The following is a 56,423-nucleotide window of genomic DNA, read 5'->3' as shown; positions in this document are numbered from 1 at the left end:
TCGACGTCCTTCTCACGCGGTACCGCGCAGCGCACGATGTCCGCGCCGGCCTCCGCGACACGGCGGATCTGATCCATCGTGGCCGTCACGTTGGCGGTCTCGGTCTTGGTCATGGTCTGCACCACGACCGGGGCGCCGCCGCCGATCTGGACGCCGCCGACGTTCACTGAGCGCTCGGAAGCCATGTGCCCCTGAGTCTAGAGGCGCCGCTGTCGCTCAAGCGGGACCCACTTGATGCCGAAACACTTGTGAGCTAACCTTTCGGCACCAAATGTTTCAGGCGCTAACGGAAATCTCATGACCTCTCCCTCCCCCCGCATCGAGCCGCACGTCTGGCGGATCGCGATCGTCGTGATCCTCGGCGCGATCATGTCGGTGCTCGACACGACGATCGTCAACGTCGCGCTCGAGACGCTCTCCAAGGACCTGCACACGTCGCTGGACGGCATCCAGTGGGTCGTGACGGGCTACCTGCTCGCGCTCGCCGCCGTGATCCCGGTCTCCGGCTGGGCCGCCGCCCGCTTCGGCGCGCGCCGCATGTACCTGATCTCGATCGTCCTCTTCACGCTGGGCTCCCTGCTGTCCGGCCTCGCCTGGTCGGCCCCGACGCTGATCGGCGCGCGCGTCCTGCAGGGCCTCGGCGGCGGCATGATCATGCCGATCGGCCAGATGATCCTGGTCCGCGCCGCCGGTCCGCGCAACATGGCGCGGATCATGAGCGCGATCGGCGTCCCGATCATCCTCGCGCCGGTCTTCGGGCCGACGCTCGGCGGCCTGCTGGTCGAGCACGCCGGCTGGCAGTGGATCTTCTTCGTCAACCTCCCCATCGGCGTCGCCGCGGTGTTCGCCGCGCTGCGCCTCCTCCCCAAGGAGGCGGGGTCGCCCGCGGTGGCCGGTCGCCTCGACGCGCAGGGCCTGGCGCTCGTCGCGACCGGTCTCGTGGCCGTCACCTACGGCCTGGCCGAGACCGGCACGGCGGGCAGCCTCGTCGCCGCCCAGGTGGTGATCCCGACGCTGGCCGGCATCGCGCTCGTCGCCGCGTTCGTGGTCCGCGCGCTGCGGATCCCGAACCCGCTGCTCGACGTGCGCCTGTACGCCAACAAGGCGTTCGCGTCCGCGTCGGTCACGATGTTCGCCCTCGGCGCCGCGCTGTTCGGCGCGATGGTCCTGATGCCGCTCTACTTCCAGACGGTGCGCGGCGAGGACGCCGTCGCGACCGGCCTGCTGATCGCCCCGCAGGGCATCGGCGCCGCGTTCGCCATGGGCCTCTCCTCGCGCTTCGTCGAGCGCCACGGCGGCGGCCTGGTGTCGCTGTTCGGCGCCGGGATCACGATCCTTGCGACGATCCCGTTCGTGCTGATCGACGCCACGACCTCGTACTGGCTGATCGGCGCTGCGATGATCGTGCGAGGCTTCGGCATCGGCATGTCGATGATGCCGTCGATGACCGCCGCGTACGCCGTGCTCCGCCCCGACCAGATCAACACCGCGACGCCGCAGCTGAACGTGCTCCAGCGCGTCGGCGGCTCGATCGGCACGGCCATCCTCGCGGTCGTGCTCCAGAACGGGATCAGCGACCTCGGCGCCAACCCGACGCCGGCCGGCATCGCGAGCTCCTTCGCCACCACCTACTGGTGGGTCCTCGGCATCACCTTCGTCGCGCTGCTGCCGACGATCGTCCTGACCGTCGTCGAGCGCCGCGCGCGCACCCAGCACCAGACGCACGCCGTGCCCGCCGACGCGGTGGTCGAGGCCGCGGCATGACCGTCACCACCGACCGCGAAGCGATCCTGGAGGAGCTGCGCAGCTCCTTCGGAGAGCTGCTCGGCGCCGAGCGCCGGCTCCGCGGCCGGGACCAGCACCGCAAGGCCCGCGAGGGCGGCGAGCTCTCGCACCACCAGATCCGGGCGCTCTTCCACCTGGCCAAGGAGCCCGAGGTCACCGCGGGGTGCCTGGCCAAGAACGCCGAGCTCTCCCCCGCGAGCATGACCGCGATGCTCGACCAGCTCGAGGACTGGGGCTTCGTCGAGCGCCGCCGCAGCGCCGAGGACCGCCGTCAGGTGCTCGTGACGCTGACCGACGAGGGCCGCGAGAAGATGCAGGCCAAGCGCGCGAAGTGGAACGAGACGTTCCTCGCGGCGCTCGGCGAGCACTCCGACGACGAGCTGGCCGCCGCCGTGCGCGTGATGCGCACGATCGGCGGCTTCCTCGACACGCTCGGGCGCGACTAGCGCGCGCGCGTGGCGGCGCGCGACGATCCGCGCGCGAGCGGGCCGAGGATGTCGATCAGCGCCGTGACGACCTCGGGATCGAACTGCGTCCCCGCGCTCCGGCGCAGCTCGTCCGCCGCCTCGGCGGGCGAGCGTGCCGGGGAGTACGGGCGGGTGGCCGTCATCGCCGAGTAGGCGTCGGCCGCCGCGACGATCCGCGCCTCGATCGGGATCGCCGCGCCCGCCAGGCCGTCTGGGTAGCCGGCGCCGTCGTGGTGCTCGTGGTGGTGGCGGACCGCTGCGGCGGCCTCGCGCAGCTGGGCGAAGCGCGAGACGATGTCGGCGCCGGCGGCGGGATGGGTGCGCATCAGCTCCCACTCGGCCGGATCGAGCGCGCCGGGCTTGGCGAGGATCGAGTCCGGGATCGCGGCCTTGCCGACGTCGTGCAGCCAGCCGCCGAGGCGGCAGCGCCAGACGCAGGCGTCGGGCAGCCCGAGCCGCTCGGCGACGAGCGTCGCGAGCAGCGACACCTCGGCGGCGTGCGCCTCGGTCTCCTCCTCACGCAGCGCCGCCGCGTAGGCCAGGGCGCGCGCCATCCCGATCCCCTCCGGCTCGGCGCCGCCCGCCGTGCCGACGCCGGCGTCGGCCACGAGCGAGACACGGTTGCGGCCGCCGCGCTTGGCGGCGTAGAGGCAACGATCGGCGGCCTCGACGAGCGCGTCGAGCGAGTCCCGGCCGCCGCTCGCGCGCACCGCGCCGAGCGAGATCGTCTGCGCGATCAGCACGCCGTCGGCGTCGATCGGGCGCTCGGCGACCGCGACGCGCAGCCGCTCCGCGCGCCGCTCGAGCTCGGCGCCGGACGTGATGTCCTCGAGCAGCACGGCGAACTCCTCGCCGCCCCAGCGCCCGAGGCAGTCGTTGGGCTTCAGCGCAGCGCGGACGCGCCGGGCCAGCTCGACGAGCACGGCGTCGCCGACCGCGTGCCCGTAGCCGTCGTTGACCTGCTTGAAGAGGTCCGCGTCGAGCAGGACGAGCCCGTGCGTGCCCGAGCCGCCGGCCAGCCGCAGGTCGGCGACCTCGGCGAAGTGCCCGCGCGTGGCGGCGCCGGTGAGCGCGTCGACGCGGGCGCTGCGGCGCAGCTCGTCCTCCAGCCGGCGCGTCTCGGTGACGTCGCGGCTGACGCCGTCGTAGAGCAGCGTCCCGTCGGGCTCGCGGCGCGGGCGCAGCCGCTCGTGCACGATCCGCTCGACGCCGTCGACGCCGCGCAGGCGGTACTCGAGCTCGATCGGGCGGCCCAGCGGCAGGTGCTCGGCCAGCGCGCGCCAGCGCGGGAGGTCGTCCGGATGCAGGAAGTCGGTCCAGGAGCGATCGTCGCCGGGCAGGCGTCCGCCGAGCAGCGCCTCGCGGTTCGGTCCGCGGTACACGACCTCGTAGCCGTCGTCGTCGACGCGCAGCGTGAAGAGGTGGTCGTCCATCGCCTCGACCACGCGCGAGATCGCCGCGTGGGCCTCGGCGAGCTCGGCGCGCATGCGCCGCCGCTCGGTGACGTCGGAGACGATGCCCGAGATCTCGATCACGCCGTCGTCGCGGCGCCGCGGGGCGGCGCGGTCGTGGACCCAGCGCGTCACGCCGTCGGCGCCGCGCAGGCGGTACTCGACCTCCGCGCGCTCGCCTTGGCTCAGGCGGCGGTTGAAGGCCTCGTAGGCGAGCCGGTCGTCCGGGTGCAGCGCCGCCTCCCAGTTGGCCATCTCGGCGTCGGCCTCGGCGCCGCCGAGCAGCCGCTCGGCGCCCGGGCCCTGGAAGGTCTCATGGATGCCGCCGCCGGGCAGCACGATCGCCAGGTAGACGTGCTCGCCGAGGATGTCGAGCAGGCTCGAGAAGCGGTCGCGCACCTCGGCCAGGCGCGCCTCCGCGGCGGCGCGCGCGCCTCGGGCTGGCGATAGGCGTCTCACTCTTCCTCCTCCGGGTCATCGACCGGAGCGGCCTTTGATTGAGGCGCCTTCAGTAGTCGGCGTACATCGCCTCGATCGCTTCGGCGTACTTCTCGGCGATCGGGCGGCGCCTGAGCTTCATCGTCGGCGTCAGCTCCTCCCCGCCCGGCAGCCAGTCGCCTTCGATCAGCGTGAAGCGCTTGACCTGCTCGGGGCGCGACAGGGTCGCGTTGGCGGCGTCGACGCCGGCCTGCACCCCCGCCCTCACACGATCGTCGCGGGCCAGGGCAGAGAGGTCGCCGTCGATGCCGGCGCGCGCGGCCCACACCGGCGCGTAGTCGGCGTCGAGCACGATCAGGGCCGTGACGAACGGCCGCCGGTCGCCGATCACGCACGCCTGGCCGATCAACGGCGAGGCGCCCTTGACCGCGGCCTCGATGTTCGCCGGCGACATGTTCTTGCCGCCGGCATCGATGATCAGCTCCTTCTTGCGATCGACGATCGTCACGTAGCCGTCCTCGTCGATCGTCGCGATGTCGCCGGTGTGCAGCCAGCCGGCGGCGTCGAGCGCCTCGGCCGTGCGCTCGGGCAGGTTGCGGTAGCCGGCCATCACGACCGGCGAGCGCACGAGCAGCTCGCCGTCCGGCGCCAGCTCGACCTCGACACCGGGCGCAGACACGCCGACGGTGCCGATCTTGACCGCGCCGGCCGGGTTCGAGCAGCCGGCGCCGCACGTCTCGGACATGCCCCAGATCTCGGCCAGCGGGATGCCGATGGCGTGGAAGAACACGAGCACGTCGCGCGGCGTCGGCGCCGCGCCGACGTTCACCAGCGACGCCTGGTCGAGCCCGATCGCGGCGCGCAGCGGCGCGAACAGCGCCTCGTCGGCCGCCGCGCAGGCCGCGGCCAGATCGGGCGGGACCTCCTCCCCTGCCTGCTCGAGCTCGACGCGCCGCTCGGCGGTCTCGATCAGCGCCGCCTCGCGCTCGCCGAGGCGCGCCTCGACGCCCGCCTTGAGCTTCTCCCACACGCGCGGGACGGCGAAGAACCACGTCGGGCGCACCGCCGGCAGCCACTCGCCGATGCGGCGCGGGTCCGGGCACGTCGTGATCGTCATGCCGTAGGCGACCGGGAGGTAGTGGTGGGCGGTGCGCTCGGCGACGTGCGCGCTGGGCAGCCAAGAGATCACGCGGGCGCCGGGCCCGAAGCCGGCGCGCTCCTGGACGGCGTCCACCGCGGCCATCTGGTTGCGGTGCAGCAGCTGGACGCCCTTGGGCGGCCCGGTCGTGCCGGACGTGTAGATCAGCGTCAGCACGTCGTCGGGGACGACGGCGCGCCAGTGCGGCTCGGCGTCGAAGCCCGGCTCGGCGAGCTCGTGCAGCCGGCCGGCGTCGATCACGTGCTCGACGTGGCCGCAGACGAGCTCCGTGAAGCGCTGCTCGACGATCGCCACCCGCGGCGCGGCGTCGCGGAGCACGTAGGCGACCTGCTCGGGCGAGGAGGTGAGGTAGATCGAGAACGGCACGGCGCCGAGCGTCACCGCCGCCATGTCGGCGAGGTGGAACTCGGGACGGTTGGCGAGCATCAGCGCGACGGTGTCGCCGCGCCCGACGCCCAGTCGCGCCAGCCCGCCGGCCAGCGCGTCGACGCGCCGCAGCAGCTCCGCCCACGTCCACGCGACCTCGTCGTCGCGCGTGCGCACCGCGAGCACGTCACCGTGCTCGGCCGCGGTCCGCCGGAGCGCCTCGGCCATCGTCGCCGCCTGCATGGCGGCAGGCTACCGGGCGCGCCCGCTTACCTGAGGCCGAAGCCTTCCCCGGTCAGGCGCCCGATGTCGTTCGTGAAGCCGATCATGAACAGCCCGATCACGAGCGCGAAGCCGACGAAGCCGGCCCGCTCCATCACGCTGAACGGGATCGCGCGGCCGCGCACCTTCTCCGCCAGCGCCCAGAAGATGTGCCCGCCGTCGAGCGGCAGGAACGGGAACAGGTTGATGACGCCGAGCGAGAGCGAGATGAACGCCAGCACCATCAGGGCGGCGCTCGTGCTCAGCTTGAACGCCTGGCGCGTCGTCTCATAGCCGCCGACCACCGATCCGAGCTGCTTGCGATCCTCGGGCTTGAAGACCTGCGCGATCCGGCTGACCGTGCTGCTGGTGACGTACCACATGTTGTCGGCCGCGGTGCCGGCGGCGTCGACCGGCCCGACGCCGACGCTGGAGGCCTGCTGGCCGAAGCCGATCCGCCACTTCTTCAACGCCTTGTCGTAGAACGGCGTCGCCGACACGGTCTGCGTGCGCCCGTCGCGCCTGATCGTCAGCGAGACCGGCGTGCCCTTGTGCGCGGCGATCGCGTTGCCGATCGACGTCATCTGGCCCTCGACGTCCTTGCCCGCGGGCGCGCGGCCGTCGACGGCGAGGATCTGGTCCTCGGGCCTGAGCACCTTCGCGGCGGGCCTTCCGGGCTCGACGGTCGCGACGCTGGCCGGCGGGCCCGCCTTGCCCTGGTCGAGGTAGACGCCCCACATGATCGCGAACGCGAGCACGATGTTGACCGCGGGACCGGCGGCGATCACTACCACGCGCTTCCACACCGGCTGGTTGAAGTACGCGCGCGCGGCGACGTCCGGCGGCAGCTCCTCCGCCGGGTTCATGCCGGAGATCTTCACGTAGCCGCCGAGCGGGATCGCCCCGATCCCGTACTCGGTCTCGCCGCGCCGCACCTTCGCGATCAGCGGCGGGAAGAACAGCGCGAAGCGCTCCACGCGCATGCCGACGAGCTTGGCGGCGGTGAAGTGGCCGAGCTCGTGCAGCACGATCAGCGCCGCGAAGCCGAGGAACGTCAGCAGCCAGGTCATGCGTGCACCGCGATCAGCTCGCCGGCCAGCCGACGCGCCTCGGAGTCGACGATGTAGAGCGTCTCGAAGCTGTGGACCCGCTGGGACCCGAGCTGCTCGAGCACGCCCTCGATCACGGCCGGGATGCCGGTGAACGACAGGCGGCCGTTGAGGAAGGCGTGGACGGCGACCTCGTTGGCGGCGTTCAGCGCGCACGGCGCGGTGCCGCCGGCGACGGCCGCCTCGCGCGCGAGCCGCAGGCACGGGAACGCGCCGGTGTCGGGCGCCTCGAACTCCAGCCTGCCCAGCTCCACCAGGTCGAGCGGCCGGATCGGCAGGTCGGCGCGGTCCGGGTGATGCAGCGCGTAGCCGATCGCCACGCGCATGTCCGGGTAGCCCATGTGCGCCTTCGTCGAGCCGTCGCAGAGCTGCACGAGCGCGTGGACGATCGACTGAGGGTGCACCACGACGTCGATGCGGTCGTACGGCGTGCCGAACAGATGGTGGGCCTCCATCACCTCCAGGCCCTTGTTCATCAGCGTCGCGGAGTCGATCGTGATCTTGCCGCCCATGCGCCAGGTGGGATGGGCGAGGGCCTGCTCGACCGTGACGTGCTCGAGGTCCTTGCGCCCGCGGAACGGGCCGCCGCTGGCGGTGATGATCAGCTTCTCGACGACGCCGGGCGGCTCGCCGGTCAGCAGGTGGTGCAGCGCCGTGTGCTCGGAATCGATCGGGATCAGCTGCGCGCCGGTCGCCTCCGCGAGCGCCGTCACCAGCTCGCCGCCGACGACGAGCGACTCCTTGTTGGCAAGCGCGACGTCGACGCCCTCCGTCAGCGCCACGATCGTGGGGCCCAGCCCGGCCGAGCCGACGATCGCGTTGAGCACGAGATCGGCGCCGGACTCCGCGACGAGCTGGATCAGCCCCTCCGAGCCGGCCAGGACCTCACCGGCGGTCCAGGCCTCCTCGGCGAGCGCGGCGGCGTCGCGGCTCGCCAGGGCGATCCGGCCAACGCCGTGCTCGCGCGCCTGCGCGACGAGCGCCTCGTGACCCGTGCCCGCAGACAGCCCGACGAGCTCGAAGGCGTCCCCGGCACGGCTCACCACGTCGAGCGCCTGGATGCCGATGGACCCGGTCGATCCCAAGATGAGAAGCCGCTTCACGGAGGCCCATTGTGGCAGCGGGCCTCTCAGCGTCAGGTAAGGGGCAGCGAGCGGTCGCGATGGTTGCCCGGCCGGCGTCAGCGCGCGAGGCGCACGGACACGCGCGGGGTTTATGGTGCCGCCCGTGGAGATTGCGCTGCGCGATACCGGCGGCGACGGGCCGGTGGTCGTGTTCCTGCACGGGCTGCTGGTCGACGGGTCGCTGTGGGACGCCGTCGTGGACCGCCTGCCCGGTCACCGCTGCCTCGTGCCCGAGCTGCCGCTCGGCTCGCACACCGTGCCGTTCCCGGACCGGTCGCGGCTGACCATGGAGGGCATGGCCGATCTCGCCGCCGATCTGCTCGACGAGCTCGGCGTGAGCGACGTGACGGTCGTCGGCAACGACACCGGCGGCGCGATCGCGCAGCTGCTCGTCACGCGGCGGCCCGAGCGCGTCGGCCGCCTGGTGCTGACGCCGTGCGACGCGTTCGAGGTCTTCCCGCCGCCGCTGTTCAAGCCCCTGTTCCTGCTCGGGCGCACGTCGTTGGGCCTGAACCTCGGCATCCAGCCGCTGCGCACGCCGCTCGGCCGGCGGCTCCCGATCGCCTACGGGAAGCTGACCAAGCGCGCGACCGACGCGCAGCTGCGCCGCTGGATCGCCCCGGCGCTCTCGGACCGCCGCGTGCGGGCCGACGCGGCGCACTTCCTGCGCCGCGCGCGCCCCGCGATCACGCTCGACGCCGCCGCGCGGCTGACCGCGTTCGCGAAGCCGGCGACGATCGTGTGGGCGCGGGACGATCCCGCGTTCCCGTTCGCGCTCGCCCGCCGGCTGGCCCAGGTCCTGCCGCATGCCGAGCTGGTGGAGCTGGCGGACTCGCGCGCGTTCGTGCCCGTCGACGCGCCGGACGAGCTGGCACGGATCGTCGCTCAGTCTCCCCAGCCGGGCAGCTGATCCCAGCGCGGCACCTGCTCGGGGTGCCGCAGCCGCAGCAGCTCGCCCGGGAACGTGAGCGGCGGCGCCTTGGACGGGCGCGCGTGGGCCTGCGCGATCACGGCCTCCGTGAGCTCGCGCTTGCAGCCGAGCCGCGGGTAGGCCTCGAAGACGGCGTCGGCCAGGCCGGGAGGCAGGCGGTCCGCGCCGCGCGCCGACACGTCGATCCCGATCCCGGCGTTCGCGAGCGCGACCTCGGGCCGCATGCGATTCGCGATCCCGATCGAGGTGTGCAGGGCGATCGCGTCCCAGACGATCGCGGCGCGCTCGTCGCTCAGCCCGTGGCCGTGCAGGAAGCGCACGGCGGCGTCGGCGCCCTCGACCTCGAAGCGCTGCGGCCCGTCGCCCTCCGGCGTGAGCCCCACGTCGTGCAGCACGCTCGCGAGGAACAGCAGCTCGTCGTCGTGCTCGAGCCCGCCGCCGAGCGCGCGCGCGAACAGGTAGCTGCGCACGCTGTGGTTGAGCAGGTATTCGGGCTCGATCTCGCGCGCCCAGCGCAGCGCGGCGTGAGCAACCTCGGTCTCCGGGAGGCTCAGCGCGTCCATTCGATCTCCCTCGCCCCGGCGGCGGCCGCCTCCGGTCCAAGCTCACGCCCGACGAGCCACAACGCGAGGTCGATGCCCGACGAGACGCCCGCCGCCGTGACGACATCGCCGTCGTCGACGAAGCGCTCGCCGTGCTGGACGTCGGCTCCGTAGCCGGCGAGGTCCTCCAGCGCGCTGTGGTGGGTGATCGCGCGCCGGCCCTCGAGCAGTCCCTCGGCGGCGAGGATCATCGCGCCGGTGCAGACCGCACCGAGCGGGCGGCCGGCTTCATGGCGCCGCCGCAGCGCCGCACCCAGGATGCCGCGCTGCGCCTCCGCCCACGCGCCGCGCGGCCCGCGCGAGCTCCAGTTGCCGCCGGGCACGAGCACGAGGTCGGGATCGCCCAGCACGCCGTGCGGGACGATGCGCGCCCCGCCGGCCGACACCACCTCCTCGCGCGGCTCGGCGGTCACGAGCCGGGTGGGGATGCCCGCGCCGGTCAGCACCTCGAACGGACCGAAGACGTCGAGGTCGTCGAACCCGTCGTAGAAGAGGATCTCGATCTCCATGGCGAGGATTCTCCGCTCGGCCGCGTGGGCAGGCGAGTGGCGGGAATGCCAATGTCCGATACGATCCCGCCAATGCGCCATCACGTCGCGATCCTGGCGCTCGACGAGGTCGTCCCGCTCGACCTGGCGATCCCCGCGCAGGTCTTCGCGGGCTACGAGATGGCGCCGTATCGCGCCACGCTGTGCGCGGAGGTGGCCGGGCCGGTGCGCACCAACGCCGGCTTCTCGGTGGTCGCCGAGCGCGGGCTGGACGCGCTCGCCGAAGCCGACACGATCGTCGTGCCCGGCTTCGAGCGCACGGAGCGCGAGCTCGCTCCGGACGTCCTCGCCGCGCTGCGCGACTCGCCGGCGCGCAAGGTCTCGATCTGCACCGGCGCGTTCGCGCTCGCGGCCGCCGGCGTCCTCGACGGCCGCCGCGCCACGACGCACTGGCGCCACGCGAGCGAGCTCGCGGCGCGCTTCCCCGCGGTGCGCGTGGCGCCTGACGTGCTCTACGTCGACGAGGGCGACGTGCTGACGTCCGCGGGCGTCGCGGCGGGGCTCGACCTCTGCCTGCACATCGTCCGCCGCGACCACGGCGCGGCGGTCGCGCGCGCGTACGCCAAGCGGATCGTGGTCGCGCCGCATCGCGACGGCGGCCAGGCGCAGTACGTCGACGCGCCCGCTCCCGCCCGCGCCGGCTCGTTCGGGGCGACGCGCCAGTGGGCGCTGGAGCGGCTGCACGAGCCGCTGACCGTGCAGATGCTCGCCGCCCACGCCCACGTCTCCGAGCGCACGTTCGCCCGCCGCTTCGCGGCCGAGACCGGCCGCCCGCCGCTGCAGTGGCTGCACCTCCAGCGCGTGGACGCGGCCCGCGCGGCGCTGGAGACGACCGCCGCCGGAATCGAGGACATCGCGTACTCGTGCGGCTTCGGCACCGCCGCGAACCTGCGCAAGCACTTCCGCCGCGTCGTCAAGACGACGCCCACGGCCTACCGCCGCGCGTTCGCCGGCGGGTAGTCCGGGCCGACGCGCGCGCGGGCCGGACCCCGCGCGGCGAAGGCGAGCACGGCATTTGGCACCTGCCGAGGATCGCCCCGGTCCGGAACTGCGCATCGAGAGGCGAGCCCGCGGCTGACGCCCCGAGTTCACGGGCGCTTGTCCGCGTGTGAGCGCCTCGGTGCCAAAACGGCCTCGGTGCCAAAACGATCACCCCCTCGCGTAACGAGCGTCGGTGCGCGAACCTGATCGAATCCAGCGGCTCGGTGATCGATCCCGGTCAGTCGTCCCGGCACGCGAGACAGACCCGCATCCCTTACCAGCGCAGTTCGCTGATCCCGGCGCCCCGCGACATGCGGTGACCGCGCGCGCACCGGCCCGCCACGGCCCCTCGTGCGCGCCGGCCGCGACCCCACCGACGTCGTGCCCGCGTGCGCGCGGAAGACGCGGTTGAAGTGCGGCTGGTCGTCGCTGCTCTTGCGACGCCCGCCGACTTCCTCGCCCCGCCCTCCCGGGCGGCGGCACCGCCGGCCGAGACCTTCTAGGGCCCGCTGGACTTCCTGCCGCGCGCGAGCGGCCGCGCGAACCAGACCGTCAGCAGGACGATTCCGACGAGCAGCGGCGCGATCCACACGATCACGCCGTCGTAGAGGAAATCGGCGATCAGGATCACCGCCAGCACGATCGCGCTGCCGAGGAACACGAGCCCGGCGATCAGGAAGCGGTTCGCCGACTCGATCAGGTACGCGCGGTCGCGCTTGTGGAACCGCACGCGGTGGTTCGCGCTCGGGGCGATCAGGCACGCGGTCGCGGCGCACGTCGCCATCAGCGTCGCGAAGTAGAGGTTCCTCTGCGTGTCGGTGACGCGCTGGAAGCCCTGCTGGAACGGCACCGCGAGCAGGAAGGCGAAGAGGATCTGCACGCCCGGCAAGGCGACGCGGAGCTCGTTCAGCAGCTCCATCATCTGCCGGTCGCGCTTGTCCTCCTCGTCGTTCATGCCACGGCGTGCCAGACGTAGTAGCCGGCGACGAGCGCGAACAGCGCGGCATCCACGCGGTCCAGCACGCCGCCGTGGGGTCCGAACAGGCTTCCCGTGTCCTTCGTACCCATGTCGCGCTTGATCAACGACTCGAAGAGGTCGCCGACCGGCGCCGCGATCGCCACGGCGAGCCCGAGCAGGAGCGCGTCGACGCCGGAGATCCAGTCGCCGCCGTAGGTCCGGCTCCAGTACCAGACGACCAGCGTGCAGAAGCCGGCGCCGATCGCCAGCCCCTCGACGGTCTTGTTCGGCGAGATCCGCGGGGCGAGCTTGCGGCGCCCGAGCGCCCGCCCGCCGATGTACGCGGCGGTGTCGCCGAGGAACGTGCCGAGCAGCACGGTGAGCACGAGCGCGCCGCCGTGATCGAGGCCGCGCAGCAGCGCGGCATGCGAGACGCCGAGGCCGAGCCAGACGATCGCCAGGATCGTGACCGAGATGCTCGCCGTGATGCGCTCGCGCTGCGGCATCGTGACCGCCAGCGCGAACGTCACGGGCACGCTCGCCGCCAGCGCCATCAGCACCGCGTGCTCGTCCCCCGCCGTGCCGGCGACGACCATCCCCAGCACGCCGAGCATCGCCGCCAGCCGGACCGGCCGTGCGCGCTCGAGCATCTGCGACAGCTCGTGCACGGCGATCACGCCGAGCAGGCCGATGCCCGCGGCGAAGATCCAGCCGCCCGCGTAGATGATCGCCGCGGCGAACGCGATCGCCGGAATCGCGAAGAGGATCCGGCGGGCGAGGTCGCCGCCCACCTCAGCGGCTCCCGAAGCGGCGGACACGCGACTCGTAGGCGGCCAGCGCCTCCTCGAAGTCCGCGCGCGAGAAGTCGGGCCACAGGACCTCAGGGAAGTGCAGCTCGCTGTAAGCGGACTGCCAGAGCAGGAAGTTCGAGATGCGCTGCTCGCCGCTCGTGCGGATCACGAGGTCCGGGTCGTGCATCTCGGGCGCGTAGAGCAACGTGCGGAAGGCCTCCTCGCCGCCGCCGCTGTAGCGCTCGGCCGCGTCGAGGATCTCCGCGCGGCCGCCGTAGTTGAAGGCCACGAACAGCGTGATGCGGTCATTGGCGGCGGTCGTCTCCTCCGCCCAGCGCATCTGCTCGACCAGTTCGGGGTTGACCCCCTCGCGCCGGCCGACGAAGCGCATCCGCACGCCCTCGGCGTCGAGCTCGGGCGTCTCGGCGAGGATGCGCGCCGAGAACATCGCCATCAGCGCGCCGACCTCCTCCTGCGGGCGCGACCAGTTCTCGGTCGAGAACGAGTAGACCGTCAGCTCGCGCACGCCGAGGTCGACGGCGTCGCGCAGCCGTGCCTTCACGGTGTCGGCGCCGGCCTCATGCCCTTGCTCGACGGGCAGCCCACGCTGTTGGGCCCAGCGCCCGTTGCCATCCGTGATGATGGCGACGTAGGTGGCGCTCATTGGGCTCCCTCGCCCGGGAGAATCGCCCTCCGGGCGATTGCTCCCAGCGAAACGAGCCCGCAGGGCGAGGCTTCGCCGCTCACACCTCGAGGATCTCGGCTTCCTTGCCCTTGAGCAGGGTGTCGAGCTCCTTGACCTTGTCGTCGGTCAGCTTCTGCAGCGCCTCTTCCGCACGATGCTCGTCGTCCGCGCCCGCCTCGCCGGCGTCGCGCAGCTCCTTGAGATCGTGCATGACGTCGCGGCGGATGTTGCGCAGCGCGACCTTGCCCTCCTCGGTCAGCCCGCGCACCACCTTGACCAGCTGCTTGCGCCGCTCCTCGGTCAGCTCGGGCAGGACGAGCCGGATCAGCGTGCCGTCGTTGTTCGGCGTCAGACCGAGGTCGGACTCCATGATCGCCCGCTCGATCGCCTTGATCGAGCTCTTGTCGTACGGCTGGACGGTGATCATCCGGGCCTCGGGCGCCGAGATCGTCGAGAGCTGCTTGAGCGGCGTGACGGAGCCGTAATAGTCGACGGAGATGCGGTCCAGCAGCGCCGGGCTCGCGCGGCCCGTGCGGACGGATTGGAACTTGATGCGGGTCGACTCCACGGACTTGTCCATGTGCTCCCGCGCGTCCTGAAGCAGATCGTCGATCACGTCGTCACCAGCGTTCCCACTCGGTCGCCGGAGACTATCCGGTTGATGTTGCCGTCGTCGGCCATGTTGAAGACGTGGATGTTGAGGTGATTGTCCATGCAGAGCGACAGCGCCGTCGAGTCCATCACCTTCAGGCCGCGCTGCAGCGCGTCGCGGGCCGTGATCTCGGAGATGAACTCCGCGTCCGGGTCGGTGCGCGGGTCGGCCGTGTAGATGCCCTCGACGCCGTTCTTGGCCATCAGCAGGACCTCGGCGTGCATCTCCAGCGCCCGCAGCGCCGCCGCGGTGTCGGAGGTGAAGAACGGATTGCCCGTGCCGGCGGCGAAGATCACGATCCGCCCCTTCTCGAGGTGGCGCATGGCGCGCCGGCGGATGTAGGGCTCGGCGACCTCGGAGACCGTGATGGCCGACTGCACGCGCGTGTGCACGCCGAGCTTCTCCAGCGCGTCCTGCAGCGTCAGCGCGTTCAGGACGATCGCGAGCATGCCCATGTAGTCCGCGGTGGCGCGGTCCATGCCCTCGGCGGCCTCGGAGAGGCCGCGGTAGATGTTGCCGGCGCCGAGCACGACCGCGATCTCGACGCCGCGGTCGTGTACGTCCTTGAGCTGCTTGGCGATCGCCGACACCGTCTCAGGATCGGTGCCGTAGTCGAGCGGGCCCATCAGGGCCTCGCCCGACAGCTTGATCAGGACCCGCTTGAAGACGGGGTCTTCGCTCAATTAGCTTCCCACCGCGAAGCGGGCGAAGCGGCGGATGACGACGTTCTCACCCATCGTCCCCGACAGCTCCGCGCGCATCTGCTCGATCGTCTTCTTGTCCTCCAGGTGCTTGACGTGCACCTGGTTGAGCAGCACGACCTCGTCCATCCAGGCCTTCAGCTTGCCCTCGGCGATCTTCGGCCGGATGTGCTCCGGCTTGTCGGCGGCCTGCTGCTCGAAGACGCGCACCTCGGCGTCCTTGTCGGCCTGCGGGATCTCGTCCTCGGTGACGTACTTCGTCGACGGCGAGGCGGCGATGTGCAGCGCGATGTCGCGCGCGAACGCCATGAAGTCGTCGTTGCGGGCGACGAAGTCGGTGTTGCAGTCGACCTCGACGAGCACGCCGATCTTGCCGTTGCCGTGGATGTAGGAGGCGACGGTGCCCTCGGTGGCCTCGCGGTCACCGACCTTGAGCGCCTTGTCGCCGAGCTTGACGCGCAGCAGCTCGACGGCGGCGTCGTGGTCGCCGCCGGTCTCGGCCAGGGCGTTCTTGCAGTCCATCATGCCGGCGCCCGTCGCCTTGCGGAGCTCGGCCACCTGCTTCGCGGTGATGGTGGGAGCGGTCACTTCGAATCCTCGGTCTTGGTGGTCTCTTCCGCGGCCTGAGCGACCTCGCTGGGACCGGGCTCAGGGGCGGGGGTCTCCTCGCTCTTGGCCTCGGCGGCCTTCGCGCGCGGCGTCTCGGGGGCGGCCTCGGGCGCCGGGGAGGCGGCGTCCTTCTCGCGCTCGTCCGCGTCCGGGTTCTCGATCGTCTCCTGACGGCTCGGGCCCGGGCTGCCGGCGGCCGGCGCGGCGGGCTCCTCGGCCGCCTGGGCGGCGGCCCCCGCCTCGGCGGACCGGCGCCCCTCGACGGGCCGGCCCGCGGCCTCGACGGCGGCGGCGACGGCGGCTTCGGCCGCGTCGCGCGGCTCGCCCTCGCCGGCCTGCGTCAGCGCCTCCTCGGCGGCGGCGCGCTCGGCGGCCTCGGCCGCGGCACGCTCCTCGGCCTCGCGGCGCGCGCGCTCCTCCGCGTCGCGGCGCGCCTGCTCCTCGGCCTCGCGGCGCGCGGCCTCCTCCTCGGCGCGGAAGCGCTGGCGGCCCTGCTGGACCACGTCGCCGATCGCGGCCGTGATCAGGTTGCAGGCGCGGATCGCGTCGTCGTTGCCCGGGATCACGTAGTCGATCCCGTCCGGGTCGCAGTTGGTGTCGACCAGGCCGATGATCGGGATCCGCAGGCGCTGGGCCTCGCGCACGGCGATCGCCTCGGTCTTGAGGTCGATCACGAACATCGCGTCCGGGACGCGCTGCATGTTCTTGACGCCGCCCAGATTGGCCTGCAGCTTCTCCAGGTCGGCCTCCGCGGACAGGCGCTCGCGCGTCGGCAGCAGCGACAGCTGGCCTTCGGACGCATAGCGCTCGAGGTCGTGCAGGCGCCGGATCCGCGCCGACATGGTCTGGTAGTTGGTCAGCAGGCCGCCGAGCCAGCGATGGTTCACGTACGGCATCCCGGCCGCCTCGGCGACCTCCTTGATGCCGTCGCGCGCCTGCTTCTTGGTCCCGACGAACAGCACGGTGCCGCCGCGGTGCGAGATCTCGGCCGCGAAGCGCTGCGCCTGCTGCAGCAGCGCGTGCGTCTTCTCGAGATCGATCAGATAGATGCCGGTGCGCTCGCCGAAGATGAAGCGGCGCATCTTCGGGTTCCAGCGACGCGTCTGGTGGCCGAAGTGGACTCCAGCCTCCAGCAGCTCCTTCAGGCCGACTTCAGCCATCGTGGAGGACTCCCTTGTGTTCGGTTGGATACGGCAGCCCGGGCATCGAGGTGGCGCGGACCCGGCGAATCGGTACGCCGGGCAGGGTCGCGGCCTCGGGGTCGGCACCATGCCGGCCCGGGGTTCGTGGACAGTTGCGGGAGAATGTTAGCCCCTCGCAGCAAGTTCCTCCGGACGCCGTCGTTAGGGCCTCTTGGCGGGCCGATTCGCCTCTTCCCCTACACCGGCGGGTCGGCTCGTTCCCCTGACGCCAGCCGGAGGGCCTTGACAAGGTCCTCCGGCAGCGGCGCCAGTACGTCGATGGATTCCCCGCTGACGGGGTGATCGAACGCGAGCCGCGCGGCGTGCAGGAACTGGCGGTCAAGCCCGAAGCGCCCCGGACGGCCGTACTCGGGGTCGCCCGCGACGGGATTGCCGATCGCCAGCAGGTGCGCGCGGATCTGGTGCGTGCGGCCGGTCTCGAGCCTGACGCGCAGCAGCGTCGCGTCCTCGAACGCCTGCTCGGTCGCGAAATGCGTGACCGCGTGGCGCGGGTTGTCGGTGTCCGACGACATCCGCGTCCGGACGCGGCGGTCGCGCCCGAGCGGCGCGTCGATCGTGCCGGCGCGCGCCGGCGGCCGGCCGTCGACGAGGGCCAGGTACTCGCGTGTGATCCGCCGCTCGCGCAGCGCCGCCTGCAGCGCGGCGTGCACGTCGTCGCTGCGCGCGAGCACGAGCAGGCCGCTGGTGTCGCGGTCCAGCCTGTGCACCACGCCGGGGCGGCCCGGATCGGGACCGCCCGCCACCCGGCCGGCGAGCGCCTGCACGAGCGTGCCGTGGTCGTGGCCTGGAGCGGGATGCACGACGACGCCGGCCGGCTTGTCGATCACGAGCAGGTGCTCGTCCTCGTAGGCGATCGCGAAGCGCGCCTCCGGCACCTCCGGCGGCGTCTGCTCCGCCCGCTGCTCGACGGTGATCTCCTCGCCGCCGGACAGCACGTGCCGCTTCGGCTGCGGGCGCCCGTCGACGCGCACCAGCCCGTCGTCGATCAGCCGCTGCGCGGCCGTGCGAGAGCCGGCGTGCGCGGCGAGGAACACGTCCAGCCGCTCGCCCGCCGCGCCGGCCGGGACCTTCAAGACGGCTTCCTCTCCAGCACGAGCACGAGCACGATCACGCCGACCGTGACGGCGATGTCGGCGACGTTGAAGGCCGGCCAGTGCGGGAGCTTGATGAAGTCGGTCACGCCGCCCTCGCGCACGCGGTCGATCAGGTTGCCCGCCGCGCCGCCGAGCAGCAGCCCGGTCGGCAGCCACACGAGCGGCCGCCGCAGGTGCGTGACGAAGAACGCCAGCAGCGCGGCGAGCGCGAGGATCGCCACGATCACCACCAGCGGGCCGCCGCCGCGCAGGACGCTGAACGCGACGCCGGTGTTCTCGGTGTGGATCAGCTTGACCCCGGGGAGCACCTTGATCTGCTCGAACGGATCGATCTGCGCGCGCACGATCGCCTTGGTCACCTGGTCGGCGGCGATCACCGCGATCGCCACCAGAGCGGCGCGCAGCGCCGTACGGCCCGGGCTCATCCGGGCGAGATCAGGTTCACGAGCAGCTGGCCGCCGAAGATCAGCACCAGGATCCCGACCATCGGGCTCAGGTCCACCGGGCCGAACTGCAGGCCGAGCTTGCGGAAGATGCGCAGGTACGGGTTCGTGACGTCGCGCAGGAAGTCGAGCACGGCGTTGACCGGGCGCGAGTACGGGATCCGCACGCCGAAGGAGAGCACCCAAGACACGATGATCCACGCGAAGATGATCAGCGTGTAGACCGTGATCAGTGCGGACAGGAAGTCCGCGATCTGCTGCCGGGCATCGTTCACGTGGTCAGGCTCCTAGAACGTCGTCCATCGCCGCCGCCAGCGCCGCTCGCACGCCGCCGCGCTCGAGCGCGTTGAGGCCCTTGGCCGTCGTCCCGCCCGGCGACGCGACGGCACGCCGCAGCGCCAGCGTGTCGCCACCGCGCTCGCGCAAGAGGGCTGCCGCTCCGGCCATGGTCTCTGTGACGAGCGTAGTGGCGATGGACGGCTGGAGGCCGTGGCGGATGCCGGCGTCGATCCATGCCTCGGCGAGCAGCGCCCAGTACGCCGGTCCGACGCCCGAGCACGCGCCGGCGGCGCTCATCAGCCGCTCCGGCAGCTCGACCACCGTGCCGAGCCGGCCGAAGTGCGCCTGCAGGTCGGCGTAGAGCTGCTCGTCGACGCCCTCGTCGTCGGGCTCGGCGAACGCGAGCACGCCCTGGCGCAGCTCGACGGGCGTGTTCGGCTCCACCCGGAACACCTGCGCGCCGGGGATCGCGGCGCGCACCTCGGCCTGCGTGGTGCGGGCCAGGATCGTCACGACCACGCGCGCCGCGCCGGCGATCTCGCTCGCCACGAGGTCCAGCTGGTACGGCTTGTGGGCGAGGATCACCACGTCCGCGCGCTCGGCGAGCTCGCGATTGGACGCGACCGCCTCGCCGCCCAGCTCCTGCGCGAGCTTCGCCGCGCGCCCGGAGCCGGTGTCAGTCGCGAGCACGGGGTCGCCCCAACCGCGCGCCAGCGCGCTCGCCATGTTGCCCGATCCGATGTAGCCGACCCTCATGCGGCCGGTGAGTCTACGACTGGTTGAAGAAGCCCTTCTCGATCAACGCCGCACGCTCCTCCGCGGAGACCTCCACGTTGCGCGGCGTGAGGAGGAAGACCTTGTCCGCGATGCGCTGCATGCCGCCGTCGAGGGCGTACGTCAGACCGGACGCGAAGTCGATCAGCCGCTTGGCGAGATCGGACTCGGATCCCTGCAGGTTGATGATCACCGGGATCGCGTCCTTGAACTTGTCGGCGATGTCCTGCGCGTCGTTGAACGACTTGGGCACGACGAGATGCACGCGGACCTCCCCGCGTCCGTTGGCGGCCCGGCTGCTCGTGCCGCCGACAGGCCGCAGCACCGTCGTGCGGCGCTCGGCGGCCGGAGGGTCGTCGCCGAAGATGTCGTCGATCTCGTCGCGCCGGCGGCGGGACGAGAGGCGGCGCACGTTGGGACGCTCGCGATAGCGGCTCTCGAGCTCCTGCTCGGGCTCGCGGACGTCCTCAACTTCTTCTTCGTAATAGTCGCGATCCTCGGCGAGGCCGAAGTAGACGCCGACTTTGCGCAGCGTGTCGCTCAGGGCCATGGTCGGGAAGTCGTTCGCGAAGCGGGGGAGTTTCCCTGCATCCGTAAAGCTTACGCGTAGAGGATGGTGCCGATGCGCACGATCGTGGCGCCTTCGGAGGCGGCGACGGCGTAGTCCTGCGAAGTTCCCATCGAGAGCTCCGGCAGCCCGTGCTCGGCCGCCAGCTCGGCCAGCGCCGCGAAGTAGGGGCGGCTGTCCTCCGGATCCTCGGCGTACGGCGGCATCGTCATCAGGCCGCGGACCGGTACGGGCGAGCGCTCGAGGTAGGCGGGCAGCTCCTCCGGCGCGATCCCGGCCTTGCCCTCCTCGCCGGCGACGTTGACCTCGAGCAGAATCGGCGTCGTGGCGCCCTGGAGCCGGCGCAGCGCGGACTCCGAGGCGACCGAGTGGATCAGCTCGACGTGCGGCAGGATCTGCTTGACCTTGCGCGACTGCAGCTGGCCGATGAAGTGCCAGCGGAACTCGGGGTGGGCGCTCGCCTTGACCTCGAGGTCCTGAGCGCGGTTCTCGCCGAGCAGCATCACCCCGGCCTCGCCGAGCACGCCGAGCTCGTCCAGCGCGACGTACTTGACGGCCGCGAGGATCTGGACGTCCGGGCCGACCTGCTCGCGCACGCGCTCGAGGTTGTCGCGGACGCGGTTGGCGTCGAGGCCGGTGATCAGGCGCGGCATACGACCCCCGCCTGGCGGCCGGTGACGCCGCGGTCGCGGCGGTGGGAGAAGAACTCCGGCGAGCAGATCGTGCAGACGCCGGTGTCGTGGACGATGCCGACCCCGGCCGCGCGCAGCTGGGCGGCCGCCACGGCGGCGAGATCGAGGTTGCGCTCGCCGCGGCGGGCGCCGTAGGCGGCGAACCGCGCGTGGACCTCGTCGCCCACCTCGTAGCAGCAGCCGCGCGCGCCGGGGCCGATCGCGGCCTCGATCTCGCCCTCGCCGCCGACGTCGCGCAGCGCCCGCACGCCCTCGGCCACGATCCCGCCGGCGAGCGGGTGCCAGCCGCAGTGCAGCGCCGCGACGCCGCCGGGCGCGGCCAGCAGCACCGGCAGGCAGTCGGCGACGAACACGAGCGCGGCGGCGTCGGTCAGCGCCGTCGCCTGCCCGTCCTCCTCGGCATAGGGCCGCCGCTCGGAGGGCGGCTCGGCTGCGCGGCGCACGGTCGCGCCGTGCACCTGGCGCCCGTAGCAGACGCGCGGCCACGGATGGCCGATCTGCTGCCCCATCCGGCGCCGGTTCTCTCGGACGTTCTCCGGCTCGTCGCCGGTCAGCAGCCCGAGGTTGAGCGAGTCGTACGGCCCCGTCGACACGCCGCCGCGCCGGCTGGTGAACAGCAGCCGGGCGCCGGGCAGCTCGGCGGCGATCTGATCGTTCTCCCAGCGGAACGGCGCGGGCAGGTCCACGCCGGAGAGGCTAGTGGGCTACCACCACGGAGAGCCGATGTGGTCGTAGGCGAGGCCTGCCGGCTCGATCAGCGGGCGCGTGGCGGCGTTGATGCCGTGAACCACGATCTCGCGGCCGCGCTCGAGCACGTAGCCGGCGCCGAGCCGCTCTCCGGCCTCGAGCGTCGAGCCGCTACCCGAGCGCGGCGGCCAGCTGGGACTCGCGGTCCGGGGCGGCGCCGTCGAGCATCGCGACCGTCGCGCGCTCGAGCCCTTCGCCGACCGCGGCGCCCGTGAGGCCCGCGGCGACGAGGTCGTCGCCGGAGATCGCGAGGCGGCGATGGCGGACGTCCTCGAGCCAGCGGCGGGCCGCCTCGGCGGCCGGGCCGGCGCCGGCGGCGACGACCTCGGCGGCCTCGTGCGGGAGCCGGCGGAACGCGCGCCACACCGCGGCGTCGCCTCCGGGCGCCGCCTCGGCCTCGTTCAGCCGCGCGGCCCCTCTGGCGGCGGCCACCACGACCTTGCGCTCGCGCGCCGGGAACCCGAGCGCGTCCAGGCGGGCCGCGAGGTCGGGGATGCGCGTGCAGCAGGCGGCGAGCTTCGCGAGCGGCGAGGCGTCGATGTCCACGGCCTGGAAGCCCTCGCCGAGCAGCGCGCGGCCGATGCCGTGGCGGGCGAGCTGGAGCGCGGGATGCGGCTCCTCGAGCAGCAGGCGCAGCTCCCGCCCCAGGCGGTCGCCGGTCACGGTCGCGAACAGCGCGGGGTCGACCAGCGCGTCGGTCTCCGGATCGGGCTCGAACCCGAGCCGCGCGGCGTAGCGGGCGAGGCGCAGGATCCGCGTCGGGTCGTCGCTGAACGAGCGCGGGTGCAGGACACGCAGCACGCCGGCCTCGAGGTCCTCCCGGGCGCCCTCCCAGGCCGTGACGGCGCCGTCGTCGAGCCGCACGGCCATCGCGTTGACCGTGAAGTCGCGCCGCGCGAGGTCCTCCCGCAGCGTCGCGCCCAGCTCGACGTCGGGCAGCGCGCCGGGCCGCGTGTAGCGCTCGCGCCGCGCGCCGGCGAGGTCGAACGCGAAGCCGTCGCTCGCGACCGTCGCGGTCCCGAAGCGCTCGTGCACGGTCAGCCGTCCTCCCAGGCGGCGTGCCGCCCGCCGCGCGACCGCGACCGCGTCGCCCTCGACGACCACGTCGAGCTCGTGCGGGAGGCGGCCGAGCAGCACGTCGCGGACCGCGCCTCCGACCACGTGCACGCCCGGCTCGTCGCCCACGGCGGCGAGCACGATTTCGGCCCCAGGTGCGAGTTGCAAGCGCTCGAGCAGGTCCACGCGCGCATTGTGCCGACTACCCTCGACGACCCATGACGCGCCGCAAGCTGCTGCTGGGCGTCGCCGTGGCACTCGTCGTGCTCGGAGGCGGGGCCGCCGTGTACGCCATCACGAAGCGACCAGGGGACGTCTCGAACCCGAATATCGAGTTCACCCAGGAACCGACGGAGACGCCGGTCCCCGACACGCCTGAGCCGACGCCGGGGTCCAAGAAGAAGGATCCGCTGCGCAACTTCGTCTGGGCGCACTACGGCTACTCCAAGGACCGCCGGCACATGCTGCCCGCCTCGACGCTGCTGCGGCCGCCCTTCTGGCGCGTGTGGACGCTCGGCGGCAAGGTGCTGCTCGAGTTCCCGCCGGTGATGGCCGAGGGCAAGCTGTTCCTGCTCAAGAACAACGGCGCCCTCTACGCGATCGACAAGCGAACCGGCAAGGTGCGTTGGAAGCGCAAGCTCGGCGTGCTCGCCGCCGCCTCGCCCGCGTACGGCAACGGCCGCATCTTCGTCCCGCTGCTCTCGCGCGGACGCAACAAGCCCGGCGCGCTGTACGCCCTGGACGCGAAGACCGGGAAGATCCTCTGGCGCCGGCTGCTGCCCTCGCGCAGCGAGTCCTCGCCGGTGTTCGACAACGACCGCGTCTACTTCGGATCCGAGAACGGCACGGTCTACGCCGTGCGGGCGGGCGACGGGGCCGTCCGCTGGACCTACAAGGCCAGCGGCGCCGTCAAGTGCGCGCCGGCGCTCGCCGACGGCAAGCTCTACTTCGGCGATTACAGCGGCCGCGTCTATGCGGTGCGGCAGGCCGACGGCCACGAGGTCTGGAACACCGGCACGAAGTCGGGCGCCTTCGGCTTCCGCTCCGGCCAGTTCTACTCCAGCCCGGCGGTCGCCTACGGCCGCGTCTACATCGGCAACACCGACGGCCGGATGTACTCGTTCGCGTCCTCCAACGGCAAGCTCGCATGGGCCAAGGCGACGGGCGGCTACGTCTACTCCTCCCCCGCCGTCGCCCAGGTGCCGGGCGGCAAGCCGACGGTCTACTTCGGCTCCTACGACGGCAAGTTCTACGCCGTCGACGCGCGCAGCGGCAAGGTTCGCTGGTCCTACCACAACGGCGGCAAGATCTCCGGCGCGCCGACCGTCGTCGGCGACGTCGTCTACTTCTCGAACATCGGCAAGAAGGACACGACGGGCCTCGGCGCACGCACCGGCCGCGAGGTCTTCCACATGGACCGAGGCTCCTTCAACCCCGTCGTCTCCGACGGCCGGACGATCTTCCTGACCGGCTACTCGTCCCTGTACGCGCTCAGGCCGAAGGGCTAGGGCGCGTCGGGATGCCCGCCGCGGCGAGCTCGGCCTTGACGGCCGGGATCGTGTACGTGCCGTAGTGGAAGATCGAGGCGCACAGGACCGCGTCGGCGCCGGCCTGGATGCCTTCGATCAGGTGCCGGGGCTCGCCGGCGCCGCCCGAGGCGATCACGGGCACGTCGACGGCCTCGCTGACGGCGCGCGTCAGCTCCAGCTCGTAGCCGGTCTGCACGCCGTCGCGGTCCATGCTCGTGAGCAGGATCTCCCCCGCCCCGCGCTCGACGCCCTCGCGCGCCCACCGGACCGCGTCGCGGCCCGTCGGCGTGCGCCCGCCGGCCACGAACGCCTCATACGAGCCGTCCGGCCGCCGCTTGGCGTCGATCGCCAGCACGACGCACTGCGCGCCGAACACCCGCGCCAGCTCGCCGATCAGCTCCGGCCGGGCGAGCGCGGCGCTGTTGATCGAGACCTTGTCGGCGCCGGCGTCGAGCACCGCGTGGGCGTCCGCGACCTCGCGCACGCCGCCGCCGATCGTGAACGGCACGAACACGTCGTCGGCCGCCCGCCGCGCCAGCTCCACGACCGTCGCGCGCTTGTCCGAGGTCGCCGTGATGTCCAGGAACACCAGCTCGTCGGCGCCCTGGGCGTCGTAGTGCGCGGCGAGCTCGACCGGATCGCCGGCGTCGCGGATGTCGATGAAGCGCGTGCCCTTGACCACACGCCCCGCGTCGACGTCCATGCAGGGAATCACGCGCTTGTAATGCACGGCGGGGGGAGGATAGGCGCTTCCCGCGACGGTGGGACATGCCGCTCGGATTCATTCGCTGCCCCGACTGCCACGCGCGCGGCCGCCGCAGCTTCGCCCGCCCCCAGCGCGCGACGTTCGATGGCCTGCCCGCCCCCGTGTTCGACGAGGAGCGCGTCTGCCTGCGCTGCGGCGCTTGGCTGTGGGTCGCCGGCGCCGACGTCATGCCCGCCGCGCCGCGGCTGCTGACGCTGAGCGCCGCGCCGCCGGCCGAGCTCGCCGAGCGCCTGGAGGCGGTGCTGGAGGGGATCGCCGCGACGCAGGCGTTCCAGCGCGAGTTTCAGCGCGCGTCCAGCGCCGCCTGCCCCTCGGCCACCGTGAAGCGCTTCTCGTAGAGCGCCTTGCCGGCGATCACGCCGGCCAGGTTGACCTGGCGCAGCGCGGCGAGCGCGCGCAGGTCGTCGAGCGAGCCGATCCCGCCCGAGTACAGGAAGCGCCCGCGGACGGTGCCGGCGACGCGCTTGACGCCATCGATGTCGGGGCCGCTGAGCTTGCCGTCGCGCGAGACGTCGGTGTAGACGAACGAGCGCACGCCGCGCGCCGTCAGGCGCTGGATCGCGTCACCCGCCGGCATCTGGGTCGTCTGCGTCCAGCCCGCGGTCGCGATCATCCCGTCCTTGACGTCGACCGAGACGACGATGCGCGGGCCGAACGCCGAGACGATGTCGTCCAGGAAGTCGACGTCGGAGAACGCCGCGGTGCCGACGATCGCGCGCTCGGCGCCCGCCCGCAGCGCCTCCCGCACCGCAGGGAGCGTGCGCAGGCCGCCGCCGTACTGGACCGGGATCCCGGTGATCTGGACGATCCGGCGCAAGTGGTCGAGCGACTTCGACTCGCCGCTGCGCGCGCCGTCGAGGTCGACGACGTGCAGGAACCGGGCGCCCGCGTCGACCCACGACTTCGCGGCCTCCAGCGGGTCGTCGTGGTATGTGGTGGCGTCCTCGAAGCGGCCCTCCACGAGGCGGACCGCCTTCCCGTCCATGATGTCGATCGCCGGGTAGAGGATCATGCGATTGCTCCCTTGGCGCCGCGGGAGCGAGCCTCCTGGCGAGCTCCCGCCGAAGCATGCGAGCGCGCAGCGCGAGTCATGCGACTGCGACCGCCGCCAGCCGGGCGAAGTTGCGCAGCATCCGCAACCCGTCGCGCGAGGACTTCTCGGGATGGAACTGCGTGGCCATCACGTTGCCGCGCTCGACGACCGAGACGAAGCGCTCGCCGTACTCGCTCGTGCCGACCACGTCGCGGGGGTCGGCCGGGCGGCAGGCGAAGCCGTGGACGTGGTAGAAGGCGGCGCCGCCGTCGAGCCCCTCGGTCAGCGCCGACTCGCGCTCGAACGTCACGTAGTTCCAGCCGATGTGCGGCAGTCGCGGGCTGTCCAGCCGCGTCACCGTGCCGGCGAGGATGCCGAGGCCGGGCGCGCCCTCGTGCTCGCCGGAGGACTCGAACAGCAGCTGCATGCCGAGGCAGATCCCGAGCAGCGGGACGCCGGCCTGCGCGCGCTCGCGCAGCACGTCGCCCAGGCCCGAGCGCTCGACGTGGCGCATCGCCTCCGGGAACGCGCCGACGCCGGGCAGGATGATCGCCTCCGCCGCCCGCAGCGCGTCGTGCCCGGCGGTGATGTGCGACTCGGCGCCCACGTGCGCGAGCGCCTTCTCGACGCTGCGGCGGTTCCCCATGCCGTAGTCGGCGATCGCGATCACGTCAGCGTCCCCTTGGTCGACGGCACCCCGGTCTCGGCGGGGTCGATGGCGACCGCGGCGCGCAGCGCGCGGGCGAGCGCCTTGAAGCACGCCTCGATCATGTGATGGGCGTTCGTCCCGGCCTGCAGCTGGATGTGCAGCGTCACGCGCGCGGAGCTCGCGAGCGCGCGGAAGAACTCCTCCGCCGCCTCGTGCTCGAAGCCGGCGATCTCGCCCCGCGGCAGGCGCTCGAAGCCCTCGATCAGGGCGTAGGGCCGGCCGGAGATGTCCAGCGCGGCCGCGGCACGCGCCTCGTCCATGGGGATCGTCGCGTGGCCGTAGCGGACGATGCCGCGGCGGTCGCCGAGCGCCTGGTGCAGCGCCTGGCCGAGCACGATGCCGGTGTCCTCGACCGTGTGATGCGAGCCGGTCTGCAGGTCGCCCGAGACCTCCACGTCGAGGTCGAGGCGGCCGTGGCGGGCCAGCAGGTCGAGCATGTGGTCGAAGAAGCCGACGCCGGTCGTGCGGGTCCCGGAGCCGGTCCCGTCGAGCCCGAGCGTGAGCGAGACGTCGGTCTCGCCGGTCCTGCGATTGATCGTCGCGGTGCGCGTCACGGCCTGGGATTCTGACGCAGGCGCGGCGTCAGCCGTGCCTGCGAAGGCGAGCGACCGCGCAGGCGCGGCGTCAGCCGTGCCTGCGAAGGCGAGCGGGTCGCTCAAGGCGTCAGCCTTGAGCGACCGCGCAGGCGCGGCGTAAGCCGTGCCTGCGAAGGCGAGCAGGTCGCTCAAGGCGTCAGCCTTGAGCGACCGCGCAGGCGCAGGGCCATCGACGCGGCGTGGGCGGCGAACCCCTCGGCCTCCGCGATCGGGACGCCGGCGCGCGCCAGCGCGGGCGCGGCCGCGCCGAGCCGCACCTCGGCCATGCGGCGGCGGAAGTGGCGGACGTTGAGGCCGGAGGCGAAGCGGGCGGCGCCTTCGGTGGGGAGCGTGTGGTTCGAACCCGCGACGTAGTCGCCGAACGCGGTCCCAGACGCGTTGCCGACGAACAGGCAGCCGGCGCTGCGGATGCGGGGCGCCAGCGCTTCGGCCTTGTCACCCGCCAGCTGGAGGTGCTCGGGGGCGAGCGCCTCGGCGAACGCGAGCGCCGCGTCGAGGCTCTCGGCGTGGATCGTCAGGCCGGGGAGCGCATCGAGGATCTGCGGGGAGTCGCTGACGGCGACCGTCAGCGAGCCCTCGCCGTGCTCGGCCTGCGCGGCGAGGTCGAGCGCCAGCGCCTCGGTGTCGGCGCCCGCGCTCGCGATCACCGTCAGGTCGCTCGGGCCGTTGAACCCGTCGATGCCGACGTCGCCGAACACCTGCCGCTTGGCCTCCTGCACGTACAGGGAGCCGGGGCCCACGATCACGTCGGCCTTGGGGATCGTCTCGGTCCCGTACGCGAACGCGGCGATCGCCTGCGCGCCGGTGACGCCGTGCACGGCATCGACCCCGCACAGCCTGGCCGCCGCCAGGATCACCGGGTGCGGCGCCGTCGCGAGGTACACCTCGTCGACGCCGGCGGCGCGCGCCGTGACGGCGCCCATCACGACGCTGGACGGGTACGGGTTGCGGCCCGACGGCGCGTAGACGGCGGCACGGCGCACGGGGATCTCGCGCAGCGTCACGGTCTGGCCCTGCGGCAGGACCGCGCCGGCGTCCTCGTCCAGGCCGGCCTCCGCGACCGCCCGCACGTTCTCGATCGCGACCTCCAGGCCCGCGCGCACGGCCGGGTCGAGCGCGGCGAGCGCGGCGTCGAGCTCGTCCGCGGCGATCGTGCGCGCGTCGCCGCCGAAGCGCGCCTCGTACTCCCGCACCGCGGCGTCGCCGCGCTCGCGCACCGCGGCCACGATCTCCGCGACCGCCGCCGCGACCGACTCCCCCGCCGGCACCCGTGCGCGCACCCGCGCGGCCAGCTCGGCCGCGTCGCCGGTCGTGCACGCCCAGCGCTCAGCCACGCAGGCGCTCCACGACCGCGTCGATCTCGCGCGCCTTGACCCGGTAGGCGACCGGGTTGGCGATCAGCCGCGCGGTCGAAGCGGCGATCTCCTCGCGGATCACCAGCCCGTTCTCGCGCAGCGTGGTGCCCGTCGCGGTGAGGTCGACGATCCCGTGCACCAGGCCGGTGAGCGGCGCGAGCTCGACCGAGCCCTTGACCTCGACGATCTCCACCTGCCGGCCCGTGCGCTCGAAGTACTCAGCCGCGATCCGCGGGTACTTGGTCGCGATCCGCATCTGGCCGAGCCGCCGCAGCGCCTGCGCCGCGGGGTCCTCGCCCGCGACCGTCGCGAACACCATCCGGCACGGTCCGAAGCCGAGGTCGAGCAGCTCGACGACGTCGCGCTCGGCCTGCTCGGACAGCACGTCCTTGCCCGTGATGCCGACGTCCGCCGCGCCCGCCTCCACGTAGGTCGGGACGTCCGAGGGTCGCATCGTCACCACGCCGGCCTCCTCGAACAGCAGCTTGCGGTCGTTGGAGCGGACCTCGCTCGTGTCGATGCCCAGCCCGTCGAGCAGGTCGAGCGTGTCGCGCATCAGCGCGCCGCGCGGGACGGCGAGCCGCAGCCCCTTCACGACGCGATCTCCTGTGCCACGCCGCGGGAGCGAGCCGTCAGGCGAGATCCCGCCGCAGCGTGCGAGCGCGCAGCTCGAGTCATGCGGCTCCCTCTCCCAGCCGCGCCGCGTGCACGCGCTCGACGTCGAGCGCCCACCCGCACGCGGGCAGCTCGCGGCCGAAGCGTCCGAGCAGGTCGTCGTAGCGGCCGCCGCCACCCATCGGCGAGCCGAACGAAGCGTCGTAGACCTCGAAGACGGCGCCCGTGTAGTAGCCGAGCGTCCGCAGCAGGCCGAGGTCGTAGATCACGCGCGCGGCGACGTCCTCGGCCAGCATCCCGTGCAGATCGCGCAGCGTCGCGGCCTCGGGCACGTCCTCGAGCACCTCGGGGCCGCCGCGGGTCGTGGCCAGCCGCGCCAGCTCAGGCGGCAGCTCGCGCTCCAGGGTCACGAAGTCGTGGGCGTCGAGCGCCTGCAGCATGGGCGCGGGATCGCGCACCCCGAAGCGCGCCAGCGCGCGCGCGAACAGCGACGCGTCCCCGATGCCCACCCGGTAGCCGTTCAGCCCGGCGGCATCGAGCGCCGCGCACAGCATCGTGATCGCCTCGGCCGTGCCGTCAGGCCCGGGCGCGCCGACCAGCTCGATGCCGGCCTGCAGGATCTCGCGCGGGTGCCCGCGGTGGCGGCGCACGGCGCGGTAGGCGTGCTGCACGTAGCAGAAGCGCAGCGGGACGGGCTCGGACGGATAGCGCGCCGCGACCACGCGCGCGATCGGAATCGTCATGTCCGAGCGCAGCACGAGCACGTTGCCGTGCTCGTCGAAGAGCCGGTACGCCGGATCGGCGGCGGCCGGATCCCCGCGCGTGAGGACCTCCTCGTACTCCAGCGCCGGCGTGGCGACCTCGCCGTAGCCGTGAGCGTCGAAGACCGCGCGCATCGCCTCGGTGATCGCCCGCACCTCGCGCAGCTCGTCCGGGAGGACGTCGCGCGTGCCGCTGGGGATCGGGTGGATCACGCGGCAGCGACGCGCTCGATGCGCGCGCCCAGCTCCAGGAGGCGCTCGTCGATCCGCTCGTAGCCGCGGTCGATGTCGCGCACGTTGTGGATCTCGCTCGTGCCGTGCGCGCAGACGGCGGCGATCAGCATCGCCATGCCGGCGCGGATGTCCGGCGAGGAGACGCGCGCGCCGCGCAGCTTGCGCGGGCCGATCACGATCGCTCGGTGCGGGTCGCAAATGGTGATCTCGGCGCCCATCGAGATCAGCTTGTCCACGAAGAACAGGCGGTTCTCGAACATCTTCTCGAAGATCAGCACCGAGCCCTCGGATTGCGTCGCGAGCGCGACGGCGATCGAGGTCAGGTCGGCGGGGAACGCCGGCCACGGGCCGTCCTCGACCTTGGACTGGTAGTCGCCGGCGTCGCGCGCAACCTTCAGGTGCTGGCCGCCGGGGACGAGCACGTCCTCGTCGTCGAGCGTGGTCTGGAGGCCGAGCCGCGCGAACACGAGCCGGATCATCCGCAGGTCGTCCGCCACGCAGCTCTTGATCCGCAGCTCTCCCCCGGTCACGCCGGCGAGCGCCATGAACGAGGCGATCTCGATGTGGTCGGGCGAGACGGTGTGCTCGCAGCCGCCGAGCCGCGCCACGCCGTGGACCTGCATGACGTTGGAGCCGATGCCCTCGATCGCCGCGCCCATCTTGTTGAGCATGCGCGCGAGGTCCTGCACGTGCGGCTCGGAGGCGGCGTTGCGGATCACCGTCGTGCCGGCCGTGGCGGCCGCGGCCATGAGCGCGTTCTCCGTGCCCATCACGGACGGCTCGTCCATGAAGAAGTCGCACGGCAGCAGGCCGCCGTCGGGCGCCCTGAGATCGATGTCGCGGCCGTGGTCGACCGTCGCCCCGAGCGCGCGGAACGCATCGAGGTGCGGGTCCAGGCGGCGGCGGCCGATCACGTCGCCGCCCGGCGGCGGCAGCAATGCGGAGCCGAAGCGCGCCAGCAGCGGGCCGGCGACAAGGAAGGAGGCGCGGATGCGCTCGGCCAGCGCGGCGTCGACGTCGGTCTTGTGGACGTCGTCGGCGCGCAGCTCGACGGTGTTGGCGCCGTGGCGGGTGACGCTGACGCCGAGATCCTCCAGCAGCTCCAGCAGCGCTTCCGTGTCGCGGATGCGCGGCACGTTGTGGAGCACGACCGGCTCAGGCGTGAGCAGCGCGCACGCGAGCAGCGGGAGGGCGGCGTTCTTGTTACCGGCGGGGTGCACCGTGCCGGAAAGTGGCACGCCGCCTTCGATGACGAACTTCTCCATGATTGGCGGCGGCTAGGCTAACGAATCGATGACCTTGCCCATGACCCGCGACGAGGCGTGGCAGCTGTTCTGCGAGTGGACGCCGTCCGAGAGCCTGCGCCGCCACGTGCTCGCGGTCGAGGCCTGCATGCGCGCTTACGCGCGCCGGTTCGGCGAGGACGAGGAGCGCTGGGGCCTCGTCGGCATGCTCCACGATCTCGACTACGAGCGCTATCCGGACCTCGAGACGGGCCATCCGCGCTACGCGCTCGCCGAGCTCGAGCGGCTCGGATTCCCGGAGGACATGGTGCGCGCGGTCGCGTCGCACGCCGACTACCTCGGCGTCACGCGCGACAGCCCGATGGAGAAGACGCTGTTCGCCGTCGACGAGCTGTCGGGCTTCGTCATGGCGTGCGCGTACGTGCGCCCGCAGGGCATCGAGGGTCTGACCCCGAAGTCGGTCAAGAAGAAGATGAAGACGCCGGCGTTCGCGGCCGCCGTGGACCGCGAGGCGATGCGCGAGGGCGCCGAGCAGCTGGGCGTCGAGTTCGACGAGCACGTCGCGTTCGTCGTCGCGGCGCTGCAGCCCGAGGCGGCGACGCTCGGGCTCAACGGCAGCGGTCGCTGAGGCGCCGCCGGGCCGCCGGGCCGGCGCTAGTCTCACCGCCTAATGGCACTGAAGATCATCGTCCTCGAGGGCGACGAGACCGGGCAGGAGCTGCTCGAGCAGGCGGTTCGCGTGCTCGACTCGGATCTCCTGGGCCTGGAGCTCGAGCTCGAATCCTTCGACCTCTCGCTCGAGAAGCGGCGCGAGACCGGCAACGAGATCGTCCACGAGGCGGCGCGCGCGATGCGCGAGGCCGGCTTCGGGCTCAAGGCGGCGACCGTGACTCCGGAGGGCAAGGACGACGTCGGCTCCCCGAACCGCATCCTGCGCGAGGAGGTCGACGGCAAGGTGATCGTGCGCACCGGTCGCCGCATCCCCGGTGTGGTCGGGCCGGTCTCCGGCGTCTATCACCCAATCTCCGTGGTGCGCATGGCGGTCGACGACGCCTACGGCGCCAAGCAGTGGCGCGAGGGCGGCGAGGGCGCCGACGACGAGATCGCCTACCGGACCGAGAAGGTGACGCGGTCGACGTGCCGCGCGGTGGCGGAGTACGCGTTCCGCACGGCCGAGCGCATGCAGGCGCGCGTCTACGGCGGGCCGAAGTGGACCGTCTCCCCCGTCTACGAGGGGATGCTCAAGGAGGAGATGGACGCCGCGGCCGAGCGCCATCCGGACGTCGCCTACCAGCCGGTCCTGATCGACGCGACCTACGCCGGGCTGCTCACGGGCGCGACCGAGACGCCGCTGGTGATCCCGGCCCTCAACCGCGACGGCGACTGCCTCTCGGACATGGTCCTGCCGATGTTCGGCTCGATCGCGGGGGCCGAGTCGGTCCTGCTGTCCTTCGACGCCGAGTACGGCGTCGAGGTCGCGATGGCGGAGGCGCCACACGGGACGGCGCCCTCGCTGATGGGCAAGAACCTCGCGAACCCGATGGCGATGCTGCTCGCCTGCGGCTCGGTCCTGTCCTACGCGGGCGTCAGGGGCTATGCGGGGGCCGAGCGTGCGTCGCGGGCGGTGTACGAGTCCGTGCTCGAGACGACCGCGACGGGCACCAAGACCATCGACCTCGGCGGCCACGCCACCACGTCGGAGTTCACCGACGCGGTGGTCGAGAAGGTCCGCACCAAGGTCGAGATCTGGTCCTCCCTCGGAGCTCGCTAGCTCGCTCGGTTCGTTCACCCGTCCCAGGTCGCCCGCGGGACGGATTCATTCCCGCCGGCCGACGTGCCGCCTGCGACGGCGCTCGTAGAGCATGCGCTGGATCGCGAGCGTGAGGGTGCCGGCGAGCAGGATCGCCGCGAGGTTGACCGCGAGCTGCCCGACCGAGCCGCGGAACGTGTGCCAGTCGCCGTAGTAGGCGGCGATCCCGATGTTCGACGCCGCCGGGATCGTGGTCACCGAGATGAGGACGCCGATCAGGGCGCCTGACTTGGCGGTGCTCAGCGACAGCATCCCGGCCACGCCCGCCGCGGCGGCGACCACGAAGGCGAACGCGTCGGGGCTCGAGATGATGCCGGCGAGCGTGTGGTGGGCGGTGCTGAAGTCGTCGGGCGTGACGTCGGCGCCGTCGAACGCCGCGGTGGCGACGAACGCGGACAGGATCGCCAGCGGGAACCCGACCGCGAGCGCCAGCGCCGAGCGGCGCGCGAGATCCGCCTTGCGCTGGACCGCCGCCACGCAGAAGCCCGCGATCGGCCCGAACTCGGGCCCGACGACCATCGCGCCGACGATCAGCACCTCGGAGTCGAGGATGATCCCGACGCCGGCGATGATCGCCGCGAGCGCCATGTAGAGCAGGAAGACACCCGACAGCTCCACGCTCTCGCTCGTCCGCTGTTCGAGCTCCTCCCACACGACGGCGTCGGCGGGCGTGCCCGGCGCGTAGCGCTCGGCCTCGGCGGCGAGCTCGGAGATCGTGTCGACGGCGCTGAGCGAGATCGAGCCGATGCGGTCGATCGCGAGCTCCTTCAGGTCGGCGACGATCACGCTCGCGTCCTCGCGGGCGACGTCGCACATGACGAGGTCGCCGTCGGGGCGCTGCGAGACCCCGGGTATGTGGACGACGTCGATGGCCGAGCGCGTCGCGCACAGCAGTGCGTGGACCTCGCGGGCGCGGTCAGGCGGCGCGACGATGCGCATATGGAGCACCGCGGAAGCCTACCTACGCCCTCGCCGCGGCCCCGTTCGCACCGCCGTGCAAGATCGCTTGCAGGCGCGCCGCGCGAATTCCGCGCTCCAGCGTGGGATCCGGGTTCCAGGGCGCGCATATCCCGCTCGTTCCGAAGATTTCCGTCCGGCTGCCCCCGTAGCTTTCCGAACACATGTTCCCCCCGATGACCGGCAGTCGCCAGAACAAGCGCTCGCTCCGCGAGCTGGTGCGCGGGGCCATGGATTCGGCCCTGGAGTTCGTCACGCTGGGCGAGGCCACCGTGCCCGCACGCCATGCGCAGCAGGCGCCCGCCCCCACGTCCGAGCACCCGCATCGCCGACACCGTGTCGGTCATCAACGCCATAGGCGCCGCCCAGGGATGGTCGCGCCTCGGCCACAGGTCTGCACCACGCCGGTCCATCGCCCGGCGCAGCAGCGGGCCTGATTCCCGCGCCCGCCGGCCGATCAGCTCTGGGAGGACTGATCGAACCGGCCGGGCCGCGGCGCCGCGCCCCGACCAGGCTCGGCGACACGCAAGCTCCACCGCTCTCGGGCCGTCGTGACGCGACGGCCCGAGCGCCCGGAGCGCGGGCAGCCACCGTCCGGCACCGCCGGGGGCGTCGCTCTTGGCGATCCCCAGTTGCGCCGCCCCCACCTTCGGGCTATCCCCGCACCAGCCGGCGCGCCGTCGAGCGCGGGAGCCGCCCGGTGGCGCCGACTCGCGCGCGTCTTCTTCCCCGGGGATCGTCACAGCGTGCCTCCAACCTCGTCGCGCGCAATAGTGCCGTCATGGTCAAAGAAGCACGGCTCGAGCAACTGACGACCGGCCTGGCGCCGGTCACCGACGGGTGGTTCACCGTCAACATCCGCGACACGGCGTGGGTCACCAACGAAGCGATGGGCGCCGCGGGGATCTTCGAAGGCGACGGCCCGAGCTTCCCCGACGTCGGATTCACGATGGCGGTGATCCGGCCGGGGCAGCCGGCCGGCATGTACCACTCCGAGGCCAACCAGGAGAACTTCCTCGTCCTCGCCGGCGAATGCATCGCGATCATCGAGGGCGAGGAGCGGCGGCTGAAGGCGTGGGACTTCGTCCACTGCCCCGGCGGCACCGAACACGCGTTCGTCGGCGCAGGGGAAGGCCCGTGCGTGATCTTCATGACCGGCGGACGGACGCACGAGAAGGGCGTCACGTACCACCGCAACGAGGCGGCGCTCCGCCACGGCGCGGGTCCCGAAGCCGACACGCATGACCGCAACGTCGCGTATGCCCCGTTCCCGGCTTGGAAGGACGGGCCCCCGCCCTCGTGGGACGGCCTGCCCTGGGCGTGAGGTCCGACTCCAGGGCGCGGCGCCCGCCGATCACCGGCGATCACGACGCGCGAGGCGGAGAGCTCGGCCGCGCCGGAACTCGTACGTCACGCCCACCGATCGGGCCGCAACGACGAAAAGCCGCCTCGGCGGGCGGCTCTCGTATTCGAATAAGGACCGGCGGCGACCTACTCTCCCAGGCCCTTGCGGGCCAAGTACCATCGGCGCTGTGGGGCTTAACTGCTCTGTTCGGAATGGGAAGAGGTGTTTCCCCCACGCAATAGCCACCGGAAACTTGTCAAGCCCGGCGGCCGGGCGCGGCGTTTAGGCGCCGCGCGCCGGCCCGCGCACTCGCGCGCGGACCTTCAAAACTGCACAACCCGCCAACGAACGGGTACCAACCAAAATAAATCCGTCAAGCCCTCGAACCATTAGTACCGGTCTCCTACGGCTGTTGCCAGCCTTCCAGATCCGGCCTATCAACCTGGTGGTCTACCAGGGTTCTTACTCCCTCAAGGGGATGGGAGAGCTCATCTCGAGGCCGGCTTCCCGCTTAGATGCCTTCAGCGGTTATCCGATCCGCACGTAGCTAACCTGCGGTGCCCTTGGCAGGACAACAGATACACCAGAGGTGCGTTCATCCCGGTCCTCTCGTACTAGGGACGAATCCTCTCAACTCTCCAACGCCCATGGCAGATAGGGACCGAACTGTCTCACGACGTTCTGAACCCAGCTCGCGTACCGCTTTAATGGGCGAACAGCCCAACCCTTGGGACCTACTTCAGCCCCAGGATGCGACGAGCCGACATCGAGGTGCCAAACCGAGTCGTCGATGTGGACTCTTGGACTCGATAAGCCTGTTATCCCCGGAGTACCTTTTATCCGTTGAGCGACAGCACTTCCACTTGCTACTGCCGGATCACTAAAGCCTGCTTTCGCACCTGCTCGACCTGTCGGTCTCACAGTCAAGCTCCCTTGCTGCTTTTGCACTCTACGCACGATTTCCAACCGTGCTGAGGGAACCTTTGCGCGCCTCCGTTACATTTTGGGAGGCGACCGCCCCAGTCAAACTACCCGCCTGGCACTGTTCCCCGCCCGGATAACGGCGCGGGGTTAGAAGCCCAATACATCAAGGGTGGTATCTCAAGGTTGGCTCCACATCAGCCGCAGCCAATGCTTCACAGCCTCCCACCTATCCTGAGCGAAATGGACCGAACTCCAATACCAGGTTGTAGTAAAGGTTCACGGGGTCTTTCCGTCTAGCCACGGGTACTCGGCATCTTCACCGAGACTGCAATTTCACCGAGCCCCTCGTTGAGACAGCGTTCAACTCGTTACGCCATTCGTGCAGGTCGGAACTTACCCGACAAGGAATTTCGCTACCTTAGGACGGTTATAGTTACCGCCGCCGTTTACCGGGGCTTAGTTTCAGTGCTTTGGCTTGCGCCTAACACCTCCACGTAACCTTCCGGCACCGGGCAGGCGTCAGCCCCTATACGTCGTCTTGCGACTTTGCAGAGACCTGTGTTTTTGGTAAACAGTCGGTTGAACCTATTCACTGCGGCCCTCTCGGGCTCCACGGGCAAGCCGCTTCACCCTACTGGGGCGCCCCTTATCCCGAAGTTACGGGGCGATTTTGCCGAGTTCCTTAACGAGGGTTATCTCGATCACCTTAGTATTCTCTACTTGCCCACCTGTGTCGGTTTTGGTACGGGCACGTGCGCTCTCCCTAGAGGCTTTTCTCGGAGGCTTGGCGTCCGGGACTCGCCGGCTTAGAGCCAGCTGTCATCGCACCTCAGGTTATGCGGGCTCGGATTTACCATAGCCCACCCCTACATGCTTGACCCAGGACTACCATCGCCTGGGTTCCCATAGCCTTCCTCGTCCCCCCATCGGTCAAATGAGTGCGACGTGGTACAGGAATATCAACCTGTTGTCCATCGACTACGCCTTTCGGCCTCGCCTTAGGTCCCGACTAACCCTGAGCAGACGAACTTTACTCAGGAATCCTTGGGCAATCGGCGGAGAGGATTCTCACCTCTCTTTCGTTACTCATGCCGGCATTCTCACTTCCCAGGGCTCCACGGCTGGGTTCCCCCGCCGCTTCACTGCCATGGGAACGCTCTCCTACCGCACGTCTTGCGACGCACCCGAAGCTTCGGTGGCTAGCTTGAGCCCCGTTACATTATCCGCGCCCGAACACTTGACCAGTGAGCTGTTACGCACTCTTTCAAGGATGGCTGCCTCTAAGCCAACCTCCTGGTTGTCTATGCACTCGGACATCGTTTGCCACTTAGCTAGCACTTAGGGACCTTAGCTGTCGGTCTGGGCTGTTTCCCTTTTGACGCGGAAGTTTATCCCCCCGCAACTGACTCCCGGAGTAGCCGTGACGGTCTTCGGAGTTTGCCTGACTTCGGTAACCTGGTAGGGCCCCTAGGCCAAACAGTGCTCTACGGCCGCCACGGAATTGATCCGAGGCTATACCTAAATATATTTCGGAGAGAACGAGATATCTCTGAGCTTGATTAGCCTTTCACTCCGACCCACAGGTCATCCGCCCAGTTTTCAACCTAGGTCGGTTCGGTCCTCCACGGGGTCTTACCCCCGCTTCAACCTGCCCATGGGTAGCTCGCTCAGTTTCGCGTCTACCGCCTACGACTGAATCGCCCTATTAGGACTCGCTTTCGCTTCGGCTCCGCTCATCGCTTAACCTTGCCGCAGACGAGTAACTCGCCGGCTCGTTATGCAAAAAGCACGCCGTCACATCACGAAGATGCTCCGACCGCTTGTAGGCACGCGGTTTCAGGTACTATTTCACTCCCCTTCCGGGGTACTTTTCACCTTTCCCTCACGGTACTGGTCCGCTATCGGTCACCTGGGAGTACTTAGCCTTGCAGGGTGGTCCCCGCAGCTTCAGTCCGCGTTTCACGGGTGCGGACCTACTCAGGAACATCATCAGGAGGCCGGCTCGATTTCGTCTACGGGACGGTTGCCCTCTGTGGTGCGCGGTTCCACGCGCTTCGACTATCGACCGGCTTGGTAACTCCTGCCGAGAGACACACCTCTCGGGCAAATGTCCTACAACCCCGGACCGGCAACGCGTGTGCGCTTACACCGGCCCGGTTTGGGCTGATCCCCTTTCGCTCGCCACTACTCGGGGAGTCTCTGTTGATTTCCTTTCCTCCGGGTACTGAGATGTTTCAGTTCCCCGGCTTGCCCCCTACCCGCCTATATATTCAGCGGGAGGTAACGCCGTATTGCTGGCGTTGGGTTTCCCCATTCGGGAATCCGCGGGTCACAGGCTATTCAGCGCCTCACCGCGGCTTATCGCAGCCGTTCACGCCCTTCATCGACTCCAGGTGCCAAGGCATCCACCGTGTGCCCTTCCTATCTTGACGGTGTTCGACGTGATCTCCTTGGGGGAGATCGCGTTGGGAGTATTCGCCCAAGGGCGAAACTCCCTGAGACGGATCGCTTACGGCGATCCGCTCGGTGATACCCGTTCGCATCGCCCTTGCGGGCGATGCTTCGTTGGCATGATTGTGCAGTTTTCAAGGTCCGCGTAGAGGCGCACGCCCTGACTGGGCGTCCGGTCTCTCAAAACTCAACAGCATGAACCAGCGCAAAGGCTGGCCCCAGGTCCGGTCGACATTAGGTACCGGGTCAGGCTCGAGCTGGACGGAATGCCCAGCTGGCTCTCGCCGGCGCTCCAAGTCCTGGAGCTTCCCTAGAAAGGAGGTGATCCAGCCGCACCTTCCGGTACGGCTACCTTGTTACGACTTCACCCCAGTCACGAGCCCCACCTTCGACAGCTCCCTCCCTTGCGGGTTAGGCCACCGGCTTCGGGTGTTGCTTGCTTCCATGGTGTGACGGGCGGTGTGTACAAGGCCCGGGAACGTATTCACCGCGGCAATGCTGATCCGCGATTACTAGCAACTCCGCCTTCATGCAGGCGGGTTTCAGCCTGCAATCCGAACCGAGACGCGCTTTAAGGGATTCGCTCCACCTCGCGGTATCGCAGCCCTCTGTACGCGCCAATGTAGCACGTGTGTAGCCCTGGACATAAGGGGCATGATGACTTGACGTCATCCCCACCTTCCTCCGGTTTGTCACCGGCAGTCTCGCATGAGTCCCCAACTAAATGCTGGCAACATGCGACGGGGGTTGCGCTCGTTGCGGGACTTAACCCAACATCTCACGACACGAGCTGACGACAGCCATGCACCACCTGTGAACCTGCCCCGAAGGGAACCCCTGTTTCCAGGGGGGTCAGGCACATGTCAAGCCCAGGTAAGGTTCTTCGCGTTGCGTCGAATTAAACCACATGCTCCGCTGCTTGTGCGGGCCCCCGTCAATTCCTTTGAGTTTTAGCCTTGCGGCCGTACTCCCCAGGCGGGGCACTTAATGCGTTAGCTTCGGCACGGAGGGAGTCGACACCCCCCACACCTAGTGCCCATCGTTTACAGCGTGGACTACCAGGGTATCTAATCCTGTTTGCTCCCCACGCTTTCGCGTCTCAGCGTCAGTAACGTCCCAGCGAGCTGCCTTCGCAATTGGTGTTCCTCCTGATATCTGCGCATTTCACCGCTACACCAGGAATTCCACTCGCCTCTTCCGTACTCGAGCCCGACAGTATCCACCGGCATCCGAGGGTTGAGCCCCCGACTTTCACAGCAGACTTATCGGACCGCCTACACGCGCTTTACGCCCAATGATTCCGGACAACGCTTGCCCCCTACGTATTACCGCGGCTGCTGGCACGTAGTTAGCCGGGGCTTCTTCTGAAGGTACCGTCACTCCGGCCGGCTATTAACCGGCGAAGCTTCGTCCCAACTGAAAGGGGTTTACAACCCGAAGGCCTTCTTCCCCCACGCGGCGTTGCTGCGTCACGCTTTCGCGCATTGCGCAAGATTCCCCACTGCTGCCTCCCGTAGGAGTCTGGGCCGTGTCTCAGTCCCAGTGTGGCTGATCGTCCTCTCAGACCAGCTACCCATCGAAGCCTTGGTAGGCCATTACCCCACCAACAAGCTAATGGGCCGCGGGCCCGTCCCGATGCGAAGGCCGAAGCTATCTTTACTCGTTGTCCTTATGGACAGCGAGCACATCCGGTATTAGCCCGAGTTTCCTCGGGTTGTCCCGGTCATCGGGGTGGGTTACCCACGTGTTACTCACCCGTTCGCGGCTCTGCCCCGGGGCAAGCCCCGGTTCGTCGCTCCACTTGCATGTGTTAAGCACGCCGCCAGCGTTCGTCCTGAGCCAGGATCAAACTCTCCGTGAAGAACTTCACAAAGAGCGTCTCGCGCCACTCGAGGGCTCGCCAGTACACATGAGGCGGGCCGGGCGCTTGACAGGGTTACTGCTCAGTACTACTGGCACTACTTTACTTCTGATTTCCTTTTGCCGTCCGCCGCTGGGTAGCGACGCCGGCATAACAAAACCTGGACACACCGATGGCAAGGAAGCCATCGTGTGCGCATGCTGTTGAGTTTTCAAAGACCGTCTGCGCCTCGCTGGAGGGGATTCCTCCTGAGCCGCTTCCCGGGGGGCCGGAGCCTCCCGAGCGGGCAGTCGAGTTTAGCGTGTCCGCCTGGGGTTTCAAGGCCCCTCTTCGGCGGCGAGACACGCTGTCCCGGCTGCGGCGCAGAAGAGTAGCAGCGGTTTCGCGACTTGGGGTCGCGCCCCGAGATTTTTTCTCTCAGGCCGCCCGAAGGCGCGCGAACTGGCGTTTTCCGACCTGCAGGACGCGGCCGTCCAGCGCCGATGCGGGCAGGTCGAGGGGCTCAGCCGCGAGCTTCTCGCCGTCGAGCTTGACGCCCCCCTGCTGGAGCTTGCGCCGGGCGTCCGAGCGCGAGCCGCCGAACGCGCCGGCGATCAGCTCGGGCAGGTGCACGATCCCGCCGTCGGCCGGGAACTCGTGATCCGGGATCTCCTCCGGCAGCTCGTGCGCGATGAAGATCCGGTCGAAGCCGGCCTCGGCCTCGGCCGCGGCCTGTTCCCCGTGGAAGCGCGCCACGAGCGCGCGCGCAAGCGCGCGCTTCGCATCTCGCGGGCCGACGCCCTCGGGAACGGGCTCGCCGAGCAGCAGCCCGTACCAGGACTCGAGCAGCTCGTCGGGTATCCGGAGCGTCTTGCCGTACATCTCGCCCGGCGGGTCGGTGATGCCGATCTGGTTCCCGTAGGACTTCGACATCTTCTGCTCGCCGTCGATCCCCGTCAGCAGCGGCACGGTCAGCACGACCTGCGGCTTCTGCCCGAAGTGGGTCTGCAGCGCCCGCCCCATGAAGAGGTTGAAGGTCTGGTCGGTGCCGCCGAGCTCGACGTCGGCCTCGATCGCCACGGAGTCGTAGCCCTGGAGCACCGGGTAGAGCAGCTCGAGCAGCGAGACCGGCTCCGAGGCCGCCATCCGCTTGCTGAAGTCGTCGCGCTCGAGCAGCTGCGCGACCGTGACCAGGCGCACGAGGCGGAACAGGTCCTGCATCGGCATGTCCAGCCACTCGGAGTTGTGGCGCACCTCGAGGCGCTCGTCGGTCGCGAGCACCTTGCCGGCCTGCTCGACGTACGTGCGCGCATGCGCGTCGATCTCCTCGGGCGAGAGCACCGGGCGCGTGGCGGAGCGGCCCGAGGGGTCGCCCACGCGTGCGGTGTAGTCGCCAACGATCAGCACGACGGTGTGGCCCAGGTCCTGGAACTCCCGCAGCTTCTGGAGCACGACCGTGTGGCCGAGGTGAAGGTCTTTGGCCGTGGGGTCCAGACCGAGCTTGACGCGGAGGGGGCGACCCTCCGCGAGACGCGCCTCGAGGGCGCCCTTGGGGAGGGTGTCGACCGCGTTGCGGGACAGGAAGCCGGCCGGGGAATCCATCCGGCCCAATGCTAGAGTCCGTCGCCCTCGCGGGCCTGGTCCGTCCGGTTGAGTGCCACGTCGCGGGCCGCTCCCGCGTGGCGCCCTCATATGGACGACCACGACGACCGCACCACCACGCTCGCCGGCCCGCATGGGTCCGCTGACGGGAATGGCGACGGCGGCGCCCAGGTGGTCCAGTTCCCGCGCCAGAAGCGCGGCTTCCCCCTGGGCCGCCGCCGGCGCGAGAAGCGCTTCCGGATCCGCAAGCTGCGCCTGCTGATCGTGCTCTTCGGCCTCGGGCTGCTCGCGATCGTCTCCGCGCTGTTCGGGATGCTGATGGCGGTCGCGTCCGACCTGCCGCACCTAGAGGCGCCCGCGCACGAGAACTCGGTGATCCTGTCGCACGACAACAAGACGATCGGGACGCTGACGGGCAACGAGCGGCGCATCTACCTCCAGGAGGACCAGATCGCGCCGGTGATGAAGCACGCGATCATCGCGATCGAGGACCAGCGCTTCTACACCAACGACGGCGTCGACCTGCGCGGCATCGCGCGCGCCGCCGTCCAGGACGTCACCTCCAAGCAGGCGGCCCAGGGAGCTTCGACGATCCCCCAGCAGTTCGTGAAGATCCAGCTGGCGGCGGAGAACGACCGCACCGTCTTCCAGAAGTTGCGCGAGGCGGCGCTCGCCTACCACCTGAGCCACAAGTGGTCCAAGGAGCGCATCCTGCGCGACTACCTGAACGCGATCTACTTCGGCAACGGCGCATACGGCATCGAGTCGGCCGCGCGCACGTACTTCCAGGCCGCCCACGACGAGACCGACCCGTGCGGGGACCGCGGCCAGCCGATGTGCGCGTCGCGGCTGCGGCCGGAGGAGGCCGCCCTGCTGGCCGGGATCGTGCAGTCGCCGAGCGGCAACGACCCGATCGCGCACCCGGTCGCCGCCAAGCGCCGGCGCGATGTCGTGCTGCTGCGGATGCTCCAGCAGGGCTACATCACGCGGCCGCAGTACGACGACGCGATCCGGGCCCAGCTGCCGACGCGCGACAAGCTCTCGTTCCCGGTCGAGGACACGGACTACCCGTACTTCACGTCGTGGGTCAAGCAGCAGGTCGTCGACCAGCTCGGCGGCGGCCAGCAGGGCGCGCAGAAGGCGTTCGGCGGCGGGCTGAAGGTCAAGACGACGATCGACACGCGGCTCCAGTCCGCCGCCGAGGCCGCGATCAAGCAGTGGTTGCCGGCCCCCGACGGCCCGCGCGCCGCGCTGGTGGCGATCCACAACGAGGACGGCGAGGTCCGCGCGATGGTCGGCGGCGACGACTACCCCGACGCGCCGTTCAACCTCGCCACCCAGGGCCAGCGCCAGCCCGGGTCCTCCTTCAAGCCGTTCGTCCTCGCGCGCGCGCTCGAGGACGGGATCTCGCCGCAGTCGACGTGGGAGTCCAAGAAGAAGACCTACGTCCTCAAGGGCGGCGAGCGCTTCACCGTCAACAACTACAACGACGCGTACGCCGGGCTGACGACGCTGGCCAGCGCCACGACCTACTCAGACAACGCCGTCTTCGTCCAGGTCGGCATGAAGGTCAGGCCCGCGCGCGTGGCCACGCTCGCGCGCCGGATGGGGATCCGCACGCCGATCTCGCACAACTTCGCGCTGCCGCTCGGCGGCCTGCGCGAGGGGGTCACGCCGCTGGACATGGCACACGCCTACGAGACGTTCGCCACGGGCGGCACCCTCGTCTACGGGAGCATGTCGCCCGGGCTGGGCCGCGGCAAGATCCCGCCGGGGCCGGTCGGCATCGAGCGCATCGACGGCACCGACGGCAAGGCCGTTGACCTGCCGGAGGGCGGCAAGGCGATCAACCGCAAGAAGACCAGGCCGGTTCTCAAGGACGGCATCGCGAACGAGGTCGGCGCGATCCTCCAGACGGTCGTGCAGAAGGGCAGCGGCACGCGGGCGCAGATCCCGGGCGTCGTGATCGCCGGCAAGACCGGCACGACGGAGAACTACGGCGACGCGTGGTTCGTCGGCTGGACGAAGGAGTACACGGTCGCGGTGTGGGTCGGGTACCCGGACAAGTTCAAGCCGATGAAGACCGAGTTCCAGGGCGAGGCGGTGGCCGGCGGCACCTATCCCGCCGGGATCTGGAAGACGTTCATGGAAGGCCTCCTGAAGGTCGACAAGCTGCCCGACACCAAGCCGAGCGATCCCGCGCTGGACGGCGGCACGGCGACGACGCCGCCACCGACCGAGGGCGCCGCGCCGAGCGCGACCCCGGTGCCGACGGCGACGCCCGCCGGCGGCGCGACGGGCGGCGCCGGCGCCGGCGGCGCGGCCACGCCGCCCCCGGCCGGCGGCGCGGGCGGGACGACGCCTCCGGCGGACGGCGGTACGGGCACCGGCGAAGGCGCGACGACGCCGCCCGCCACGGGCGGCGGCGGGACGACCCCGCCGGCGACCGGCGGCGCCGGGGGAACGGGCGCGGCACCGCCGGCCGCGACGCCTCCCACCGGGACCGGCTAGGCGGCGCGCGCGGCTCGCAGCCCCGGAGGCCACGGGCGCGAGACGCAGCGCGTGCCGAGGGCGCAGAAGCGCCACGGCAGCTCGGCGGCCTTCGAAATGCCGACCCGGGGCCCCACGAGCCACTCCACGTGCTCCCACGCGGGCGGCCGGGCCGAGACCCGGACCGGGCCGTCCACCAGGCTCGTGCCGTGCATCTCGAGGTCGAAGCCGAGCGCCTGGGTGAGCTTTCCCGGGCCGTTGCAGAGGTCCTCGAACCGCCCCACGCGGCGGCGCCCGCGCATCTCCCCCTCGCCCCGCAGCGGCGCGAGCGCCCGGATCAGCACCGCCGAGCCCGGCTCGCAGACGGCGTTGAGCAGCGCATGGATGCCGTAGGAGCGGTACACGTAGGCCGTCCCCGGCGGGGACTCGAACATCACCTGCGTGCGCGCCGTCAGCCCCGCGAAGGAGTGCGCCGCCGGCTCGGAGAAGTGGTAGGCCTCGGTCTCCACGATCACGCCCGCGGTGCCGCCGTGCGAGACGACGCAGCCCAGGAGATCGGGGGCGACCTCCAGGACGGGGCGCGCGTAGAAGTCCCGGTTCACGCCGGCTGGCCGTCGAGCTCGGCGCGCGCGTGCGCCAGCTGCTCGCGGACGCGGTCCAGCGCCGTGCCGCCCTCGGAGACCTTGGACTCCAGCCACGAGCGCTGCGACAGGACCGAGTAGTACTCGTCGTCGAGCACCGGGGAGTGGCGCGCCAGCTCCTCGCGCGAGAGCTCCGCCAGCGACCGGCCGGAGGCGACCGCCTCGCGGACGATCCCCGCCACGATCCCGTGCGACTGCCGGAACGGCACGCCGCGCCGCACCAGCAGATCCGCGACGTCGGTCGCCGCGATCATCTGATCGCTCGCCGCGTCGGCCAGCCGGTCGCGCCGGAAGGTGATGCCGGACAGCATCCCGCGCGCGGCCGCGAGGCACAGGTCCAGCGTGTCGACGACGTCGAACAGGCCCTCCTTGTCCTCCTGGAGGTCCTTGTTGTAGGTCAAGGGAAGGCCGTGCATCACGCCGTGCAGGGCGGCCAGCCGCGACACCACGCGCGGGGCCTTCGCGCGCAGCAGCTCGGCCGCGTCCGGGTTCTTCTTCTGCGGCATGATCGAGGAGCCCGAGGCCCAGGCGTCCGAGACCTCGCAGAAGCCGAACTCCTCCGACGACCACAGGACGATCTCCGCGCCCAGGCGCGAGAGGTGCGTCGCGCAGGTCGCGGCGGCCGCGAGGAAGTCGAGCACGAAGTCGCGATTGGAGACGGCGTCGATCGAGTTCGGGACCACGCTCGCAAAGCCAAGCTCGCGCGCCACGAGACCGCGGTCGGTCGCGAAGTTCACGCCGGCCAGCGCGCCCGCGCCCAGCGGCAGCTCCGTCGTGGAGCCCAGGACCGACTCGAAGCGCCGCTCGTCGCGCCGGAACATCCAGAAGTACGCCAGCAGGTGGTGCGACAGGTAGACCGGCTGCGCGCGCTGCAGGTGCGTGTAGCCCGGCATCGCCCAGTCCAGGTGCGCCTCCGCGACCCCCAGGACCGTCGACTGGAGGTCCTGCAGCGACTGGATCGTCGCCAGCGCGTGCGCGCGCGTGAACATCGCCACGTCGGTCGCGACCTGGTCGTTGCGCGAGCGGGCGGTGTGCAGCTTCCCCCCGACCGCGCCGACGATCTCCGTCAGCCGCCGCTCGACCGCCATGTGGATGTCCTCGTCGTCGTCGCGGAACGGGAACTCGCCGGCGTCGAGCTCGGCGGCGACGCGGTCGAGGCCGCCGAGCAGCGCGTCGCGGTCGCCGTCGGAGATGATCCCCGTCGCGGCGAGCATCTTCGCGTGCGCCCTGGATTGCTCGATGTCATAGGGACCGAGGCGCCAGTCGAAGCCGATCGACGCGTTGAGGGCTGAGAAGACGGAGTCCTGCGGCTGAGAGAAGCGCGACACGGCACGCCATGATGACTCAAGACATGGAGATCAGGCCCGCCCGTCCGGACGATCGCGCCGTCGAGCTGCTCTACGAGTCCGCCGGCCCGTACTACGACGCCTACGCCGGCGGCGCCGAGCGCGCCCGCGCGATGCTCTCGGCCGTCTACACGAAGCCCGGCCACGCGGCGAGCTACGAGCGCTGCCGCGTCGCGCTCGCGGGCGACGAGATCGTCGGCGTGCTGGCCGGCTTCCCGGTGCGCGAGGGAGACCGGCTCGCGCGCCGCTTCGTGCGCCTGACCGTCCCGCGCCTGCCGCCGTGGGCGTGGCCGAGGACACTGCGCCACCTGCGCGCCGCGGGCCTGCTCTCCCCCCACCCCCCGGCCGACGCGTACTACGTCGATGCACTGGCCGTGTCGGCGCGCTGGCGCCGCCGCGGCATCGCCAGCCGACTGCTCGACCACGCCGCCCGGGAGGCCCGCGAGGCCGGGCTGTCCGGGCTCGCGCTGGACACCGGGCTGCACAACGACGGCGCCCGCGCGCTCTATCAGGCGTACGGCTTCATCGAGCGCGAGGTCCGCCGCGCGCCAACGGCCCGCGCGGCGAAGGCGATCGGCGGACCCGGGTTCGTCGGCTACTTCAGGGCGGCGTAGGACCCGTCTCGCGACAGGCCGGCGGCCTGAGGGGGCCGGATCGTGGATGCATGGCGACGACCGATCCCACTGCCGGTACTGGTGGTACCGGTGGTGGGGTCGGGTGGCGCCAGGCGCCGCGAGACGACCGCCTCAGGTCGTCGGACTCGCGAGACGGGTCCTGAGGACGCTGTCCAGCGCCTCGGCGACCTCGGCGACCTGGCCCTCGGTCATCTCGGGGAAGAACGGCAACGCGACCGAGCGCGCCGCGACGTCCTCGCAGACCGGGAACTCGCCTTCGCGGTGGCCGAACCGCTCGCGGTAGAACGACATCAGGTGGATCGCCGGCATGTACGGCTTGGACGGGATCCCGCGCGCCGACAGCGCCCGGATCGTGTCGTCGCGGCCGGCGTGGCGCGGGAGCTGGACGACGAACACGAACCAGCCGCGGACGTCGCCGCCGGCGTCCTCGCACGGCAGCTCGAGCTCCTCGAAGCCGGCCAGGGCCTCGCGATACCAGCCCGCGACGCGCGCCCGCGCCTCGAGCATCCCGTCCAGCCGCTGCAGCTGGACGAGTCCCAGGGCGCTCGCGAGATCGGTGAGCCGGTAGTTGAAGCCCAGGCGATCGTGGTCGAGCCAGCCCATGTCCGGCGCGCGGCCCTGGTTGCGCTCTGAGTCCACGCGCTCCTTGTGCTCGGCCGAGCCGAGCGTGAGCATCCCGCCCTCGCCCGTGGTCATCTGCTTGTTCGGGTAGAAGCCGAACGCCGCCGGATGCCCGCGCCCGCCGACCTTGACGCCGTCGGCGTGCACCGCGCCGAGCGCCTCGCACGCATCCTCGACGATCGGCAGGTCCATCCGCTCGAACGCCGGCAGGTCGGCCGGGTAGCCGAAGATGTGCACCGGCAGGATCGCGCGCGTGCGCTCGGTCACCGCGGCGGCCGCGGCTTCGGGGTCGAGGTTGAGGGTGCGCGGGTCGATGTCCGCGAACACGGGCCGGGCGCGCTCGAACAGGACCGCGTTGGCGCTCGCCACGAACGAGAACGGGGACGTCACGACCTCGTCGCCGTCGGCCACCCCGACCGCCCGCAGGGCGAGGTGCAGCGCCGCGGTGCCGGAGGACACCGCGCTCGCATGCGGCGCGCCGACGCGGGCCGCGAAGGCCTGCTCGAACGCCGGGACGCGCGGGCCGAGCGAGAGCTGGCCGGAGCGCAGCACCTCGAGGATCGCGGCCTCCTCCTCGGTCCCGAGCACCGCCCGGGCCAGCGGGATCAAGTCTTCACCTTGGACCGCAGCATGCCCGCCTCCAGCGAGTCCACGAGCGCGTCCCAGCTCGCCTCGATCACGTTCTCGTGCACGCCGATCGCCCCCCACGTCTGCGAGCCGTCGCTGGCGTCCAGCAGCACGCGCGTCGTCGCGCCGGTCGCCTTGAACTCGTCCAGGATGCGGACCTTGAAGTTGACCAGCTTGATCTCGCGCAGGTGCGGGAAGCGCTCGCCGATCGCCTCGCGAAGCGCGCGGTCGAGCGCGTGCACGGGGCCGTTGCCCTCGGCCGTGCGCACGTAGCGGCGGCCGTCGACCCAGAGCTTGATCGTCGCCTCGGTCTCCACGCGCCCGTCGGCGCGCTTCTCGGCGATCACGCGCCAGGACTCGAGCCGGAACAGCGGCTCGTACTCCCCCGTCTCCTTGCGGATCAGCAGGTCGAAGGAGCCGTCGGCGGCCTCGAACTGGAAGCCGCGGTGCTCGAGCTCCTTCACGCGCTCGACCACGCGAGCCGCCGTCGCGTCGTCGAGGTCGCCGCCGGCGTGCGCGATCACGGTGCCCTTGCCGGAGAGCTCGCTGACCAGCACCTCGCGCGCGTTGCCGACCTCGGCGGGGTCGATGTGCTCGAACGTCGAGGGGTCGGCGTTGACGCCGGCGACGTGCATCCCGCCCTTGTGGGCGAACGCGTTGCGGCCGACGTAGGCCTGGTTCGTGTCGGGCTGGAGGTTGAGCAGGTCGGCCACGAGGTGCGACGCCTCGGTCAGCCCCTCCAGCGAGGGCAGGCACAGGTAGCCCATCTTCAGCTGCAGGTTGGGGATGATCGAGACCAGGTTCGCGTTGCCGCAGCGCTCGCCGTAGCCGTTCATCGTCCCCTGCACGAGCGAACAGCCCTCGGCGACCGCCGCGAGCGTATTGGCGACCGCGACCTCGGCGTCGTTGTGCGTGTGGATGCCGAAGACGGCGTCGGGCAGCGCGCGCCGGACGATGTGCACGGCCTCGGCGATCTCGTGCGGCAGCGAGACGCCGTTGGTGTCGCACAACGTGAGGTTCTCGGCGCCCGCGTCCCACGCCGCGCGGAGGCACTCGATCGCGTACCCGGGGTCGTCGCGGTAGCCGTCGAAGAAGTGCTCGGCGTCGTAGACGAGGCGCTTGCCCGCCGCGACGAGGAACGCGACCGACTCGCCGATCATGCGGAGGTTCTCCTCGCGGTCGACGCGCACGACCTTCTCCAGATGCAGCCCCCACGTCTTGCCGACGATCGTCGACACCGGCGTCCACGACTCCGCGAGCACGCGCAGCGCCTCGTCCTCGGCCGCGGGAACGCCGCGCCGGCGCGTCATCCCGAACGCGCACACATCCGCGCTCAGGCCGGCGTCGCGAAGGAGCTCGAACAGCTCGAGCTCCTTCGGGTTGGAGGTCGGGAACCCGGCCTCGATCATCGGCACGCCCAGCTCGTCGAGGATCCGCGCGACGCGCACCTTCTCCTCGACCGACAGCGACATCCCCTCGCCCTGCATGCCGTCGCGCAGGGTCGTGTCGTAGACGATGACGCGGTCGCTCATCGCCTAGCTCACGGCGCCGGCGCCGCGGCGGGCACGACGTCCAGCCAGTCCGCGTAGCGCTCCGAGCGCCCGTGCAGGGCGTCCTCGAACACGGCCTGGATCCGCTCCGTGACCGGGCCGCGCGCGCCGTCGCCGACCGGCAGGTCGTCGACCTCGCGGATCGGCGTGAGCTCGGCCGCGGTGCCGGTCATGAAGATCTCGTCGGCGTGGTAGAGCTCCCCGCGCGCGATGTCGCGCTCGACCAGCTCGTAGCCGAGGTCGTGCGCGATCTGGATCGCCGAGAGGCGGTTGATGCCGCCGAGGATGTCGTTGGCGAAGCCCGGCGTGGCGATCCTGCCGTCCTTGACGACGAACAGGTTCTCGCCGGTGCCCTCGCAGACGAAGCCGCGGCCGTCGAGCAGGATGGCCTCCTCGTAGCCGGCCTTGTCGGCCTCGATCTTGGCCAGCACCGAGTTCAGGTACTGGCCGGAGGCCTTGGCGCTCGGGATCAGGCTGTCGGAGGGGATCCGGCGCCAGCTCGACACCTTCGCACGCACGCCGCGCCGCTTGCCCTCTTCGCCGAGGTAGGCGCCCCACTCCCACACGGCGATGATCACGTCGACGGGGCAGTCGAGCGGGTACAGGCCCATCGGCCCCGCGCCGCGGAATACGAGCGGGCGGATGTAGCAGGACTTCAGGCCGTTCTTGACGATCGTCTCGTGCGTGGCGGCCCGGATCTCGTCCTTGGAGTACGGGATCTCCATGTGGTACAGCGCAGCCGAGCGGAAGAGCCGGTCGATGTGGTCGGCGTGGCGGAAGATCGCCGTCCCACGCGGCGTGTCGTAGGCGCGCACGCCCTCGAACACGCCGGTGCCGTAATGGAGCGCATGGGTGAGCACGTGGACCTTGGCGTCCTCGTAGGGCACGAGCTCGCCGTTCATCCAGATCAGGTCCGATTGGCTCACTTCAGCTCCCCCAGCACCGCCTCGGTCGTCTCGGCGGTCGTCGCGGTCCCACCGAGGTCGCGAGGGCGGATGCCCCCCTCCAACGCCCGGTCCACCGCCGATTCTAGGGCAGCCGCGGCGTCGTCCCGGCCGAATCCGTGGCGCAGCATGAGCGCGGCCGACAGGATCATCCCGAGCGGATTCGCGATCCCCTTGCCCGCGATGTCGGGCGCGGTCCCGTGGACCGGCTCGAACAGGCTCGGGCCGTCGCCGGCGCCGAGGCTGGCGGTCGGGAGCATCCCGAGCGAGCCCGTGAGCATCGACGCCTCGTCGCTGAGGATGTCGCCGAACATGTTCTCGGTGAGGATCACGTCGAAGTCACGCGGCGCCGCGATCAGGCGCATCGCGGCGGAGTCCACGAGCTGGTGCTCGAGCTCGATGTGCTGGTACTCGGCCTCGTGCAGCGCGGTGACGACCTCGCGCCAGAGCCGGCTCGTCTCGAGCACGTTGGCCTTGTCGACGCTCGTCACGCGCGTCTTGGCCGCCTCGAAGCCGGTGCGCGCGATCCGCTCGATCTCCTCGACCGAGTACACGCAGGTGTCGAACGCGCGGCCGTCGCTGCGCCCGCGCTCGCCGTAGTAGAGGCCGCCCGTGAGCTCGCGGACGATCAGCATGTTCGTGTTCTCGATCAGCTCGCGCTTGAGCGGCGACGCGTCGTAGAGCGCCGGCAGCGGGCGGACCGGCCGCAGGTTCGCGAACAGGCCGAGGTCGGCGCGCAGGCGGAACAGGCCCTGCTCCGGCCGCACGGCGGTCGGGTCGGTCGAGTCCCACTTCGGCCCGCCGACGGCGCCGAGCAGGACGGCGTCGGAGGCCTTGATGGCGGCCATCGCCTCGTCGGTGATGGCGGTGCCGTGGGCGTCGATGGACGCCCCTCCGACGAGATGCTCTTCGTAGGTCAGGTCGGTCGCGACGGCGTCGAGGACCCGGCGGGCGGCGCTAGCCACCTCGGGACCGATGCCGTCGCCCGGGAGCAGGGCGATCGTGGGCATGTTGGCGGAGAGCCTAGAGATTGAGCGTCACGGGGCCGGGGCGCTCGCGCTCGCGCTCGTAGGTGGAGATGTCGTCCGCCTTCTGGAGGGTGAGCGCGATGTCGTCGAGCCCATTGATCAGGCGGTGGCGGCGCTCGGCGTCGAGCTCGAACGGGACGCTGCGACCGCCGAAGCGGACCTCGAGCGCCTCGAGGTCGATCTCGGCCTCGCCCGCGTCCATCACCGCGCGCACGTCATCCTCGGGCAGCACGACCGGCAGCAGGCCGATCTTGGTGCAGTTCGAGAAGAAGATGTCGGCGAAGCTCGACGCGACGATCGCCTTGAAGCCGTAGTCCTGCAGCGCCCACGGCGCGTGCTCGCGCGAGGACCCGCAGCCGAAGTTCGGGCCGGTGGCGAGGATCGGGTTCTTCGGCAGGCTCCAGCCGGGCTGCTGCGCCCAGTCGTAGAACAGGAACTCGCCGAAGCCGGTCCGCTCGATCCGCTTGAGGAACTGCTTCGGGATGATCTGGTCGGTGTCGACGTCGGCGCGCTTGAGCGCGGTGACGCCGCCCGAGATGACCTTGACGGGCTCCACTAGCTCCACTCCCGGATGTCGACGAAGTGCCCCTCGATCGCCGCCGCGGCGGCCATCTGGGGAGACACGAGGTGCGTGCGCCCGCCGCGGCCCTGACGGCCCTCGAAGTTGCGGTTGGAGGTGGACGCGCAGCGCTCGCCGGGCGCCAGGATGTCGGGGTTCATGCCCAGGCACATCGAGCAGCCGGCCGTGCGCCAGTCGAACCCGGCCTCGCGGAAGATGGCATCGAGGCCCTCCCGCTCGGCCTGCGCGCGGACCTGCTGGGAGCCCGGCACGACCATCGCGTCGACCGTCGACGCGACCTTGCGTCCCTTGACGATGTCGGCCGCCGCGCGCAGGTCGCCGATCCGGGCGTTCGTGCACGAGCCGATGAACACGCGGTCGAGCTTGAGCTCCTGCATCGGGACGCCGGACTCGAGGCCCATGTACACGAGGCTGCGCTCGTCGGTCTCCGACTTCGGATCCGGCACGACGTCCGCCACGCCGACCACCTGGCCGGGGTTCGTGCCCCACGTGACCAGCGGCGACAGCGCGCTCGCGTCGACCCTGATCTCGCGGTCGAACGTCGCGCCCTCGTCGGTGTGCAGCGTGCGCCAATGCTCGACGGCGGCGTCGAAGTCCTCGGGCGCGCCCGGGCGGCCTTCGACCCATTCGAACGTGGTCTCGTCGGCCGCGATCATGCCCGCCCGGCCGCCGCCCTCGATCGTCATGTTGCAGATCGTCATCCGCTGCTCCATCGAGAGCCTGCGGATCACCTCGCCGGCATACTCGACGGCGTGGCCGGCGGCGCCGTTGGTGCCCATCTGCCCGATCGTGCCGAGGATCAGGTCCTTGGCCGTTACGCCGTTGCCGAGCTCGCCCGTGTAACGGATGACCATCGACTTCGGCTTGGGCTGCGCGAGCGTCTGGGTCGCGAGCACGTGCTCGACCTCGCTCGTCCCGATGCCGAAGGCGAGCGCGCCGAAGGCGCCGTGCGTGGCCGTGTGCGAGTCGCCGCAGACGATCGTCATGCCCGGCTGCGTGACGCCGAGCTCGGGCCCGATGATGTGGACGATCCCCTGGCGGTCGGAGCCGAGCGAGTAGAGCGGGATGCCGAACTCGTCGCAATTGGCCTCCAGCGCCTCGACCTGGCGGCGCGAGAGCGCGTCGTGGATCCTGGCCGAGACGGGCGTGCCGTCGGTCGGGACGTTGTGGTCGGCCGTCGCGAGCGTGCGATCGGGCCGGCGGACCTCGCGGCCGGCGAGGCGGAGGCTCTCGAACGCCTGCGGGCTGGTGACCTCGTGCACGAGGTGGAGGTCGATGTAGATCAGCCCGGGCGCGATCTCGTGGGCGGACCAGATCTTGTCGAACAGCGTGGTGGGGGTCATGAGCGGCGCAGGCCGGCGGACACGATGGCCAGCAGGACGGCCTCCTCCTTGGAGTGGTTGGCGAAGTGGTGGGGCAGGTCGGCGTCGAAGGTGACGGTGTCGCCGGTGCCGAGCGCGTGCTCGGCGCCGTCGACGTGCAGGGTGACGGCGCCCGCCTCGACGGTCGCCGTCTCGCGCGCGCCGGGCTCGTGGCGTGGCGGGTCGCCGGGGCCGCCCGTCACCGCTCCGGCGGCGAGCGCGTGGCGCGTGACCTCGGCGCGCAGGCCGGGCTGCGACGGCGTCAGCACCTCGTACGTGTGGCCTCCCGCGCCCCCGCGCCGGCCCTCGCCGGCGCGCACGACGGACACGGCGCCGTCCTCGTCGAGGCGCAGCAGCTGGCTGAGCTTGAGCTCGAGGCCGGAGGCGATGCGCGCCGCGACCTGCAGGGTCGGGCTGGTCTCCCCGCGCTCGACCTGGCTGAGCATGGGCGCCGACACGCCGGAGCGCTCGGACAGATCGCGCAGCGAGAGGTCCATCGCCTCCCGCAGTGCCTTCACCCGAGGGCCGACGGCCGAGATGGCCGGATCAGCGGCAGCCGCCATTACGTTTGTACGTTATCACGTACGAAGTAGCCTGGATCTCATGATCGAGCTCCCCGATGTGCTCGTCCTCGGCGCCGGCGGGTCGCTCGGCGAGGCGTGGATGACCGGCGTGCTCGGCGGGCTCGGGCTCGACTTCACGCGCTGCGAGTACTTCGTCGGCACGTCTGCCGGCGCGGTCGTCGCCGCGACGCTCGCCGCCGGACGGCCGCCGCGTCCGGTGGCGGGCGCCCCGGGCGACGAGCTGGCGCTCGTCGGCGAGGCGGAGGCGACCGCGCCCGACGATGCGGACCGCAGCCGCATCGCCGGCGCCCTCGGGACGATCGGTCGCGGCGCCCGGCGCGTCGGCACGGCCGCGGCGACGCCGTTCGCCCCCGCCGTGCTCGCCGCCGCCAAGCCCGCGGGACGGCTCGCGCGCGCCGCGGTCCTGCGCGCCGCCAAGCGGCCCGAGCGGACGCTCCCGCGCCTGCACGACCACGTCGAAGGGCTCGGGGCGCGCTTCGACGGGCGGCTGCGCGTGTCGGCCGTCGACCGCGCGAGCGGCAGGCGCGTGATGTTCGGATCGCCGAACGCGCCGGCCGCCGCGGTCGCCGACGCGGTGCTCGCGTCGTGCGCCGTCCCGTGGGTGTTCGCGCCGGTCGAGATCGACGGCCGCGAGTACGTCGACGGCGGCGTCTGGAGCCCGACGAACCTCGACGCCGCGCCGGCCGGGCGCGGCGCCCGCGTGCTGTGCCTGATGCCGACCGCCGGCGCGGCGCGGCGCTATCGCGCCGGCACGCTGGCGGCCGCCGGCGCCGAGGCACTGGCCCTGCGCGCCCGCGGCGCCGACGTCCAGGCGGTCTCGCCCGACGCTCCGACGATCGAGGCCTTCGGGTCTTCACTGCTCGATCCGCGCAACCGCAAGGCGGTCGCCGCGGCCGGGTTCGCTCAGGGCCGGCGGCTCGCCGCCGCGGGTCACTCCAGCGCCGAGACGCCGAACCCCTGAGCGACGGCGTCGAGCTCCTGCGACGCATCGTCCTGTGACGCGCCGAGCGTGATCGAAGCCGCTTCGACCAGGCCCTCACGCGTCACCGGCACCCCTTCGACGAGCGCGCGGCGGATGACGATCAGCGCCGCCGTCGCGACCGCGTCGCGACGGACGTCCGCATGCTTCGGTTCCAAGGCGGCTCCTCCCGCTTGAAGTCGTGGCGGCAGAGTCTTATCGCGCTGCTGCGCGGCGCCACACGCAATTACGCAAGAACGGGTCAGCCTTTGAGCACGATCGGATCTCACTGCACCAGGTCGCGGCGAAGCGCCGGCCCGTCCCCGAGCGCCGCGAGCGGCTGGGCGAGCCGCTGCCGCGCGGCGCGCAGGCCGTCGCGCAGCAGCCGGTCGGCGTGGCCGAAGTCCGTGGGCATGATCTGCAGCGCGTTCGGCGCCGGGAGCACGATCAGCTCGACCTCGCCGGAGAACAGCGCGATGTCGGCCTCGAACCGGCTGCGCATCACGAGGCCGATGCCGCCGATCGCGGCGCCGAGCGCGCCGCGCGACGTCGTCGCCGGCACGAACGCGGGATCGACCGTCGGAAGGACGTAGATGCGCTCCGCGCCCAGGGCCACCGCGTGCGAGATCGGCGTGTTGTTGACCACGCCGCCGTCGATCAGCAGCCGGTCGTGGACGCGCACGGGAGGGAACACGCCGGGCACCGCGGCGCTCGCCGCGATCACGTCCAGCGCCGGACCGTCGGAGAGCAGCACCTCGGCCCCGGCGTCGAGGTCGAAGGCGACGACGTGCAACGGGATCGGCGCGCCGGCGAG

At 71.3% G+C, this 56,423-nt stretch carries 55 protein-coding genes and 3 rRNA genes (2 of these 58 running past the window's edge); 12 read left to right on the top strand and 46 right to left on the bottom strand.

All coding sequences use genetic code 11. The features are described 5' to 3' along the window. On the bottom strand, window positions 1-185 hold the 5' portion of the coding sequence (gene ispG, locus H958_RS35820; RefSeq protein ID WP_037409705.1) for a flavodoxin-dependent (E)-4-hydroxy-3-methylbut-2-enyl-diphosphate synthase. Its footprint begins 1,057 nt before the window's first position; only the first 185 of its 1,242 coding nucleotides appear in the window; it begins with the start codon at window positions 183-185; its stop codon lies off the left edge, out of view. A gap of 112 nt (window positions 186-297) precedes the next feature. Between ispG and H958_RS0107775 the strand changes: the two genes are divergently transcribed. Then, window positions 298-1,764 carry a DHA2 family efflux MFS transporter permease subunit gene (locus H958_RS0107775; protein ID WP_028058243.1) on the top strand — a complete coding sequence of 489 codons (1,467 nt, stop codon included), beginning with the start codon at window positions 298-300 and terminating at the stop codon, window positions 1,762-1,764. After that, window positions 1,761-2,231 carry a MarR family winged helix-turn-helix transcriptional regulator gene (locus H958_RS42965; protein ID WP_051323979.1) on the top strand — a complete coding sequence of 157 codons (471 nt, stop codon included), beginning with the start codon at window positions 1,761-1,763 and terminating at the stop codon, window positions 2,229-2,231. The genes H958_RS0107775 and H958_RS42965 overlap by 4 nt, the downstream gene beginning before the upstream one ends. Here the strand turns inward: H958_RS42965 and H958_RS42960 are convergent. Genes H958_RS42960 through dxr form a run of 4 tightly spaced genes read right to left on the bottom strand, consistent with a single transcriptional unit; the run spans window position 2,228 to window position 8,139 of the window. After that, window positions 2,228-4,162 (bottom strand): sensor domain-containing diguanylate cyclase/phosphohydrolase, encoded by a 1,935-nt coding sequence (locus H958_RS42960; RefSeq protein ID WP_051323978.1) that lies wholly within the window; start codon window positions 4,160-4,162, stop codon window positions 2,228-2,230. The two genes, H958_RS42965 and H958_RS42960, sit on opposite strands and share 4 nt — an antisense overlap. A 49-nt stretch (window positions 4,163-4,211) precedes the next feature. Beyond that, window positions 4,212-5,909 (bottom strand): AMP-dependent synthetase/ligase, encoded by a 1,698-nt coding sequence (locus tag H958_RS0107760; protein ID WP_028058242.1) that lies wholly within the window; start codon window positions 5,907-5,909, stop codon window positions 4,212-4,214. 26 nt (window positions 5,910-5,935) lie between these two features. After that, window positions 5,936-6,997: a M50 family metallopeptidase gene (locus tag H958_RS0107755; RefSeq protein WP_028058241.1), complete on the bottom strand. Its 1,062-nt coding sequence runs from the start codon at window positions 6,995-6,997 to the stop codon at window positions 5,936-5,938. Then, entirely contained in the window at window positions 6,994-8,139 is a 1,146-nt protein-coding gene (gene dxr / locus H958_RS0107750) for a 1-deoxy-D-xylulose-5-phosphate reductoisomerase (RefSeq protein ID WP_028058240.1), read from the bottom strand. The genes H958_RS0107755 and dxr overlap by 4 nt, the downstream gene beginning before the upstream one ends. A 124-nt stretch (window positions 8,140-8,263) precedes the next feature. On the opposite strand from dxr, the gene H958_RS0107745 reads away from it, so the two are divergent. Next, a complete protein-coding gene (locus H958_RS0107745; RefSeq protein WP_028058239.1) occupies window positions 8,264-9,070 on the top strand; it encodes an alpha/beta fold hydrolase in 807 nt (268 codons plus the stop codon). Here H958_RS0107745 and H958_RS0107740 read toward each other — a convergent pair. Both H958_RS0107740 and H958_RS0107735 read right to left on the bottom strand, forming a co-directional pair. Further along, window positions 9,046-9,654, bottom strand: a complete 609-nt coding sequence (locus H958_RS0107740) for an HD domain-containing protein (protein WP_028058238.1) — start codon at window positions 9,652-9,654, stop codon at window positions 9,046-9,048. The genes H958_RS0107745 and H958_RS0107740 overlap by 25 nt on opposite strands. After that, window positions 9,642-10,202 (bottom strand): DJ-1/PfpI family protein, encoded by a 561-nt coding sequence (locus H958_RS0107735; RefSeq protein ID WP_028058237.1) that lies wholly within the window; start codon window positions 10,200-10,202, stop codon window positions 9,642-9,644. Before H958_RS0107735 ends, H958_RS0107740 begins: the two co-directional genes overlap by 13 nt. 72 nt (window positions 10,203-10,274) lie before the next feature. On the opposite strand from H958_RS0107735, the gene H958_RS0107730 reads away from it, so the two are divergent. Beyond that, complete coding sequence (locus H958_RS0107730; protein ID WP_028058236.1) at window positions 10,275-11,201, top strand: GlxA family transcriptional regulator; 927 nt, start codon at window positions 10,275-10,277, stop codon at window positions 11,199-11,201. A 520-nt stretch (window positions 11,202-11,721) separates the two neighbouring features. Here the strand turns inward: H958_RS0107730 and H958_RS0107725 are convergent. From H958_RS0107725 to H958_RS0107650, 15 genes are all read right to left on the bottom strand, one after another. Beyond that, window positions 11,722-12,177, bottom strand: a complete 456-nt coding sequence (locus H958_RS0107725; RefSeq protein WP_028058235.1) for a DUF6328 family protein — start codon at window positions 12,175-12,177, stop codon at window positions 11,722-11,724. Then, complete coding sequence (locus H958_RS42955) at window positions 12,174-12,971, bottom strand: phosphatidate cytidylyltransferase (protein WP_051323977.1); 798 nt, start codon at window positions 12,969-12,971, stop codon at window positions 12,174-12,176. Before H958_RS42955 ends, H958_RS0107725 begins: the two co-directional genes overlap by 4 nt. Window position 12,972: 1 nt before the next feature. Then, on the bottom strand, window positions 12,973-13,635 hold the full coding sequence (gene uppS, locus H958_RS0107715) for a polyprenyl diphosphate synthase (RefSeq protein ID WP_028058234.1): 663 nt from the start codon (window positions 13,633-13,635) through the stop codon (window positions 12,973-12,975). A 79-nt stretch (window positions 13,636-13,714) separates the two neighbouring features. Next, window positions 13,715-14,272 (bottom strand): ribosome recycling factor, encoded by a 558-nt coding sequence (gene frr, locus H958_RS0107710; protein WP_028058233.1) that lies wholly within the window; start codon window positions 14,270-14,272, stop codon window positions 13,715-13,717. After that, the gene (pyrH, locus tag H958_RS0107705) at window positions 14,269-14,991 is read right to left on the bottom strand and encodes a UMP kinase (RefSeq protein ID WP_028058232.1); all 723 of its coding nucleotides are present in this window, start codon (window positions 14,989-14,991) and stop codon (window positions 14,269-14,271) included. Before pyrH ends, frr begins: the two co-directional genes overlap by 4 nt. Then, window positions 14,992-15,597 (bottom strand): elongation factor Ts, encoded by a 606-nt coding sequence (gene tsf / locus H958_RS0107700; protein ID WP_028058231.1) that lies wholly within the window; start codon window positions 15,595-15,597, stop codon window positions 14,992-14,994. It lies immediately after the preceding gene. Beyond that, window positions 15,594-16,778, bottom strand: coding sequence for a 30S ribosomal protein S2 (gene rpsB / locus H958_RS48950; protein WP_081685700.1), 1,185 nt, complete (start codon window positions 16,776-16,778; stop codon window positions 15,594-15,596). Before rpsB ends, tsf begins: the two co-directional genes overlap by 4 nt. Window positions 16,779-16,996: 218 nt before the next feature. After that, window positions 16,997-17,893, bottom strand: a complete 897-nt coding sequence (locus H958_RS35795) for an RluA family pseudouridine synthase (RefSeq protein ID WP_037409700.1) — start codon at window positions 17,891-17,893, stop codon at window positions 16,997-16,999. Next, complete coding sequence (lspA, locus tag H958_RS0107685) at window positions 17,890-18,339, bottom strand: signal peptidase II (protein ID WP_028058230.1); 450 nt, start codon at window positions 18,337-18,339, stop codon at window positions 17,890-17,892. The genes H958_RS35795 and lspA overlap by 4 nt, the downstream gene beginning before the upstream one ends. Further along, a complete protein-coding gene (locus H958_RS0107680; protein ID WP_028058229.1) occupies window positions 18,336-18,632 on the bottom strand; it encodes a YggT family protein in 297 nt (98 codons plus the stop codon). The genes lspA and H958_RS0107680 overlap by 4 nt, the downstream gene beginning before the upstream one ends. Window positions 18,633-18,636: 4 nt before the next feature. Next, a complete protein-coding gene (locus H958_RS35790) occupies window positions 18,637-19,392 on the bottom strand; it encodes a pyrroline-5-carboxylate reductase family protein (protein WP_051323976.1) in 756 nt (251 codons plus the stop codon). Between the two features lie 13 nt (window positions 19,393-19,405). Beyond that, on the bottom strand, window positions 19,406-19,960 hold the full coding sequence (locus H958_RS0107670; protein ID WP_028058228.1) for a cell division protein SepF: 555 nt from the start codon (window positions 19,958-19,960) through the stop codon (window positions 19,406-19,408). 50 nt (window positions 19,961-20,010) lie between these two features. Further along, on the bottom strand, window positions 20,011-20,631 hold the full coding sequence (locus H958_RS0107665; RefSeq protein ID WP_051323975.1) for a YggS family pyridoxal phosphate enzyme: 621 nt from the start codon (window positions 20,629-20,631) through the stop codon (window positions 20,011-20,013). Then, on the bottom strand, window positions 20,619-21,356 hold the full coding sequence (locus tag H958_RS0107660) for a polyphenol oxidase family protein (protein WP_051323974.1): 738 nt from the start codon (window positions 21,354-21,356) through the stop codon (window positions 20,619-20,621). The genes H958_RS0107665 and H958_RS0107660 overlap by 13 nt, the downstream gene beginning before the upstream one ends. 172 nt (window positions 21,357-21,528) lie before the next feature. Continuing rightward, on the bottom strand, window positions 21,529-22,659 hold the full coding sequence (locus H958_RS0107650) for a tRNA nucleotidyltransferase/poly(A) polymerase family protein (protein ID WP_028058225.1): 1,131 nt from the start codon (window positions 22,657-22,659) through the stop codon (window positions 21,529-21,531). 32 nt (window positions 22,660-22,691) lie between these two features. Here H958_RS0107650 and H958_RS0107645 point away from each other — a divergent pair, with 32 nt between their 5' ends. Further along, window positions 22,692-23,981, top strand: a complete 1,290-nt coding sequence (locus H958_RS0107645; protein WP_028058224.1) for an outer membrane protein assembly factor BamB family protein — start codon at window positions 22,692-22,694, stop codon at window positions 23,979-23,981. Here H958_RS0107645 and hisF read toward each other — a convergent pair. Continuing rightward, window positions 23,965-24,732: an imidazole glycerol phosphate synthase subunit HisF gene (hisF, locus tag H958_RS0107640; RefSeq protein WP_028058223.1), complete on the bottom strand. Its 768-nt coding sequence runs from the start codon at window positions 24,730-24,732 to the stop codon at window positions 23,965-23,967. The genes H958_RS0107645 and hisF overlap by 17 nt on opposite strands. A gap of 38 nt (window positions 24,733-24,770) precedes the next feature. On the opposite strand from hisF, the gene H958_RS0107635 reads away from it, so the two are divergent. Continuing rightward, window positions 24,771-25,106 carry a hypothetical protein gene (locus tag H958_RS0107635; RefSeq protein WP_028058222.1) on the top strand — a complete coding sequence of 112 codons (336 nt, stop codon included), beginning with the start codon at window positions 24,771-24,773 and terminating at the stop codon, window positions 25,104-25,106. Here H958_RS0107635 and hisA read toward each other — a convergent pair. The 7 genes from hisA to murA all read right to left on the bottom strand — a co-directional run bounded on the left by hisA (window position 25,052) and on the right by murA (window position 31,336). Continuing rightward, entirely contained in the window at window positions 25,052-25,780 is a 729-nt protein-coding gene (gene hisA / locus H958_RS0107630) for a 1-(5-phosphoribosyl)-5-[(5-phosphoribosylamino)methylideneamino]imidazole-4-carboxamide isomerase (protein ID WP_028058221.1), read from the bottom strand. The genes H958_RS0107635 and hisA overlap by 55 nt on opposite strands. 76 nt (window positions 25,781-25,856) lie before the next feature. Continuing rightward, the gene (gene hisH / locus H958_RS0107625; RefSeq protein ID WP_028058220.1) at window positions 25,857-26,471 is read right to left on the bottom strand and encodes an imidazole glycerol phosphate synthase subunit HisH; all 615 of its coding nucleotides are present in this window, start codon (window positions 26,469-26,471) and stop codon (window positions 25,857-25,859) included. Beyond that, complete coding sequence (hisB, locus tag H958_RS0107620) at window positions 26,468-27,064, bottom strand: imidazoleglycerol-phosphate dehydratase HisB (RefSeq protein WP_028058219.1); 597 nt, start codon at window positions 27,062-27,064, stop codon at window positions 26,468-26,470. The genes hisH and hisB overlap by 4 nt, the downstream gene beginning before the upstream one ends. A gap of 170 nt (window positions 27,065-27,234) precedes the next feature. Further along, window positions 27,235-28,440, bottom strand: coding sequence for a histidinol dehydrogenase (locus H958_RS0107615; RefSeq protein ID WP_028058218.1), 1,206 nt, complete (start codon window positions 28,438-28,440; stop codon window positions 27,235-27,237). Next, window positions 28,433-29,056 (bottom strand): ATP phosphoribosyltransferase, encoded by a 624-nt coding sequence (gene hisG / locus H958_RS0107610; protein ID WP_028058217.1) that lies wholly within the window; start codon window positions 29,054-29,056, stop codon window positions 28,433-28,435. Before hisG ends, H958_RS0107615 begins: the two co-directional genes overlap by 8 nt. 79 nt (window positions 29,057-29,135) lie before the next feature. Then, complete coding sequence (locus tag H958_RS35785) at window positions 29,136-30,050, bottom strand: ATP phosphoribosyltransferase regulatory subunit (RefSeq protein WP_051323973.1); 915 nt, start codon at window positions 30,048-30,050, stop codon at window positions 29,136-29,138. Further along, a complete protein-coding gene (murA, locus tag H958_RS0107600) occupies window positions 30,047-31,336 on the bottom strand; it encodes a UDP-N-acetylglucosamine 1-carboxyvinyltransferase (RefSeq protein WP_028058216.1) in 1,290 nt (429 codons plus the stop codon). The genes H958_RS35785 and murA overlap by 4 nt, the downstream gene beginning before the upstream one ends. Before the next feature lie 28 nt (window positions 31,337-31,364). Here murA and H958_RS0107595 point away from each other — a divergent pair, with 28 nt between their 5' ends. Continuing rightward, window positions 31,365-31,943, top strand: a complete 579-nt coding sequence (locus H958_RS0107595; protein ID WP_028058215.1) for an HDIG domain-containing metalloprotein — start codon at window positions 31,365-31,367, stop codon at window positions 31,941-31,943. A 42-nt stretch (window positions 31,944-31,985) separates the two neighbouring features. Further along, window positions 31,986-33,086, top strand: coding sequence for an isocitrate/isopropylmalate family dehydrogenase (locus H958_RS0107590; protein WP_028058214.1), 1,101 nt, complete (start codon window positions 31,986-31,988; stop codon window positions 33,084-33,086). Between the two features lie 45 nt (window positions 33,087-33,131). On the opposite strand, the gene H958_RS0107585 is transcribed toward H958_RS0107590, so the two are convergent. Further along, entirely contained in the window at window positions 33,132-34,064 is a 933-nt protein-coding gene (locus tag H958_RS0107585; RefSeq protein WP_231379211.1) for a DUF389 domain-containing protein, read from the bottom strand. 799 nt (window positions 34,065-34,863) lie between these two features. Here H958_RS0107585 and H958_RS0107580 point away from each other — a divergent pair. Further along, on the top strand, window positions 34,864-35,406 hold the full coding sequence (locus tag H958_RS0107580) for a cupin domain-containing protein (protein WP_028058212.1): 543 nt from the start codon (window positions 34,864-34,866) through the stop codon (window positions 35,404-35,406). Between the two features lie 154 nt (window positions 35,407-35,560). Here the strand turns inward: H958_RS0107580 and rrf are convergent. The 4 genes from rrf to tyrS form a co-directional block, all read right to left on the bottom strand. Then, window positions 35,561-35,677: ribosomal RNA gene (gene rrf, locus H958_RS0107575) — 5S ribosomal RNA — on the bottom strand. A gap of 119 nt (window positions 35,678-35,796) precedes the next feature. After that, window positions 35,797-38,783: ribosomal RNA gene (locus H958_RS0107570) — 23S ribosomal RNA — on the bottom strand. 333 nt (window positions 38,784-39,116) lie between these two features. Further along, window positions 39,117-40,663, bottom strand: a 16S ribosomal RNA gene (locus tag H958_RS0107565). Together the 16S, 23S and 5S rRNA genes form the textbook arrangement of a ribosomal RNA operon. Before the next feature lie 417 nt (window positions 40,664-41,080). Beyond that, window positions 41,081-42,244, bottom strand: a complete 1,164-nt coding sequence (tyrS, locus tag H958_RS0107560; protein ID WP_051323972.1) for a tyrosine--tRNA ligase — start codon at window positions 42,242-42,244, stop codon at window positions 41,081-41,083. A 90-nt stretch (window positions 42,245-42,334) separates the two neighbouring features. Here tyrS and H958_RS0107555 point away from each other — a divergent pair, with 90 nt between their 5' ends. Then, on the top strand, window positions 42,335-44,755 hold the full coding sequence (locus H958_RS0107555) for a transglycosylase domain-containing protein (protein WP_028058210.1): 2,421 nt from the start codon (window positions 42,335-42,337) through the stop codon (window positions 44,753-44,755). On the opposite strand, the gene H958_RS35780 is transcribed toward H958_RS0107555, so the two are convergent. Both H958_RS35780 and argH read right to left on the bottom strand, forming a co-directional pair. Continuing rightward, window positions 44,752-45,336 (bottom strand): DNA-3-methyladenine glycosylase, encoded by a 585-nt coding sequence (locus H958_RS35780; protein ID WP_037409696.1) that lies wholly within the window; start codon window positions 45,334-45,336, stop codon window positions 44,752-44,754. The genes H958_RS0107555 and H958_RS35780 overlap by 4 nt on opposite strands. Continuing rightward, window positions 45,333-46,703, bottom strand: a complete 1,371-nt coding sequence (gene argH / locus H958_RS0107545) for an argininosuccinate lyase (protein WP_028058209.1) — start codon at window positions 46,701-46,703, stop codon at window positions 45,333-45,335. The genes H958_RS35780 and argH overlap by 4 nt, the downstream gene beginning before the upstream one ends. Window positions 46,704-46,726: 23 nt before the next feature. Between argH and H958_RS0107540 the strand changes: the two genes are divergently transcribed. Continuing rightward, the gene (locus H958_RS0107540) at window positions 46,727-47,335 is read left to right on the top strand and encodes a GNAT family N-acetyltransferase (RefSeq protein WP_028058208.1); all 609 of its coding nucleotides are present in this window, start codon (window positions 46,727-46,729) and stop codon (window positions 47,333-47,335) included. A 132-nt stretch (window positions 47,336-47,467) separates the two neighbouring features. On the opposite strand, the gene H958_RS0107535 is transcribed toward H958_RS0107540, so the two are convergent. Genes H958_RS0107535 through H958_RS48870 form a run of 7 tightly spaced genes read right to left on the bottom strand, consistent with a single transcriptional unit; the run spans window position 47,468 to window position 54,630 of the window. Continuing rightward, window positions 47,468-48,586: a DegT/DnrJ/EryC1/StrS family aminotransferase gene (locus H958_RS0107535; RefSeq protein WP_028058207.1), complete on the bottom strand. Its 1,119-nt coding sequence runs from the start codon at window positions 48,584-48,586 to the stop codon at window positions 47,468-47,470. Further along, entirely contained in the window at window positions 48,583-50,136 is a 1,554-nt protein-coding gene (gene cimA, locus H958_RS0107530; protein WP_028058206.1) for a citramalate synthase, read from the bottom strand. The genes H958_RS0107535 and cimA overlap by 4 nt, the downstream gene beginning before the upstream one ends. An 8-nt stretch (window positions 50,137-50,144) precedes the next feature. After that, window positions 50,145-51,080, bottom strand: a complete 936-nt coding sequence (locus H958_RS0107525) for a branched-chain amino acid transaminase (RefSeq protein WP_028058205.1) — start codon at window positions 51,078-51,080, stop codon at window positions 50,145-50,147. Next, window positions 51,077-52,108: a 3-isopropylmalate dehydrogenase gene (leuB, locus tag H958_RS0107520; protein ID WP_037409694.1), complete on the bottom strand. Its 1,032-nt coding sequence runs from the start codon at window positions 52,106-52,108 to the stop codon at window positions 51,077-51,079. The genes H958_RS0107525 and leuB overlap by 4 nt, the downstream gene beginning before the upstream one ends. 13 nt (window positions 52,109-52,121) lie before the next feature. Next, window positions 52,122-52,682, bottom strand: coding sequence for a 3-isopropylmalate dehydratase small subunit (gene leuD / locus H958_RS0107515; RefSeq protein WP_028058203.1), 561 nt, complete (start codon window positions 52,680-52,682; stop codon window positions 52,122-52,124). Further along, window positions 52,682-54,049 (bottom strand): 3-isopropylmalate dehydratase large subunit, encoded by a 1,368-nt coding sequence (gene leuC / locus H958_RS0107510; RefSeq protein ID WP_028058202.1) that lies wholly within the window; start codon window positions 54,047-54,049, stop codon window positions 52,682-52,684. The genes leuD and leuC overlap by 1 nt, the downstream gene beginning before the upstream one ends. Further along, entirely contained in the window at window positions 54,046-54,630 is a 585-nt protein-coding gene (locus H958_RS48870; protein ID WP_028058201.1) for a helix-turn-helix domain-containing protein, read from the bottom strand. Before H958_RS48870 ends, leuC begins: the two co-directional genes overlap by 4 nt. A gap of 40 nt (window positions 54,631-54,670) precedes the next feature. Here H958_RS48870 and H958_RS44905 point away from each other — a divergent pair, with 40 nt between their 5' ends. Continuing rightward, complete coding sequence (locus tag H958_RS44905) at window positions 54,671-55,612, top strand: patatin-like phospholipase family protein (protein WP_028058200.1); 942 nt, start codon at window positions 54,671-54,673, stop codon at window positions 55,610-55,612. Here H958_RS44905 and H958_RS0107495 read toward each other — a convergent pair. Both H958_RS0107495 and H958_RS35775 read right to left on the bottom strand, forming a co-directional pair. Beyond that, entirely contained in the window at window positions 55,582-55,788 is a 207-nt protein-coding gene (locus H958_RS0107495) for a hypothetical protein (RefSeq protein ID WP_028058199.1), read from the bottom strand. The two genes, H958_RS44905 and H958_RS0107495, sit on opposite strands and share 31 nt — an antisense overlap. A 107-nt stretch (window positions 55,789-55,895) precedes the next feature. Next, on the bottom strand, window positions 55,896-56,423 hold the 3' portion of the coding sequence (locus H958_RS35775; protein ID WP_081685697.1) for a patatin-like phospholipase family protein. 432 nt of this gene lie beyond the right edge of the window; the window shows 528 of its 960 coding nt (coding positions 433-960); its start codon lies beyond the right edge, outside the window; it ends in the stop codon at window positions 55,896-55,898.

The sequence above is a fragment of the Candidatus Solirubrobacter pratensis genome, from assembly GCF_000425945.1.
Lineage (GTDB): Bacteria > Actinomycetota > Thermoleophilia > Solirubrobacterales > Solirubrobacteraceae > Solirubrobacter > Solirubrobacter pratensis.
The sequence above is the reverse complement of the archived record's forward strand: the minus strand, read 5'-3'. Positions and strand labels throughout refer to the sequence as shown.

Coding starts and splice junctions, on each gene's coding strand:
- lspA (WP_028058230.1), bottom strand. CDS start 18,339: ATGAGCCCGGGCCGTACGGCGCTGCGCGCCGCTCTGGTGGCGATCGCG.
- H958_RS35790 (WP_051323976.1), bottom strand. CDS start 19,392: ATGAGGGTCGGCTACATCGGATCGGGCAACATGGCGAGCGCGCTGGCG.
- H958_RS42965 (WP_051323979.1), top strand. CDS start 1,761: ATGACCGTCACCACCGACCGCGAAGCGATCCTGGAGGAGCTGCGCAGC.
- H958_RS0107735 (WP_028058237.1), bottom strand. CDS start 10,202: ATGGAGATCGAGATCCTCTTCTACGACGGGTTCGACGACCTCGACGTC.
- H958_RS0107595 (WP_028058215.1), top strand. CDS start 31,365: ATGACCTTGCCCATGACCCGCGACGAGGCGTGGCAGCTGTTCTGCGAG.
- hisA (WP_028058221.1), bottom strand. CDS start 25,780: ATGATCCTCTACCCGGCGATCGACATCATGGACGGGAAGGCGGTCCGC.
- H958_RS0107665 (WP_051323975.1), bottom strand. CDS start 20,631: ATGCCGCGCCTGATCACCGGCCTCGACGCCAACCGCGTCCGCGACAAC.
- H958_RS0107645 (WP_028058224.1), top strand. CDS start 22,692: ATGACGCGCCGCAAGCTGCTGCTGGGCGTCGCCGTGGCACTCGTCGTG.
- leuC (WP_028058202.1), bottom strand. CDS start 54,049: ATGACCCCCACCACGCTGTTCGACAAGATCTGGTCCGCCCACGAGATC.
- H958_RS0107580 (WP_028058212.1), top strand. CDS start 34,864: ATGGTCAAAGAAGCACGGCTCGAGCAACTGACGACCGGCCTGGCGCCG.
- H958_RS44905 (WP_028058200.1), top strand. CDS start 54,671: ATGATCGAGCTCCCCGATGTGCTCGTCCTCGGCGCCGGCGGGTCGCTC.
- H958_RS0107585 (WP_231379211.1), bottom strand. CDS start 34,064: ATGCGCATCGTCGCGCCGCCTGACCGCGCCCGCGAGGTCCACGCACTG.
- H958_RS0107730 (WP_028058236.1), top strand. CDS start 10,275: ATGCGCCATCACGTCGCGATCCTGGCGCTCGACGAGGTCGTCCCGCTC.
- tyrS (WP_051323972.1), bottom strand. CDS start 42,244: ATGGATTCCCCGGCCGGCTTCCTGTCCCGCAACGCGGTCGACACCCTC.
- cimA (WP_028058206.1), bottom strand. CDS start 50,136: ATGAGCGACCGCGTCATCGTCTACGACACGACCCTGCGCGACGGCATG.
- H958_RS0107760 (WP_028058242.1), bottom strand. CDS start 5,909: ATGCAGGCGGCGACGATGGCCGAGGCGCTCCGGCGGACCGCGGCCGAG.
- H958_RS0107590 (WP_028058214.1), top strand. CDS start 31,986: ATGGCACTGAAGATCATCGTCCTCGAGGGCGACGAGACCGGGCAGGAG.
- H958_RS0107635 (WP_028058222.1), top strand. CDS start 24,771: ATGCCGCTCGGATTCATTCGCTGCCCCGACTGCCACGCGCGCGGCCGC.
- H958_RS0107725 (WP_028058235.1), bottom strand. CDS start 12,177: ATGAACGACGAGGAGGACAAGCGCGACCGGCAGATGATGGAGCTGCTG.
- murA (WP_028058216.1), bottom strand. CDS start 31,336: ATGGAGAAGTTCGTCATCGAAGGCGGCGTGCCACTTTCCGGCACGGTG.
- leuB (WP_037409694.1), bottom strand. CDS start 52,108: ATGCCCACGATCGCCCTGCTCCCGGGCGACGGCATCGGTCCCGAGGTG.
- H958_RS48870 (WP_028058201.1), bottom strand. CDS start 54,630: ATGGCGGCTGCCGCTGATCCGGCCATCTCGGCCGTCGGCCCTCGGGTG.
- rpsB (WP_081685700.1), bottom strand. CDS start 16,778: ATGGCTGAAGTCGGCCTGAAGGAGCTGCTGGAGGCTGGAGTCCACTTC.
- H958_RS0107755 (WP_028058241.1), bottom strand. CDS start 6,997: ATGACCTGGCTGCTGACGTTCCTCGGCTTCGCGGCGCTGATCGTGCTG.
- H958_RS0107540 (WP_028058208.1), top strand. CDS start 46,727: ATGGAGATCAGGCCCGCCCGTCCGGACGATCGCGCCGTCGAGCTGCTC.
- H958_RS0107670 (WP_028058228.1), bottom strand. CDS start 19,960: ATGGCCCTGAGCGACACGCTGCGCAAAGTCGGCGTCTACTTCGGCCTC.
- H958_RS0107775 (WP_028058243.1), top strand. CDS start 298: ATGACCTCTCCCTCCCCCCGCATCGAGCCGCACGTCTGGCGGATCGCG.
- H958_RS0107740 (WP_028058238.1), bottom strand. CDS start 9,654: ATGGACGCGCTGAGCCTCCCGGAGACCGAGGTTGCTCACGCCGCGCTG.
- H958_RS0107555 (WP_028058210.1), top strand. CDS start 42,335: ATGGACGACCACGACGACCGCACCACCACGCTCGCCGGCCCGCATGGG.
- uppS (WP_028058234.1), bottom strand. CDS start 13,635: ATGAGCGCCACCTACGTCGCCATCATCACGGATGGCAACGGGCGCTGG.